The sequence below is a fragment of the Halorubrum yunnanense genome (assembly GCF_026586675.1).
Taxonomy (GTDB): domain Archaea; phylum Halobacteriota; class Halobacteria; order Halobacteriales; family Haloferacaceae; genus Halorubrum; species Halorubrum yunnanense.
On the sequence record NZ_JAODIX010000028.1, the window covers coordinates 66876 to 124032 of the forward strand.

Here is a 57157-nt window from a genome sequence, read left to right on the forward strand (position 1 = left end):
GCGATGCAAGCACCGCAAGGAGTGAGCGAAGCGAACGACTGAGGAGCGCAGCGAGCGTGCGCCGCCCTCGCGACTGGGGCTTTGGCGGTGTTCACCGTCGATCCGTGATCAGCCATTTATAAGTGCATGACTAGGGCTTTGGCGGTGTTCACCGTCGATCTGTCGGCGACCACTTATACGCGAGTCGGTGTGAACACTGCGGTTGTCGCCGCCGATCACAGGTCAACCACTTATAAATGAGCGACACAAAAACCCGCGTCCGATACTTAAATACCGAACGTCGCGCGCAGCATGTCGCGCGTCCCCGGTCCGAGCCCAACCGCCAACACGGTGATAAGCAGCATCAGCGTGTACCGCGGCGACTCCTCGAACATCTCGCCGTTGAACACCCAGACCACGAACGTCGCGGCGGCGAGCTTCACGAGGAGGAACGGCCACGCGTCGCCGGTGACGGCGAGTATCGAGTCCGGGAGGAGCCGGCCGGTCCAGTTCACGATCGCCGCGTTGACGACGTGCTTCGGGACGAGGTTCGCCGTCCCGGTCAACGCCGGCATCCAGTTGAGCCCGATCACGTTGGCGACGCCGTCGATTGCGTGGCCCCAGACGATGACGACCCCCGCGACGCCCGTCCCCTCCCGGACCGTCGGCTCGTACGCGGTCGCGAGCTTCCACGTGATCGCGGCCGCGACGCTCGCGATGGCCACGGTCAACGCGAGCACCTGCGGGTAGAACTCGACGTAGTCGGTCGTGGCCGCGAGATACGAGAGGTAGCCGATCGAGGCCGCGAGCGCGAGCGCGCCCATCGCGAACAGCGGCTTGGCGTAGTCGTCGACCGCGCCGCGGTTCGCCAGGCCGTACGCCGCGAGGACGCACGCGAGCGTGAACCCGAACGCGGTGAAGTAGATGAACGGGCTGATCAGCAGGGCGCTCGCGGGGAAGGGGATCAGCGGCTCCGTGCCGGCGCGGAGCGCGGCGACGCCGGAGTCCTCAACGGTGCGGAGCGCGCCCCCGAGCAGCATGAACGGGAACAGCGCGTGGAAAAAGCGCAGCTCTTCGCCGATCTCCAGCCGCTGGAGGAGGAACACGACGCCGATCAGCATCGCGAGCAGGACGACCACGTAGCTCACGGTCGAGACGGTGGTGTACCCCGGGAACGCGACGACCTCGCCCGCGTCGACGGCGGCCTGACACGCCCCCGATCCGCCGAGCAGCTCCGTGCCGCTCGCGTCCCGGACGGCGCACTGCGCGCCCCGGCCGTCGGCGACGACCGGTCCCCAGAAGTACTGCCAAATGAACCGGTCGTACACGACCCGCGGGAAGACCGCCGATCCGATCGCCAGCAGGAGCGAGAACCCGCCGACGACCGCCGCCCACGTCCGCTCCGGTGATAACCCGACCCGTCCGGCGACCGGTGTGCTCATGAGTTCCGTTCGGAGTGTTCCCGAGTTTAGCGTTCCGGTCCCGACTCGCCGATTCGGCGAGTCGGGAGCGACTCAGATCGGCGGTCCATCGGCGTCAAAGTCCGTGCCGAGGATGATCATCGTCTGCGAGCGCGAGAAGCCGTCCATCTCCGCGACCTCCTCGAACATCAGCTCTCGGAGGCTGTCGGTGTCGGCAGCGACGACCCGCAGCATGACGTCCCACTCGCCGGTCGTCAGGTGGATCTCGCTGACGCCGTCGATGTCGCGGAGCCGCTCGAGTGCGTCCTCCTCGCGCCCCTGCTCGACGCGCAGCCCGACGAACGCGCTGACCCCGTAGCCGACCGCCTTGGGGTCGACCTCGGCGTGATACCCCCCGATGACCCCGGCCTCCTCCATTCGCCCCACCCGATCGTGGACGGTCGCGCTCGACATATCGATCCGCCGCGCGACCTCCGAGAACGGCGTCCGGGCGTTCTCCTGAAGGATCCTGAGAATTTCGCGGTCGGTCTCGTCGAGTTCCATGCCCGAAATACGTCGGGGACTGTTTTTGCAGTTCCGGCGTCGAGCTACGAGTCGTCCGACGTTCGGTTATGAGTTGTCCGGCGTCGCAAACGACCCCCCGCGGATGGCGGCCTCCGCCGCCCCCAGCGCCTCGTCGGCGTCGAACGCGTCGACGACCGCCCGCAGCTCCTCGGGGGACGCGCCCGCGAGGTCGCGAGCGTGCGCCGCGATGTTCGGGACCGCGCGGATCAGGTTGTCGATAATCGGGACGTCCGCCGTCTGCGGCGACCGGCTCCCGGGGTTGAGGTCGATCACGATCTCCGTCTTCCCCATCGCGTCGAGCGCTGCGGCGCGGTCCCCGTCCTCCAGCGGGACGACGACGACGTCCGCCGCCTCGATCCCGTCGGCGTCGACGACGCCGCGGGCGTGCTCCAGCCCGGGGATCTCGCCGTCGCCCGCGAGCCCCTTCACCTCGTCGGCGCCGTGCTCGCGGAGGTGGTCGGCGATCCGGCGAACACGCTCGTCGGTGTGGTTGAAGAGGTTCACCTCCAGGTCGGCGTCGACCGCGTCCGCGAGGTTAACCGTCTCTGCGGGGGCGAGCGCCGCGACGTTCCCGTTCACCGAGACGACCGGGCGGTCGGCCGCGAGCAGCGTCGCCGCGGCGGCGCGCGCGGCGCGGTCCGCGCTCGGGAGCGTGCGCTCGCCGAGGAGGTAGTCGAAGGCCTCGCCACGCCCCTGCGCGATGAGCCCCTGCTTCGAGGTGATCCCCGTCTCGACGCCCGCCTCAATCCGGTGGCGCGTCACGAGCGAGGCGTACCGCGGGTGATCCTCCGGGACCTCCGTCTCCGTCATACCCGAGCGAGGCGGCGCGCCGATTAAAGTGGACCGTTCGCGGTCGGCTCGTCCGGGTCGCCTTCGAGACGCCGCGGTCAGGGTCTCTCGCGCCGGTAGGGAGATGGTAAGTGAACTACCCTGACCTACCGCGCTCGGGGCTACTCGCCCCTCGCTTGTTGAGGACAGGGCTTCCTGTTTCTGCGTCAGAATTTATACCCGACGTGGGCACAGGGATTCCAGACTCCGCAGGCGACTTCCCTTCACGGGTGGTTCGGAGTGTCCCACTCCTACCGGATGGACACTCAGCCACAACCGAGGGTGCGCGCTTCTTCTCGCGCTTGAACACCACCGGAAGCGTGGTGAGCATCGTACTACCGACATTAATCGCAGGGGTAGTAAGGCTATGCCGTGTAGTGAAAGTAAAACGATGACGGCGCTGTATCCCCGCCCTACTCGCTCACTTCGTTCGCTCCTTGAGGACGGGGGCTTAGCGCCTATAGTCAGCTAAGACGCCGGAAGGAGTAGCGTCGTCGTGTGATGAACCGAACCGGGAAGTATACCGTCGTGAGAGCGTGCAACGACCACGGAGCGATCACGCTCCGTGAATACCCGCGCAACGGGACGCTGTACGTCGTCGAGTACGACGACCCCGATGTGGAAGACGAGCTGTCGTCGCTCGACGCCGGGTCGGTCGTGGAGCTCGACCTCCGGCGGGCGGGCCGCCGGGGCAACGCGTGGTGCGCGGAGTCCGCCCGCCCGGTCGATCCGGTCTGATCCCCGGCCCGGTCGGTCCGATCTGATCCCCGGCCCGGTCGGTCCGGCCCGCGCCCGCGGTCCCCGCGAACCCCTTTTCACGCGACGCCGATCCGCTCCTGATACGTCCCGTACTCCGCCTCGAACACCGACATGATCTCGCCCATCGTGGCGTACGCCTTCACCGCTGTGACGACCGCCGGCATCACGTTCTCCCCGGCGTCGACCGCGTCGCGCAGGTCGTCGAGGGTCGCCGCGACCGCGTCGTCGTCGCGCTCCGCCTTCACCGACTCCAACCGGTCGAGCTGGCGCTCCCGTGTCGTCTCGTCGACGCGGAGCAGGTCGGTCTCTGGGTCCGCCTCGACTCGGTAGGCGTTGACGCCGACCACGGTCTCCTCGCCCGAGTCGACCCGCTCCTGGTACTCGTAAGAGGCCTCCTGGATCTCGCGGTGGAAGTACCCCTGCTCGATCCCGCGGAGCACACCGTCACGCACGGAGCCGTCCCCCATCTCTCTGATCTCCTCGATGTACGCGGTCGCCTCCGCCTCGACCTCGTCCGTGAGCGCCTCCACCGCGAACGAGCCGCCGAGGGGGTCGACGATGTCGGCCGCGCCCGACTCCTCGGCGATGATCTGTTGGGTGCGGAGCGCGACCCGCACCGCCTGCTCGGAGGGGAGCGCCAGCGCCTCGTCGAAGGAGTTGGTGTGGAGGCTCTGGGTGCCGCCGAGCACGCCCGCCAGCGCCTGGAGCGTGACGCGGACGACGTTATTTAACGGCTGCTGGGCCGTCAGCGACTGGCCCGCGGTCTGGGTGTGGAACTTCAACTGCTTCGAGGCGTCGGCCTCGGCGCCGTACCACTCGCCCATGATCCGCGCGTAGATCCGGCGGGCGGCGCGGAATTTCGCGACCTCCTCGAAGATCGAGTTGTGCGAGTTGAAGAAGAAGGAGAGCTGGGGGGCGAACTCGTCGATCCCGAGCCCGCGGTCGAGGCAGTCCTCGACGTACGCGAACCCGTCGGCGAGGGTGAACGCGAGCTCTTGGACCGCGGTCGAGCCCGCCTCGCGGATGTGGTACCCCGACACCGAGATGGGGTTGAACGAGGGCGTTTCGCCGACCGCGAACTCGATCGTGTCCGTGACGAGTTCGAGGGAGGGCTCCGGCGGGATCACCCACTCCTTCTGCGCGATGAACTCCTTGAGCATGTCGTTCTGGAGGGTCCCGCGGAGCTCCTCGCGGGGCACCCCCTGCCGGTCGGCGAGCGCGACGTACATCGCGTAGATCACGGGCGCGCTGGGGTTGATCGTGAAGGAGGTGGACACCTCGCCCACGTCGATGCCGTCGAAGAGCACCTCCATGTCCCGGAGCGTGTCGACGGCGACGCCCTCCTTACCGACCTCGCCGAGCGCCATCGGGTCGTCGGAGTCGAGCCCCATCAGCGACGGCATGTCGAAGGCGGTCGAGAGCCCGGTCTGGCCCTCGTCGATCAGGTAGTGAAACCGTTCGTTCGTCTCCTCCGCGGTGCCGAAGCCGGCGAACTGGCGCATCGTCCACGTCCGGCCCCGGTACATCGTCGGGTAGACGCCGCGGGTGTACGGCTCCTCGCCCGGGTGCCCCAGGTCCTCGCCGTAGTCGAGGTCGGCCACGTCCTCGGGAGTATATAAGCGATTGACCTCCCGGTTCGAGGCCGTCGCGAACCGGTCGTTCCGCTCGCCCCGCCGGCCGAGGGTCGGGTCGAGCGTCTCCGCCTCCCATTCGGCGTGGGCCTCGCGGATCTCGGAGAGCTCCTCGTCGTCGTACATGTCGCCAGCTACCCGCCGAACTCGTATAAATATTCATTATATTTTGCCGCGACGCCGCCGGACCGCTCCCGTCGCCCGGTCGCCGCGAGGCGGCCGCGTCAGCGCCCACCGACCAACCGCTCGCGGAGCGACCGCGCCGAGGGGCGCTCCGCGAGCAGCACCGGCGTGTCGAGGCGCTCGATCGCCCCGTACGCCAGCGACCTGCGGACGATCCGCGAGAGGAGCCCGCGCTCCGTCGCGCCGACGATCGCGAGGTCGTACCCCTCGGCGACGCGCTCGATCGTCTCCTCGACGTCGCCCGCCTCGACGCGCAGGTCGACGTCGCCGAGGCCGTGGCCGGCGGCCCACGCCGCGAGGAACTCACGGCCGGCCTCCTCGCCGCCCGGGTCGACGACGTGCAGCAGCGAGACGGTCGCACCGCGGACGTCCCGAAGCGCCGCCGCGGCCTCCGCGGAGAGGTCCGAGGAGGGGCCGCCGGCGGTTGGCACGAGCACGTCTGTCGGGTTCGGCTGCGCCCCGTCGAAGACGAGGAAGTCGCACGGGAGGTCGCGGGCGATCTCGTCGAGCGAGCCCTCGACCCGCCCCCCGGCGAACCGGGTTCCGCCGTAGCCCATCACGACGGCGTCGGCGTCGTTCGTGCGCGCGGCGTCGAACACCTCCTCGATCCCGCGGTGCGAGAGGACGGTCTTCGTCTCGATCGGGACGCCGAAGGCGGCGGCGTCGGCGACGGCGGCGGAGAGCAGCTCGTCGGACGACCCGTCGAGCCTCGCCCTGCTCTCCGCGGCCTTCTCCAGCGACGTCTGGTCGGGGACGGTGACGACGTGGACCGCGAGTACGCGACCGCCCTCGTGCCGCGCGAGCGCGCCGGCGAGCGCGACGAGCGCGCTCTCGGTCCGGGGGTTCGAGAGCGCGACCAGCACCGTCGGGCCGTCGTCGGTCTCGGTCATCGGTCGCGGTCCGTTACCTCCCGGCCGACGGAAGCCGACGGCGACCCGTATCGCTCCCGAGCCGTCGGTCGGTCATTCGTCCGACCCCGTCCGCGGGAGCGCCACGATCGGAATCGGGGCGTCGGTCACGAGCTTCACCGACAGGTCGCCCGAGAGGAACTGCGCGAGGCGGTTCCCGCCCCGGGAGCGGTAGGCGATCGCGCTCGCTCCCACCTCGTCGGCGGCGTCGACGATCGCCTCGACCACGTTCCGGGAGTAGGCGGTGTGCTCGTCCGCGTCCGGGAACACCGTCCGCACCGCGGCGTACGACTCGGCCGCGAGGTCCTCCGACTGCTCGACGGGCGTCTTGTCCGGAACGCCGTCGCCCTTCTCGACGACGTGGAGCGCGGTCACGCGCTCGGGGTCGTAGGGGTCGAGCGCCCGCGCCGTCGCGAGCGCGTCGTCCTCGTTGGCGACGGGGAGGAGCGCGTGCCCGAGCAGGTTCCGTCCGTGCGTCTCGTCGTGACTCGTCATACGGCTACCAACTCCCTCGTTCGTTAAGAAGATACGTTCCTCGGGCCGGTCCGAACAGCGGGCTGATGACTGTCGCGTCCGCGTGTCGCCCTCGCGCACTACCGCGTATCGATCCCGGAAATGAATATCGCGAGTACCGGGACGATCTCCAGTCGGCCGATCCACATCAGGAAGATCATCAGCAACTTCGACGTGTTCGGGAAGAAGAGATAGCTCCCGAACGGCCCGAGCCGGCCGAATCCCGGTCCGATGTTCCCGATCGTCGCGAGCGACGCGCTGATCGACTCCAGTACCGACAGCTGAATTCCCACCCGGGTGGTGTCGAGCGCGATGAACACCGCTGAGAGTGCGAACAGCGCGATGTACAGGAGGGTGAACGACATGATACCGCGGATCGCGTCCTCGTCGACGACGTTCCCGCCGAGCCGGACCGGCTGTACGACGTCGGGGTGCGCCGAGGTGAACAGCTCTCGGCGAATCGCCTTCGCGACGATGATCCATCGGACGATCTTGACTCCGCCACCCGTCGATCCGGCCGACCCGCCGATGAACATCACGAACAGGAGGAATATCTGCGCGTGTGCGTCCCACTGCGCGAAGTCAGCGGTGGCGAACCCGGTCGAGTTCATCAACGATCCGACCTGGAACGCGGCCTGTCGGACCGAGTTCCCGGCGACTCCCTGCGTCGTCCCGCCGAGCTCGATCGGCGGAGCCGCACCGCGGAAGAGCAGGATCGCGAGTACCGCGGTGATGACTGCGAGCGCCCCCGCGTACACGCGGAACTCCGCGTTCTCCAGCATCACCTCGGCTTCGCCCCGCAACACGTGCCAGAACAGCGCGAAGTTGACCCCGGCGACGACCATGAACGGAATGACGACCCACTGTACCGCGGCCGAGAAGTACCCGATACTGTCGGCCTGCGGCGAGAACCCGCCGGTCGGGAGAGTGGAGAAGCCGTGCGCCACCGCGTTGTACAGGTCCATGTTCGGGGCCATCCCGAGGAGGTGGAGCGAGTACAGGAGCGCCGCGAGCAGCACGGTAAACCCGAAGTAGATGAGCCAGAGCGCACGCGCCGTCTCGGCTATCTTCGGCGTGAGCTTCTGGAGTTCCGGTCCCGGCGCCTCCGAATCCATCAGCTGCGCGCCGTTGACCGCGACCTCCGGGAGGATGGCGATCATCAGCACGATGATCCCCATCCCCCCGAGCCACTGCGTGAGCTGTCGCCACATCAGCAGGGCGTGGGAGTGTTGGTCTGTGCTGATATTGCCGAGGACCGTCGCGCCCGTTGTGGTGAACCCGCTCATCGACTCGAACAGCGCGTTCACCGGGTGCGCAACCGTCGACGCCGTCCCGTACCCGGCGAGCATGTAGGGGATCGTGCCGAGGACCGCCGCCGCGAGCCACGCGAGCGAGACGAAAAGCAGGGCCTCGCGCGGGCCGAGGTCCGGGTCGGGATCGACCCGCTCGACCGCGAAGCCGAGCGCCGCGACGAGCGCCATCGACACCAGGAACACCCAGATGTCTTCGCCGTACGCGAGCGCGACGATCAGCGGAACCAGCAGCGTGACGGCGAGGTACTTGATCCCGACCCCGAGAAGCCCCACGCTCGCCTTCCAGTTGACCCCCCACGACATAATTACTCGATCGATATGGGAGTCGCCCGTTCGCTGTATTAAACTGTCGAAGGGGGGATGGCGAGAGCCTCACGACGTCCAGAACGTCTTCGTGAGCAGCACGAGGACGGGGACGATCTCGATCCGGCCGACCCACATCAACACGATCATCACGGCCCGCGTCGTCATCGGGAACGTCGCGAACGTCCCGTAGGGGCCCGCGTCGCCGAACGCGGGCCCGATGTTGAGGAACGTCGTCGCCGCGGCGCCGAGCGCCTCGAACTCGTCCACCCGGGCGTCCGCCCGCTCGGCGTCGACGACGATCACGATGGCCAGCAGGAAGAAGATGACGAGCGACAGGAGGAGGTACGCGTAGATGTCCCGGATCGCGTCCTCGTCGACGGTTTTCCCCGAGATCCGGACCGGCCGCACCGCCTCCGGGTGGACGGCCGTGAAGAGGTTCCGCTTGAACGACTTCATCGCGACGAGCCACCGGAGCGACTTGATCGAGCAGGTGGTCGACCCGACCATCCCGCCGATGAACATCCCCATGAACAGCATGTGCTTCGCCGCGGGCGCCCACTGTACGTAGTCGGTGCTCGCGTACCCCGTCGTCGTCACGATGGACACGACGTTGAACACGGCGTGGCGGACCGTCCCCTCGGCCCCGAAGGTCGTGTTTGGGTCGAGGAACAGCCCGACCGCGACGATCGTCGCGAGCGTCGCCATTGCGCCGAGGTAGAAGTGGAACTCCTCGTTTTTTAAGAGGCGCATCGGCTCGCCGTTGATGGCGAAGTAGATGAGGACGAAGCTCGTCGAGCCGATCACCATGAACGGGACGACCGCCCACTGGATGAGCGGGTGGAACGCGCCGACGGAGAGCGGTTCGGGCGAGAACCCGGCAGTCGCGACCGAGGTGAACGCGTGCGCGACCGCGTTGTAGAGGCCCATCTGCGGGTCAACGGCGAGCCCCAACAGGAAGTAGACGACGACCGCGAGCCCCGTGAGTCCGAAGTAGATCCCCCAGATGAGCTGCGCCGTCTGCGATATCTTCGGTGTGAGCTTGTTGACGTCCTCCGTCTGCGACTCCGTCTCCATGAGCTGTGCCCCCCCGACGCCGAGCTCGGAGAGCACCGCGGTCGCGAGGATGAGGATGCCGAGTCCGCCGAGCCACTGGATCACCTGCCGCCACATCATGATCGAGCGCGAGTGTAGCGAGAAGTCGCGCAGCACCGTCGCGCCCGTCGTCGTCAGCCCGCTCATCGCCTCGAACATCGCGTTCACCGGGTGTGCGACCGTGCCGACGCCGGCGACGGTAAACGGGATCGCGCCGACCGCGGCGACGAGGAACCAGATCATCGCCACCGCGAGGAACGCCTCGCGGGGCCCGAGGTTCTGCTCCGGGTCCTGCACCGACCGGAACGCCGCGCCGAGCGCGAGCGAGACCGCAATCGCGGCGAGGAATGGAAGCGGCGACTCGCCGTAGTAAAGCGCGATCAGCAGCGGGAGCGCCAGCGGGACCGGGAGCGCGGCGAGGACGTCGCCGGTGAGCCCCACGCTCGCCCGCCAGCCGACTCGGATCGTGGTGCTCATGGGTTTCTCACGCCATCGAGGTGATCGCGCTCACTGAGTCCGTCTCCACGAGCAGGATCACGTGATCGCCCGGTCGGAGGACGGTGTCTCCCCGAGGAGTGACGATCTCGTGGTCGCGCGTGATCGCGCCGATGACGAACCGCGCGTCGGTCTCGGCGACGATCTCCGAGATCGGCCGCCCGACGAGCCCGCACCCGTCGGTGAGCTCGAGCTCCAAGACCTCCGCCTGGTCGTTCTCCAGCACAGCGATGTTCTCTGCGACGCTCTCGTAGGTGAACCGCGTGATCTCCTCGGCGGTCACGGTGCGGGGGTTGATCGCGATGTCGATCCCGATCTCCTCGAAGACGGTGACGTAGTCGGGGCTGTCGACGACCGCGATCACGCGGTCGACGCCGAGCCGCTTGGCGAGCACGGAGATGAGCAGGTTCTTTTCGTCGGACCGGAGCGCGGTGACGACGACGTCGGCCTCGTCGACGTGCTCGCGCGCGAGGAACTCGGTGTCCGTCGCGTCGTGTTCCATCACGACGGTGTTCGGGAGGTTCTCCGCGAGCCAGCGCGCGCGGTCGGCGTCCCGCTCGATCAGCCGCGGCTCGAAGTCGATCTCCTCCAGCAGCCGCGCGGTCTGGTAGCCGATCTCGCTGCCGCCGACGACGACGATCTCGTCGGCGCGGCCGGGGGTCGTCTCGGGCGCGACGTCGGTCGCGAACCCCTGGACGCTCTCGGGGCTCCCGACCACGACCGCCCGGTCGCCGGCCTCGATACCGGTGTCCCCGCGCGGGATCGTCATCTCCCCGTCGCGGAACAGGCCCACGAAGGTGAGCGACTCGTAGCGGTCGGCCTCCAGGACCGTCTGTCCCGCGACCGGGCTCTCCTCGTCGACCTCGAACTCGGCCATCTGGACCAGCCCGCCGGCGAATGGGTCGACGTCGATCGCCGCCGGGAGCCCGATGACGCGGACGATGTTCTCCGCCGTCTGGAGGTCCGTACACACCATGAAGTCGACGCCGAAGGCGCCCTCGCTTCGGTTCCACGTCTGAAGGAAGTCGGTGCTTTTCACCCGGGCGATCGTGAACCCGTCGCCGAGCGTCTTCGCGGTGCCGCAGGCGACGAGGTTCGTCTGGTCGTTGTCGGTGCAGGCGATGACCATGTCCGCGCGGCCGACCTCTGCCGCCGTCTGGATGTCGGAGGTCGTGCCGTCGCCGGCGATGGTGAGTACGTCGAGCTCGTACTTTAGCTGTTCCGCGCGCTCGGGGTCGACGTCGACGACGACGACCTCGTGGTCAGACGCGAGGCTCGAAGCGATGCTCGTGCCGACCTCGCCGGCCCCGATGACGACCACATGCATGGGGACACCCAGTTACCGGACCCTCAAGTCGGTTACTATGCTGTCGCCGGGACCGCGGGGGCAAGGGAAGTGACCGGCGCCTCCCTGCCGCTCCCGGCTTCCGAGCCGCAGTCGAGCCCGCCTTACGACTCCCCGCCGCTCCCGGCCCGCGACGTCCCCCCGAACGACGAGGGCTCAGACCACTCGTTCCGGCCCGAGACGGTGCGCTGCGGGAACGGGATCGAGATGTCCTCCTCGTCGAACCGCTTTTTCACGGCCTTCACGTAGTCGGCGCGAGCCTTGACGAAGTCGGCCCGCGACGGGTCGTCGATCCAGATCCGCGACTGCAGGCCGACGTACGAGTCCGCCAGCTCGATCAGTCGGACCGAGGGGGCGGGGTCGTCTACGATCGCGTCGCTCCTCTCGGCCTCCTCGACGATGATGTCGGTGGCCGTCTCGACGTCGTCCTCGTAGTCGATCCCGAAAACGAACTTCAGGCGTAGCGTCCCCTTCGCGACCGGGTTCTTCACCACGTCGCTCGTCAGGGCGTGGTTCGGCACCGTGAGCAGCTCGTTATCGAACGTTCGCACGCGGGTGACCCGGAGCGAGATGTCCTCGACGACTCCCGAGTTCCCCTGCCACTCGATCCAGTCGCCGATGCGGAACGGCTTGTCCGTGTAGATGAACACGCCCGCGACGAAGTTCTTGATCACGTCCTGGAGCGCGAAGCCGACGGCGAGCGTCGCCGCGGCCGCGATCGTCGCCAGCGAGCGCAGGAACCCCTGATACCCCGCCGCGCCGAACGCGACCGTGACGCCTGCGAACAGCACGAGGAACGTGATGATCTTCTGGAGCGGCCGTCGCGCGTGCTCGTCGAGCCCCTGCCTGTCGAACAGCCGCTCGGTCAGCGGCTTGACGGCGGCCTTATAAATGACGTACGTTGCGGCGACGACAGCGAGGAAGGCCGCCGCGTCGATGGCCAGGGCGGTCAGCGGGCCGAGGTACGGCTCCAGCGCCCCCGCGACGGCGACGACCCCGTCCGGGCCGCCCGCGGCGCCCATCAGTGGAGCACCGCGGTGTTCCCGCGCGTCTCCACGAGCTCCGCGTCGACGGCGTCGGCGAGCTCCGCGGCGAGCTCGTCGGTCGTGCTCCCGCCCCGGGCCGCCCGGAGGAACTTCACCTTCACGAGCTTGGCGTCGTCGAGCTGGTCGGCCGTCTCCTCGACGACGGCGTCGACGCCCTTTTTCCCGACCCAAACGGTGACGTCGAGGTCGTGCGCTTCCTTGCGAAGCTGTTGATCGCTCATACGTCGTTCGAGTCGGCCGCGCGCATTGAAGCTTGAGGTTCGCGGTTGCGGGGGCGGTCGCGGCCCGTGAGCGTCTCCCGCCGGCCCGTCTCCCCGATACGCCCCCTTCCGTCACCGCTCGCGTTCGACGTCGCGTTCCCGCTCCCGTGGTCGCTCCCGTTGGGCGTACTCGGCGGCGTCTTCCGGCGTTTCCGTCTCCAGCAGCCGGTCGAGCTTCCGATCGAACTGCTCGTCGGTGAGCTCGCCCTCGGCGTACCGGGCTCGGAGCCGGTCAAGCGCGTCCCGAGCGTGCCCGGACCTCTCGTCGCCCGCGTCGTCTTCGACCGGCTCGTCCGCCTCTTCGTCTTCGAACACCATCGCGACCACGGGTACGACGACGATATAGCCGAACAGCATTAGCGGAAGCCACCACTCAAAGTCGAGGAACATCGCCGCGAGCCACGTTCCCGTCACGACCGCTCCCGCGACCCCACTCGCGTTTCGACTGAACCGCTCGCGTATGGAGGACTCCAGCATCGGCGTGATCCTCCCGGTGGGACCACTAAACCGTACCGGCGGTCCAGTGGGTTGTCCGGCCGCCAGACACGGAAACCGGGGTGACGAGCCGCCGCGACGGGTCAGTCTGCCCGGTCCGCCGACTCGGCGCGGAGCCCGTCGCCCAGCCCGAGGCCGACGCGGTCGCCGTACCGCCCCCAGACGACCACCAGCGACGGGACCAGCAGGATCGAACAGAGGTACGCGTACAGCACGCCGAGCGCGAGCAGCACGCCGAAGTCCCGCAGGAGGGGGATCACCGCGAGCCAGAGGACCCCGAGCCCGCAGACCGTCGTGAGCATGCTCCCCGTGAGCGCGCCGCCCGTGCCCGCGATGGTGACGTCGAGCGCCTCGTCGACCGAGAGCCCGGCCTTGAACTCGTCGACGAACCGGTGGACGAAGTGGACGGTGTAATCCACCCCCAACCCGATCGACACCGAGAGGATCGGGGCGTTGATCGGCGTCAGCGGAATCGAGAACAGGCGCATCGACCCCACCAACAGCCCCACGGTGACGAGGACGGGGACGAGGTTGAGCAGGCCGTAGACGGCCTTCCCCTCCAGGTAGGCGTACGACAGCGCCAGGAAGACCGCGGTGAGGACGAACGCCGCGATCAGGCTCCGGATCGCGGACGCCGTGAGCCGGTCGATCACGGCCTCGTTGACGACGAGGTCGCCGGTGGGAACCGCTTCGAGGGGCGTGCGCTCGGCGAGCTCGCGGACGTCCGCGACCGCCTCGGAGTTGTCGACGCCGGGGCGGATCGCGTAGTCGATCCGCGCGCTCCCGCGGTCGGCCGCGAGGTACCCGCGCGCCTGGCCCCGCGCGGGCGAGTCGAGCAACGCGTCGTACACCTCGTCGACGTTGCGGTCGGGAACGCCCGTGCCGAGCCGGTCGTTGCGGTCCACGAGCGCGGCGAACTCGGGATCCCGCTCCGCCCGGTCCTCGATGACGGTCACGACGCTCGTCGCGTCCGCCCGGCGCTCGTCGGTCGTCTCGAAGGTGTCCGGCGGGTTGCGGGTGGTCCGGTCGATCAGTTCCAGGGCGTCGTCGTCGCGCACGGACTGGTCGACGTACAGCGTCACGCTCCCGACGAAGCTCCGCTCGAACTCCTCCTCGAACAGCGTGAGCACCCGGAGGAAGGTGTAGTCGGTCGGCGCGAGCGGCTCCGGGAGGTTCGAGTACGTCTCCAGCCGGTCCTCGTCGGGGAAGAAGGCCTCCTCGGAGAACTCGGTGTTTACGCCGGTCCCGTAGGCGCCGCCGGCCGCGCCAGCGACGAGCAGCAGAGCGACGACCGCCACGGGGGCGACCCGCGACAGGTCGACGCCGACGTGCAGCACGCGCCCGAGCCGCGACCCCCCGGACCCGAGCGCGGTCGTCCCGAACTCGGGGATCGGGAGCCGCTCGCGCCGGCGGTCGACGAGCACCTTCGCTGCCGGCAGGAACACGCCGAACACCGCGAGCGTGAAGACGATCCCCGCCGCGGCGACGAGCCCGAAGTCGCGGTTCGGCTCGAAGGGGCTGACCACGTTCGAGGCGAGCCCAAACACAGTGGTGATCGTGACGAGCAGGAACGCGATCAGCAGCTGGTCGGTCGTCGTCCGCATCGCGGCCGCGATCCCCAGTCCCTCCCCGCGCTCCTCCCGGTAGCGGTTGACGATGTGGATCCCGAAGTCGATCCCGACGGCGAGCAGCAGCGGGAAGACGGTGATGAGCGAGTCGGAGAACGGGATCCGTGCGTACCCCATGAACCCGAACGTCCACAGCAGCGACATGAGGAGCGCGACGAGCCCGATCGCCATGTCGATCGGGTCGCGGTAGGCGAACACGAGGAAGCCCAGGATGAGCAGCAGCGCGGCCGGGAACACGATGATCGCGGTGTCGGTCAACAGCGCCGTGATCTCCGACTGGAGGATCCCGTCGCCGAAGAGGATCGCGTTCTCGCCGGCCTCGTTGCCCGGCACGGAGTCGACGACGCCGACGCTCTGGGTCTGCAGCTCGGTCACCCGAGCCGTCGTCGCCGCGTCGGGCAAGTCGTAGGTGATCCCGACGATCGTGGCGCCGGCCTGCTGGGCGGTCGGGTTGTAGTCGACCGACACCTGCGGCGCCACGGCGCCCGCCGCGTCGGCGTCGGCGATGGCCGCCCGCAGCTCGCTCGGCGTCGCCGCCGCGACCGCGTCGCGGCGCTCACCCGGCGTCTCCGCGCTCGGGTCGAGCCGCTGGGCGATCGCGTCGGCGTGGCTCGACGTGGATCGCACCCTGAGGGTCGACCGCGACTCCAGCCGATCTTGGGTCTCTAACACCCGGATCAGCGTCGACCGGGAGAGCACGTTGCCGTCGGTGACGATCAGCTGCGCCGACGTGGCCGACCCGCCTATCGACGTTTCGAACTCCTCGTCGATGTCGTCGAGCGCGCGCTGCGCGGGGATGTCCTGCGTGAACTGGTCGGCGCCGGCCGAGGTGGTGATCCCCGCCAGCCCGCCGACGGCGACGACGCTGACGAGCAGGAAGACGGCGATCACCGCCGCCGGCCGCTCCGTGACGAGCGCGTCGACCCGCTCGACGAACCGGTCGGCCGCGGTCACGGGCTCTCCCCTCCGCTCCGGGCCGCGGGGGCGATGTGGTCGCTCATCCGGTCACCGCCGCCGGTAGAGCACGATCGTCCCCGCGCCGGCGACGACGACGAGGAGAGCGACCGCGATCGGGACGAGCGGGAGCCCGCCGTCGTCGGTCGATTCCGTCACCTCGATCGGGTACTGGGTGACGTCCGAGATCCGGTCGTTGCCGCGCTCGTCGTCGTAGCGGAAGTCCAGCTCGACCGGGTGGGTCTCGACGCTCGCGCCGGACGCGGCCGACACCTCGAAGGTGATCTCTCTCGACTCGCCCGGCGCCAGCTCGTCGACGAACGCCTCGTCGTTGGGCGCCGAGAGCGGGCTGTCGGCGTACAGCCCGGCGTTGATCGACGACAGCGTCTCCGGCCGCTGGTTGGTGATCTCGAAGGTGATCTCCTGCGTCTCGCCGGCCGGGACGGTCGTGTTGTCGGCGACGAGGTCGAACTCCGGCCGTCGCGGCGCGACCTCGATCCGTCGGGTCTCGTCGACCGCGATCGTCGCGTCGCCGTTCGTGTACTCGGTGGTGAACCGGAACTGCCGGGGGCCGGGGTCGGCGCTCCCGCTCACGTCGGCGTCGAACGAGAACTCGACCGACTCGCCGGCCGGGACCTCCGGGAGCGCGTACCGCCGCTCGTCGATCGTCACCCGATCGCTCTGCGGGTCGGCGACGAGTACCGCGTCGTCGACGTCGAGCGGCCCCTCGTTCGTGAGCGTCCCGCTGACGGTGCCGGAGTAGCCGACCTCGAGCGTCCCCTCCGCGCCGTCGATCGAGAACGACTGTTCGGGGATCGGCACCACCCCCGCCCGCGAGGAGGGAGACGACCGGTCGATCCCGTCCGGGTCGCGGTAGTCGACCGACGCCACGAGCGCGTACGCCCCCTCGCCGAAGTCGGGCGACACCGTCGAGTCCAACGTCACGGTCCGGTTCTCGTCGGGGGCCCAGTCGCCGACGAACCGCTCCGCGCTCCCGTCGCCGATCACGGCCGCGGTGCCCGTCGAACTCCCGGTGACGACCGCGTCGCGGGCGGTCTCGTCGCCGACGTTCCGCAGCGTCGCCGTCACGTCGCCGCCCCCGCCGACCTGCGCGTCGGTGTCGGTCTCGACGATCGCGAACCGGGCGCCGTCGTCGACAACGATCGTGACGTCGAAGCGGTCGGTGCCCGGCCGGTCCTTGTGGTCGTTGAACTCGGGAATGATCTCGAAGGTGTACCGGTACCGGGCGGTCACCTCGACCTCGTACCGGCCGTCCGGCACGTCGCCGGGCACCGTGACGTCGATCGGGACGGAAACGGGGCTCGCGTCGGTCCGCACGTCGCCGACGACCGTCCGGCCGTCGCCGACCTCGATCGGCACGTCGCCGTCGTCGATCGAGAGCGTGAGCCCCCGCGCCGTCGTCACTCGCGGGTCGAGCTGGTTCCCGAACTCCATCTGCCCGGTGTTGAGAATGTCGAGCGTCACCGTCGACTCGGCGCCGCTCGGAACCGTGCGCTGCGAGGCGAACAGGTCGAGCACGGGCGACCCGCGGATCTGTCGGTCCGTCGTCTGCCCGCGGACGCCGTCGGCCGCGGTCGGGCCGACCGCCGCGGCCCGTGCGTCGTCGCCCGCGAGCGAGCCCTGTCCGACGGACGTCGCGGCCCCGGCGAACGCGGCGCCGCCGACGAGGGCCGCGACGGCGACCGCGGCGAGAGCGAGCGCCCCGGCCCGCGCGAGCCGGCCCATCTCTTTCCCCCGTCGCCGTCGTCATCGGCCGCGGGGGGGCACCGAACCGGGGATCGACCGCCGACCGCGTCGCGTCGAGTCATACGATCGTGTGGGTCGCTCGCGTGTTAAGCGTGTTGAATGAACGTTCAATCAAGAGCCATTTATATGTGACCGGAGTAGGTCGCCCATGCACGACCCGTTCGCGGAGCCGACCGACACCCGGCAGGCCATCCTCGGGGCCGCGTTCCGCGCGCTCTGCGAGCACGGGTACGCCGACCTCACGATCAGCCGGATCGGCGAGGAGTTCGATAAGAGCCCGTCGCTCGTCTACCACCATTACGACGGGAAAGACGAGCTGCTCGTCGACCTGCTCGAGTTCCTCCTCGACGGGTTCGAGGCGTCGACGTCGGCCGGCGGGTTCGACCTGACCGCGCGCGAGCGCCTCGACGCCTACCTCGCGGCGACGACCGAGCCCGGGTCCGTCGACGACGAGCACGCGCCGGACGCCCGGTTCCTGTCCGTCATCGTCGAGCTCCGGGCGCAGGCCGCCAGCGACGACGCCTACCGCGAGCACTTCGACCGCAGCGACCGCGTGTTCGAGTCGTTCCTCGAACGCTCCGTCCGCGAGGCCGCGGCCGACCTCGACGCGGAGGGGTCGGCCGGCGTTTCGAACGGCGACGAAGGAGGCCGCCGTGACGAGCCGTCATCCATCGCGCCCGTCGAGGTCGCCTCCACCCTGCAGACGCTCGCGACCGGGGGGATGCTCCGCTGGGCGACGACCGCCGACCGCGACTGGGCCGACGACACCCGACGCGGCGCCCGCCGATACCTGGAGACGATGCTTCCACGGGTCGATACGGAGGCGTGAGCGCGGCCGGCGAGAGCGATGGCTCTGCGGCCGTCGATGATAAACCGGAAGCGGCTCCGACTCAGCGCTCGGTGACGCCCTCGGCGTCCATCTCGGAGACCTCCTCTTCGAGCCACTCGCGGAGCCACTTCACGCGCTTGATGCGCCGGTGGGCGATGCTCTCGGCGGTGTCGGAGACGACGCGTTCGGTGTGGTCGCGTGCGCGCCGGAGGACCCGGTCGACCATCTTCGCGGCGTCCATGTGGGTCCGGGATTCGTACCCCATCCGCAGCAGCATCAGCACGGCGCCGTTGGCGCCGACCTTGTCCAGCAGGTCGGCCTCCATCAGGCACCGGCTCTCCAGCGGTACGTCCGTCAGCTCCCCCGTGTACGAGTGGTCGACGACCGCCCCGCACACCTCCTCGACGAACGACTCGGGGTAGTCGCCGCGGCTCTCGAGGTACTCGCGGGCGACGCGCGCGCCGGCCTCGGCGTGGACGTCCTGCTCCGCCTCCAGCTTCGCGACGTCGTGGAACACCGCGGCCACCCGGACCACGTCGACGTCGGCGCCCTCGGCCTCGGCGATGTCGGCCGCGAGGTCGACGACGTTGCGGATGTGGTTGAACCGGTAGTCCGAGGAGTGCCAGGGGTACCACCGCATCCGCCCGCCGTCCTCCTCGCTCTCGACGCTGGCCGCGAGGTAATCCCTCACAAACACCTCCATCGCCTCGAACTCCTCGTCGCTCACCTCCGTCTCCTTAATCTCGACGCCCACGGGGACCACCTCGGGCGAAAAACTCGTGATTCATTACCGTACTTGAGGAGCGTTTCGTTCTTAGTCGTTACGACGGGCGGCGTTCGACCGCCCTCCCCTCCGCGAGCGCTCACCGGTCGAAGTCCACTTCGACGACGTTCTCGCTCACGTGGAGGTAGGTGATGGGGTTCTGACCGGCGCCGCCGGTGATCGTGATATCGCGACCCAGCAGCGACGCGTCGTGTTCGATACTGAATGCATTACTCTGAGTGGTCAGGCTGTTGAACGCGAATCCACCGCGGAGATCGACGGCCCCGTTCAGGTTGGTGTCCGAGTTCGGCGCGTACACGACCGCGTCGATGGTAATGTTTCCCTGCGCGTCTTCGAGGAAGTGCTCGCGAACGTAGAACTGGTTTCGGAACGATTCCGGCTCTGGACTAACGGTTCCGACCGAGGTTCCGCCGCTTGCGTACACGCTGCCGTTGACGTAGTATTTCACCGTTCCGTCGCCGGAGTCGATCACTTCGATCTGCTTTCCGTTGAGATCGAGGTCACCGTCAATGGCGATAGTGACGTTTCCGTTCGACGTGTTGATCGAAACGTTCTGATCGAGCGTCGTGTCGCCCGCCGCGTAGTACGTCCCCGCCTCGCACGGCGACGCGTCGACGCACTGCTGGGTGAAGTTCTTCGATTCGGTGGTATTCTCCACGTTGGAGTCGATCAGCGACTCGATACCGGGGTGACTATCTCCAACTGAGTACTCTGCTTCGTCGAGACCGCTGTTCCCGCCACCGTTTCCGTTCCCCGACCCGTGAGTGTACCCGCCGCCGCCGAGCGAGATGGCCCGATCGAACGCCACCTCGTCCGGCACCACCAGCCGGGCCGTCGTCGTCTGGTTCGCGTCGTCCTTCGTCACGTCGCCGTCGGCGCGCTGGCTGAAGAAGTCGTACCACCCCTCGTAGTACTCGCTTTGCACCTCAACGACAACCGTCCCGTTCTGCAGCGGGTTCCCGGGAGCGTCGACGGCACCGGGGTCGCCCGTCGCCCGCCGGACGACGCCGGTCCCGCTCGACGGGGTCGACTCGTCGCCGGTCAGCCGGACCACGGGGAACGTGAGGGTGCTCTCGCGGTAGTGGTACTCCGGCGGCGATATCATCCGCCCGTGGCCGTTCCGGCCGGCCCAGACGCCGCCGCCCTGGAGCGCGACGGTCCGCTCCTCGCCGACGTACTCCAGGGTGCCGATCGACTCGTTGTACGTCACTTCCGTCTCGTTCGGCCGTTCGACGCGCACCTCCACCCGTCCGGCGTCCTCGTCGAGCCGAAGCCGTCCGCCGTCGACGCGGCCGAGGTCGAACCGCCGAGCGTCCGTCTCGCCGAGGGCGACGAGGCTCGACTGGGAGCTGAGCTGAGACATCCCGTTCTCCACGCTCGACGAGCGCGCCTCGTCCGTGACCAGCCCGAGCGCCGCGCTCCCCGTCGCGACGGTGACCGTCACGGCGGCGATCGTGATCCCCAAGAGGAGCACGGCGCCGATGACCTCGCTTTGGGCGCGGTCACCGCTGTTCATACGCGAGATTCACCAGCGAACTATTTAAATACCCACCGCCGGGAATCAGTTCTGATACGTCGGGACGACTCGCCTCCGGGGCAGTTCCGGCGAGATCCCGTCTTCGTCCGGAACGGCGGGGCTATTAAGTCCGGGCGACGACGACCGAGACGTATGTGGCGCCCCTGGGGTGACGGCGAGAAGGCTCGCTTCCAGCGGGCCGCAGGGGTGAACGTCCTCGGCAACGCGGTGAAGATCGCCGTCGAGGGCGCGGCCGGACTCCAGTTCGGGAGCGTCGCGCTCGTCGCCGACGCCGCCCACTCCGTCGCGGACCTCGTCGCCAGCGGGGTCGTGTTCGTCTGGGGAGGCTCCCGGTACGACGACGCCGACGAGACCCATCCGCACGGCCACCAGCGGATCGAGCCGCTGACGGCGCTGTTCGTGGGCGCGACCATCGTTCTCCTCGGGGTCCTTCTCCTCCGGGAGTCGGTCGTCGGGCTGGTCGGCCCTCACGACGTCGCCGCGAGCCCGGTCCTCGTCGCCGCGCTGCTGTTCGCGCTGGCCGACATGTACCTCCTCTATCGGTACACGGAGTTCGCGAACGAGACGCTGGGATCGACGGCGCTCACCGCGCTCGCGGCCGACTGCCTCAACGACATCTACACCACCGTCGCGGCGCTCGCGGGCGTGTTCGGCGTCTTCCTCGGCTACCCGATACTCGACTCGGTCGCCGGCGCGCTGGTCAGCCTCCTCGTCGTCTACCAGGGCGTCGAGATCGCCCGCGAGAACGTCACCTACCTCGTCGGCGGGGCGCCACCGGCCGGGGACCGCGAGCGCGTCACCGAAGCGCTCCGCGAGCACCCGGCCGTCGAGGGCGTCCACGACCTGACGGTGTTCTACGACGGGACCGACCTGGAGGTCGAGGTCCACGTCGAGGTCGACGGCGAGATGACGCTCCGGGAGGCCCACAACCTCGAGACGCGGCTCGTCACCCGGCTCCGCGAGTTGGAGAACGTCGGCGACGTCCACGTCCACCTCGACCCGTCCGGCCTCGGCGAGTGGAAGGACGCCGAGGACGCGGCCGGCGGTCCCGGTCCGGCCCCCAAACCGGGGAGCCGAGGCGACTGAATCGGTCGAGACGGGCGGAGCCAAGCCCGTCGGTCCCTCGCCCGCCGTGCGGGTTTTGCCCCTCGCGGCCCTACCGCTCGTATGTTCGGACGCCGCTGGCTGGAGATGACGTGGCGCGACGGGCTGTTCTGCCACTGGCCGGTCGACCCCGCGGTCGTCGACGAGACCCTCCCCGAGGGACTCTCCGTCGCCACGCACGACGGCGACGCGTACCTCGGCGTCGTCGCGTTCGTGATGGACCGGATCCGACCGCGGGGGGTCCCGCTCGGGCTCTCGTTCCCGGAGCTCAACCTCCGGACCTACGTCGAGGGCCCGAACGGGCCCGGCGTCTACTTCTACAACCTCGACGCCGACGACCGGCTGGGCGTCGCGGTCGCCCGGCGGCTGTTCGCCCTGCCGTACTACCGCGCCGAGATGAGCGCGACCTCTGCCGGGGAGGACGACACCGTCCGGTTCCGGAGCCGCCGGACGCACCACGGCGTCCCGAGCGCGGGATTTGACGCCACCTACGGGCCGGTCGGCGAGGCGTTCGCGGCCGAGCCGGGGTCGCTCGCGGCGTTCCTCGTCGAGAACTACCGATTTTACGCCGACGGGAACCGCCTCTACCGCGGCGAGATCGCTCACGACCCGTGGACGCTCCGCGAGGGGACCGCTGAGATCCGGGAGAACACGCTGTTCGAGGCGAACGGCTTCGAGCGCCCCGACGACGACCCGATCGTCCACTACGCGGAGCCGATCGACGTGACCGCGGACCGGCTCCGGCGGGCCTGAGGAAGACGGCCGAGGCGCCGACGGCGGCGGAACCGCCGGGCGACGCTTGTTTCGCCCGGACTTATACGTCGCCGTCGACAACGGCGGCGTATGACACGCGGACACGCGACGGGGGAGCCCCGATGACGACACAGTCGCTGCACCCCCGCGTTCAGGTCGTGTGGGTCCTCCGCGCGGTGATCGTCGCCGCGGTGCTCTCCCTCCCGTTCGCCGGCGCGTTCTACCTCGGTCGCCTCCCGAGGTGGGCGCCGGCCGCCGCCGGCGGCGCCTTCCTCACCCTCGGCGTGGTCCACGCCGTGCTCAAGTACCGGCGGTGGAGCTACGAGATCCGCGAGGACGCGCTGTACCTCGACCGCGGCGTGATTACGCAGGTCCGGACGACGGTACCGCTGGTGCGGATCCAGCACGTCGACTCCCGGCGCGGGCCGGTCGAGCGGGGGGTCGGGCTCGCCTCCTGCGTCGTCTACACGGCCGGCTCGCGGGGGGCCGACGTCCGGATTCCGGGGCTCACCCCCGGCGGGGCGAGCGACCTCCGCGAGGAGCTGAAGCGACTAGCGATCCGCGCGGACGGGGAGGACGCGGTGTGAAGCTCGCGCCGCAGTCGGTCCCGTACCGCGCGCTCCAGAAGGTGTCGGGGTTCGTCGTGATCGCCTTCTTCATCGTCAACAGCAACGACTGGGGGCTCCCCGCGGCGGCCGCCGCCGGGGGCGCGATCCTCCTGGTCGCGCTCGCGTACGAGGTCGCCTACTACCGGCGGTTCGCGTACGAGCTCACGGCGGACACGCTCGACATCTCCTCCGGGGTGATCTCGCGCCGCGAGCGGGAGATCCCCTACCGGCGGATCCAGAACGTCGACGTCAGCCAGAGCGTGATCCAGCGGGCGATCACGATCGCCGCGGTCGACCTCGAGACCGCCGGCGGCTCCTCCACCGAGGGGTCGATCCGGTTCGTCAAGCCGGACGAGGCGACCCGGATCCGACGCGAAGTCCAGCGCCGCAAGTCCGGCTCCTCGGCCGGCGAGGGCGGCGCGGTCGACGGGACCGCCGATGTGCGCGAGACCGCAGCCGCCGACCGCGACGCGGTCGGTCCGGAGGAGGAGGAGCTGTTCGCCATCTCGCCGGGCGAGCTCGCTCTCGTCGGCGCGCTGTCGTTCGACGGGCGGCTTATCGGGCTCCTGGCGTTCCTCAGTTCGGGGTCGGTCCCGGTGCTCTCGGGCTTTATCCCCGAGGCGTCGGCCGTCGCACTCACTGCGACCGCCATCGTCGCCGTCGGGGGACTGTTCCTCGTGTCCTGGGTCCTCGGGGCGGGGGTCGCGTTCTCGAACTACTACGGGTTCCGTCTCTCCCGGGCCGGTGACGAGCTCCGGTACGAGCGCGGGCTGTTCCGGCGCTACAGCGGCTCGATCCCGACCGAGAAGGTGCAGACGCTGACGGTCTCGGACAACCCGGCGAAGCGGGCCCTCGGCTACGCCAGCCTCTCGATCGAGACGGCCGGCTACGCGCCCGGCCAGTCCGGTGACGGCGGGAGTCAGGCGGCCGTTCCCATCGCGACGACCGACCGCGTCTACCGGCTCGCCCACGAGGTGGAGTCGTTCGGGACGCCGACGTTCTCCCGACCGCCGAAGCGGATCCGGTGGCGCTACGTCGTCCGGTACGCGATGGTCGTCGCGGTCCTCGTCGGGGTCGCCTTCGCGGTCGACTGGTACGTGACCCCCGACCTCCCGTGGTACGGGCCGGCCGTCCTCCTGCTGGCGGTGCCGCCGGCCGCGCACCTGAAGTGGAAGCACCGCGGCTACTGGCTCGGCGACGACCACCTCCTCACGCGGAACGGGTTCTGGAGCCGGACCGTGACCGTCGTCCCGTACTACCGGATCCAGACCGTCATCGACAGCCGGACGATCTTTCAGCGGCGCTGGGACGTGGCGACGGTCGTCGCCGACACCGCCGGGAGCAGCTCGCTCGCCGGGACGTCCGCCGCCGCCGTCGACTTCGAGCTCGACGAGGCGATCGAGCTCCGGGAGACGCTCCAGGAGCGGCTCCAGTCGTCGCTCGCGAGCCACCGCGACCGCCGGGACCGCTTCGAGTGGTTCGAGGGGGGCGTCGACGAGACGGTCGAGCCGAATCGCGACGCCGACGCCGCCGATGCCGCCGACGCCGCCGACGCCGACGCCGACGCCGACGTCGATAACGTCGACATCGCGGACGCCGAAGACCCCACCGAGCCCGCGGACACCGGATCCGCCGTCGGGGCCACCGACCCCGCGGAGAGCGCGGACGCCGCCGGAATTCCCGACGCCGACCGCGGTCGCGAGCGTACCGAGGCCCCTGTTGACGACGGCGCCGCCAGCGAGGACGTCGACGACGCCGATACCGACCACCCCGACGACGCCCACACCGACGACGCTGAGGACGCCCACACCGACGACGAGACAGGCACAGAGATCCCCGACGACGGCGTCATCCGCCCCGACTTCTCCACGAGCGATCGAGACTACTCCGAGCCCGCGGAGCGGATCGACACCGGCGACTACGCGGTGGACCGCTTCCCGTCGGACGCGGACGTGGCGCGTCGGGATGACGGACCGGAAGCGGAGACCGACGACTCGGCCGAGAGCGATGACTCGGCCGAGAGCGATGACTCGGCCGAGAGCGATGACTCGGCCGAGAGCGACGACTCGGCCGAGAGCGACGACTCGGCCGAGAGCGATGACGAGACCGACGAGACCGAAAAGTAGCCCGCTGTCCGCGTCCGTCTACTCGTCGAGGAGCTGCTGCGCGATGGTGTTCCGCAGAACCTCGCTGGTGCCCTCGTAGATCTCCGAGAGCTTCGCGTCGCGGTAGAAGCGCTCGGCGGGGAAGTCCTTCGTGTAGCCGTAGCCGCCGTGGATCTGGATCCCCTCGTTGGCGACCTCGCGGGAGATCTCGGAGGCGTACAGCTTCGCCTGCGCGGCCTCCTTGATGTAGTCGCCGCCGCGCATCTTCAGGTCCGCAGCCTCGTGCATCAGCAGCTCCGCGGCGCGGGCCTTCGTGTCCATGTCGGCGAGCTTGTGCTGGATCGCCTGGAAGTCGCTGATCGGGCGGTCGAACTGCTCGCGCTCCTGCGCGTACGACGCCGCCTCGTCGAGCGCGGCCCGCGCGATGCCGACGGAGCGCGCCGCGATCGTGATCCGGCCGCCGTTCAGCGTTTTTAAGGCCTGCACGAACCCCTCGCCCTCCTCCCCGAGCCGTCGCTCCTCGGGGATCCACATGTCGTCGAAGCGGAGTTCGGCCGTGGGACACCCCTTGTCGCCGAGCTTGTCCTCTGTCCCCTCCACGATGAACCCGTCGTCCTCCTCGGGGCGGACGACGAACGAGGAGATCCCTTTCCGGCCCGCGTCGGGGTCGGTCTTCGCGAACAGGGTGACCGTGTCCGCGACGGAGCCGTTCGAGATCCAGAGCTTCCCGCCGTTGACGACGTAGCCGTCGCCGTCGGGTCCCGCGGTCGTCGACATGGCGGGCACGTCCGAGCCGGCCTCGGCCTCCGAGAGCGCGAACGCCCCGACGTCCTCGGCGGTGTTGAGCGCGGTGAGGTACGTCTCCTTCTGGCGCTCGTCGCCGAACTCGTACAGCATGTTGCCCGCGAGCGACGTGTGGGCGGCGACGACGGTCCCGAGCCCGCCGGAGCCGCGCGCGATCTCGGCGAGCCCGATCGCGTAGCTGTGATAGTCGAGCCCGGCGCCCTCGTACTCGACCGGGAACGGCATCCCCATGAGTCCCAACTCGGCCATCTCGTCGATCAGGTCGGCCGGGAACTCGTCCGTTTCGTCGATCTCGGCCGCCCGCGGGACGACCTCCTCGTCGACGAACGCCGCGACGGTGTCGCGTATCTGACGCTGCTCCTCAGAGAGCGTGAAGTCCATGGCTACCCCTTCCCGCAGGAGAACTTAGCCGTTTCCACACGGTTGTTCACGCCCCCCGCTTCGCGCGTTCCACGAGGCTTTTTATGCGTTGTGCCGTAAGTGTCGGTAACCGAATGAGCGGACGAGCACACGGTCCCGTCGAGCCCGACCTCTCGTGGTGTCACGAGGCGGTCCAGGGCGTTTCCCGGACCTTCGCGCTGACGGTCGACGTGTTGGAGGAGCCGATGGCCTCACAGATCTGCGTCGGATACCTCCTCTGTCGAGTCGCCGACACCGTCGAGGACGCCGGCCACATCCCCCCCGAGGCGCAGAGCGACGTGTTACGCACGTACCGCAACGCGGTCGACCCCGACTCGGACGTCGACATCGCGGAGTTCCGCGAGGCCGTCGACGAGTGGCTCCCGGCCGACCGCGACGACGACTGGGACGTCGTCGCCGAGGCCCCGACGATCGTGGCGACGTTCGAGGACTTGGACTCCGAGGCCCGCGAGGCCATCGTCCCGCCCGTGCTGGAGATGGTCGACGGGATGGCGATGTTCGTCGACCGCCACGCCACCCAGGGGGGGCTCCGCATCGACGACCGCGACGAGCTGGAGCAGTACTGCTACTACGCCGCCGGCACCGTCGGTAACCTCATCACGAACCTCCTCACCCGCGGCGACGTCGGGGAAGACCGCGCGCAGCGCCTCCGCGACACCGCCGAGGAGTTCGGGCTCCTCCTGCAGCTCGTCAACGTCTCGAAGGACGTGTACGACGACTACACGGAGGAGAACAACGTCTACCTCCCCGCCGAGTGGCTGGCCGACGAGGGGGTCGACCAGGAGCGCGTCGTCCACCCCGACAACCGGGAGCCCTCCGCCCGGGTCGTCGGCCGCACCGCGGAGTACGCCCGGTCGTTCCTCGACGACGCGCAGGCGTACCTCGAGACGATGCCGCTCTCGCACGGGAACACGATGGAGGCGTGGACCGTCCCGTTCCTGCTCGCGGTCGGCACCCTCCGCGAGCTCAACTCCCGCCCTGAGGACGCGCTCACCGAGACCGGCGTGAAGGTCTCCAGACAGGAGGTGTTCGCGGTGATGTCGGTCGCCGGCGACGCCGGCCGCGACTCGCTGGCCGACCTCCGGCGCACGATCGCCCGGACGCCGTTCCACCGGGCCGTCGAGCCGGCGGACTGACGGATCCGGTCGGGTCCTTCGGTTTCTCTTCTCACAGTCGCGCTCGCGCCCCCGAGACCGCCGGCACGCCGACGCCGATCGTCTCCGCGAGCGCCTCGGCCGCGCTCAGCAGCCACTCGGCGCGCTCGATCCGCGAGTCGAGGTCGCCCGGCCCGATCCGGTACGCCTCCACGAGCTCCTCGACGGTCGACCCGCCGATCCACTCGTCGAGGATCCGGGCGGTCTTCACCGACTCCAACCACTCTTCGAAGTCGTCGGTCTCGTGCATCGCCGTGGTCAGTTCGCCGGCGTTCGCCCGGGCGAAGCGGTAGATATCGGCGCGCTCCTCGTTGCCGAGGTAGGTGTCCTGCATGTCGGGCGTGTCGCAGATCACCTCGAGGGCGGTGAGCGTCGTGGCGTCGGCCATCCCCGCGGCAGTCCGAAGTCCGGCGACGATCCGCTCGCCGGTCTCCGGCCGGACGTACTGCTTCGAGGTCGTCTCGCCGACCGGCGTGGCCACCAGCCGGTACCCCTCGACGTCACCGGTCTCCCGGCGGACCATCCCGGCGGCGACGAGGTCGTCGACCGCGACCGCGACGGCGTCTGCGAGGCCGCCGGCGCCCGCCTCCCGGGCGTAGAAGGTGCCCTCGAACACGCCGAGGATCTCCTCTTCCGTCTCGGCGAATCCCGTGGCGATCGCCGAGAGGACGTGGGTCCGGAGCGACGCGGGGTCCGCGAGGGTCGACTCGACGGCCTCGGGCTCGCCCGCCACGTAGCGCTCGACGAGCTCGTCCTCGGCCTCGGCGTCGCCGACGAGCACCGCCTCGCCGTGCGGGTCGAGCCCGGGCCGGCCCGCGCGGCCGCACATCTGGTGGACCTCCAGCGTCGGGAGCCACTCCATCGCGGACCCCGCGTAGCGCTTCTGGTCGCGGACCACCACGCGGCGCGCGGGGACGTTGACGCCGGCGGCGAGCGTCGGCGTCGCGCAGATGCAGGCCACGTCGCGCTCGCGGAAGGCCGCCTCGACGACCGAGCGGTGGCCGGACCGGAGCCCGGCGTGGTGGAACGCCACCCCCGACCGGAGGCAGTCGGCGAGCTGCCGCCCGGTGACGGTGCCGTCGACGTCCTCGACCTCCTCGGCCGCGGTCTCGGCGGCCGATTCGATCCCCATCTCCTCGGCGAGCCCATCCTCGCCGAGGCGCTCCGCCAGGGCGACCGCCTCGGTCCGCGACCGGACGAACGCCAAGCACTGGCCGCCGTCAGCGACCGTGTCAGCGACGAGCGCGGCGGCGACGTCGCTGTCGTCGGGACCGTCGTCGTCACCGTCCTCCCCAGGGCTCCCCTCGCCCTCGACCGCGGCGTCGATCGCGGTTCCGTCGTCGAACTCCACGTGGCCGCCGACGGCGACGCCGGTCCGGAGGTCTACCGGGCGCCAGTCCGACTCGACGAGCGCCGCGTCCAGCCACCCGGCGATCGCCTCCGGGTTGTCGACGGTGGCCGAGAGCGCGACGACCTGCACGTCGGGGTTCCGGCGGCGCAGCGTCGCGAGCGTCACCTCGAGGGTCGGGCCGCGGCGCTCGGCGCCGAGGAGGTGAACCTCGTCGACGACCACGCAGGCGAGCTCGTCGACCCAGTCGGCGCCGTTGCGGATCGCCGAGTCCACCTTCTCCGAGGTGGCAACGACGACGTCGTTGCCGGCGAGCGCCTCGCCGGTGGCGTCGAAATCGCCCGTGGAGATCCCCACGTCGACGCCGGGCAGCGCGGCGAACGCCTCGTACTTCTCCCGGGCGAGCGCCCGGAGCGGGCAGACGTACAGCCCCGGCCCGTCCGCGGTCAACAGCCCCAGCTCGGCGACGAACGTCTTCCCCGAGGCGGTGGGGATCGCGGCGACGACGTTCGCGCCCTCGCAGACGCCGGCCTCGACGGCGGCGGCCTGCGGCGGGTACAGCTCGCGGATGCCCCGCTCGGCGAAGTGATCGACGTACGGTTCGGCGAGCGGGAGGTCGCTGACGCGCATTCGGCCGTCGGTTCGGTCGGACCGTATTTAAATAGTCGGCGAGACCCGGACCCGGGATTGCGGCCGGTTCGTCACTCCCCGCCGTCGAACTCCTGGAACAGCTTCTCGAAGTCGTCGTCGTCCTCGGTCACCGCCTCCAGCGACTCGTCCGCGCGCGACCGCAGCTCGCTGATCCGGTCGGTGAGCCGCTGATACTCGTCGTTGTCGGCGAGTTCGGTCGCGCTCTTCTCGGTCTCCAACATCGCCTTCTTGGAGGTCAGCGAGAACAGCTCCTGCATCTCCGTGTCGTACTCGCCGCGCCGCAACAGCCCTGAGGCCGTCTCCTTGAGGGTGTCGCTGGTGACCGGCTTCACGAGGTAGTCGTCGAACCCCATCTTCAGAATGTCGAAGTCGGGCTCGACGGCGGTGACCATCGCGACCCGACAGTCGATCCCCCGCTCCCGCACCGCCGACAGCACCTCGTCGCCCGAGAGCCCGGGCATCCGTCTGTCGAGCAGAATCGCGTCGACCTCGTCGTCGGCCCGGTCGAGTTCCTCCAGCGCCTCCTGGCCGCCGTACGCGGTCCGAACCCGATACTCGTCGCCGAGCCACGCGGCGTACAGGTCAGCCAGATCTGGTTCGTCCTCGACCACGAGGACGAGCGGCGGTTGCTCACTCATGGATTCTCGGAGCGACGACGTGTTCGCTCACACGTTCCCTCTCTTCGCTGACTATATTAAAATACCTCTTCGCATCCGCACCGCCGCCACCGAACCCGGTCGATCGGCCCGCCGATCGCCCGGGAGACGGGTCGGTTACTCGTCCGGGCTGTAGTTGGGCGCCTCGTCGGTGATCATCACGTCGTGCGGGTGCCCCTCGGTCTGTCCGGCGCTCGAGACGCGGACGAACTCGGCGCGCTCGTGGAGCTGGGGGACGGTCTCGGCGCCGACGTATCCCATCCCGGAGCATATGCCGCCGATGAGCTGGTGGAGCTCCGAGGCGAGGCTTCCCTTATAAGGCGTCGCGGCCTCGACGCCTTCGGGGACGAACTCCTCGTCTTCCTCCTCCTCCTTGAGGTAGCGGTCACCGCCGCCGGACTTCATCGCGCCGACCGAGCCCATCCCGCGGTACTGCTTGTACTTTTTCCCCTGCATCGTGATGACGCGGCCCGGCGCCTCGTCGGTGCCGGCGAAGTACGACCCGAGCATGACCGCGTTCGCGCCGGCGGCGAGCGCCTTGATCGCGTCGCCGGAGTAGCGGATCCCGCCGTCGGCGATCACCGGGACGCCGTGTTCGGTCGCGACGTCGGCGACCTCCGAGACCGCGGTCATCTGGGGCATCCCCGCGCCGCTCACGACGCGCGTGGTGCAGATCGACCCCGGCCCGATGCCGACTTTCAGCCCGTCGGCGAAGTCGACGGCGGCCTCGGCGGCCTCTCGGGTCCCGACGTTGCCGACGACGACGTCGGCGTCGACGGTCTCTTTGATCGCCCGCGCCGAGTCCAGCACGTTGAGGTTGTGAGCGTGCGCGCAGTCGATGAAGATCACGTCGACGTCGGCCTCGTCGGCCGCGATCGCGCGCTCCTCCTCAAAGGGGCCGACGGCGACCCCCGCGAGCAGTCGGCCCCGCTCGTCGCGGGCGGCCTCCTCGTGCTCGCGGCGCTGGAGGATCCCCTGCATCGTGACGAGCCCGACCAGCCGGCTGTCGTCGTCCACGATCGGGACGCGCTCGATCTTGTGCTCGTACATCAGTTCGAGCGCCTCCCGCGCGTCGACGTCCTCGGGCGCGGTGATGACCTCGTCGGTCATCGCCTCCCTGACGGCGTCGTCCTCGCCGACCTCGAGATACGGGCGGATGTCCGTGCCGGAGATGATCCCGAGGACGGCGTCCTCCCCGTCGACGACCGGGGCGCCGGAGACGCCCTGCCGTTCCATCACGGCGTCGGCCTCGCGGACGGTGTCCTCGGGCGCGATCGTCACGACGTTCTCGCGGCGGATGACGAGCTCGTGGGCGCGCTTGACGCGCTCGACCTCGGCCGCCGTCTCCTCGACGGTCATGTTGCGGTGGAGGACGCCGAGCCCGCCCTCGCGGGCCATCGCGATCGCGAGGTCGCTCTCGGTGACGGTGTCCATCGCCGCCGAGAGGATCGGCACGGTGAGTTCGACGTTCTTCGAGACGCGCGCGGAGAGGTCGGCGTCGTCGGGCTCCACCCGGCTCTCCATGGGACGGAGGAGGACGTCGTCGAACGTCAGCGCTTCCGGCACGTCGAGCTTCGCAGAGAATCGACCGGAGTTTGTCTCCATATAAATCGTCGTGAGTGCCGGCTGAAAAACGTTGCGAGTCAGCACGGACGTGTACGTCGTTCTCATCCAGATCCGGTATGTATGCAATATCTCGGATCAAACTATCACAGTGAGGTCGGCACCGGCTTCGATCGATACCGACGCCCGCCCCGCCGGCTCGACCGGGTGACGTTCGCGGCTCGTTTCCCACGAATCGGCGCTCGAACGACGGAGGCATCGACGGATCGTCGGCGGAATCGGATATCCCTCGTCGGGTCTCACCCGCATATATAAATGATGGACGGCGATCGCTCGTGTCGTGCGGACAGGTCTCACACAACCTTTAACGCGACCGAAACACGTATATGCAGTATGGACTCCGACAGTCCCGTGAACGCGCGCACCGCCGGCCAGCCGATCCGCGTCCTCGGCGCCCCCTTTACAGCCGGCAATCCGCGCAAACTCTTCACACGGGCTCGTCGGGCCGCTTTCGGCTTCGACTCCGCACGCCGGGCCCTCGGCTATCGCGGGTCGTCCGCTTCCCACCGTGTACCCGTTGGTCAGGGACACCGCCCCTGAATGAGCGTCTCACGCCACCCGATAGCGCTCCGCTTAGAGCGACAGGTGGGCAGCGCGACGAAGCTGCTCGCCACCGTGATGGTGCTGCCGCTGATCGACGGCATCTTCCCCGCCCTCATCATCGCCGGCGTCATGTCGACGGCGACCGGCGTCGTCGAGACCGGGATCCTCATCTTCGGCGGGTCGGCCACCGCGGCCGTGATCCTCGCGGAAATGGACGGGAACCGCCGGCAGATGGCCACCTCCGTGCTGCTGATCGGCGCGGTGGTCGTCCCGCTGGCGGCGCTCGAAGCCGCGTTCGCTCCCACGTTCAAGGGGTTCCTCAATCTCTCCATCTTCGAGCGGTTCGCCGGGCTGGTGATCCTCACGATCGCCGCCAAGACCGCGAGTTCCGAGATCGGCGAGTTCCTCCCCAGTCCCGGCGTCATCATCTCGCTCGGCCTCGTCGCGAGCTTCGACCCCAGCGGCTTCGCGTTGCGCCCGAGCGAGATGACGTCGCCGGAGTACGTGCTCAACGGCGCCGCCGCGGCGGGCGTCGGCGTCGCGTTCGCGCTGTCGATCGCGCTGCTGTCGCCGCACCTCCGCGGTCGGGTCGACATCGACCGCTTCCGGTTCGGTTCCGCGGTCGCGCTCGGCGTGCTCGCGCTCCCGATCCTGCTCGGACCGTTCAACTTGATGCAGACCGAGGCGCCCATCGCGCTGGCGGTCCTCGCCGTCACCACGCTGTTCGCGTACGATCCGAACGCCGACCCCGTCGCGGGCGCCGGCGGCGACTCGTCGGGCGACGGCCCCGTTGATGGCGACGACGCGGCCGATGGCGACGAAGCGGTCGACGGCGGCGTGGACGACGCGTCGGACGGGGACGAGGGGCTCGCTCCGACCGACCCGCCGCTCGACGCTCCGCCGGACGCCCCCCGTCCGATCGTCGACGACGACGTCGCGGTGTTGGCCAACGACGGCGACCGCGACGCGAGCGACGACGACACGGACCCGTTCACCGACGACGACTCCCGGGCGCCCTGGCTGTAGGGGTCTCGTCGGGAGCGCCCGCTCGGCGTGTCGCCGGGGTTTAGGTGCTCCGACGTCTACGCAAAGTATGTCCAATCGCGTCGTGCAGGGGCGAATGGTGACGCCCGAGAAGCTCGCTGAGCTGGTCGAGGGCGAGTCGGTGCTCGAGGCCGAGTCGATCGCCGACGCCGACCGTGACTGTCCGGACTGCGGCGGCGACGTCATCACCGTCGGCTACATGCCGAGCGTCACCGAGTTCGTCACCGGATTCAAATGCCAGGAGTGCGACTGGAGCGACGACGACCGCTGAAGCGAGGCGTCGGGCGTGAGGCCGGCGCGTCGCCCGGTTAGAGGTGCCGCCCGCGACGTCGCTCCGTCCCTCGATCGCTCGCGATCGAAACCCCTTTACCCGCGTTTCGGCAACCACCTAACGCGATACCGCACGGGGCTGTGGCCAAGCCAGGCATGGCGACTGACTCCAGAGGTTCGCGCCCGGGACGACACTCCAGACTGATATACCGAGCGGGCGACTGATCATCGCTCGCGTTGACGACCCTCTGGAGTTCCGAGGCGCACCGGAGATATCAGTCGATCGGGGGTTCAAATCCCTCCGGCCCCATTCTCTACCGCCGCGGGCAACGTCGCGAGCGGCGGTACCGTACCGAGGGAGGATTTGGATCGGGGAGCGGTAGCGACCGTAGTTCAAATCCTCCCGTCCCGTTCCGAATTTCTCCCTTCGGCAACCGCCTCCGGGCCGAGACGACCGACGGCGGGACGTATTTCAAACCGAAGTGCACCCCCGACGACGTCGCCCTCTCGCCGAAGGAGGTGGGCGCGCCAATTGTCCAGCTTCAGGACTCGATGGGGGATCTCCGAACCAAGACGTGGTCGTAACCGGGCGGTTCCGTGGCGCATCGCTCCGGCGCAGCGGGTCGTTCCTCACCGCTATCCGCCCCTCCGTCGGCTCCCAAGGGTGTGTGAGTTCACCGCACTGTTTTATCCGAGCAGCCCCTGAGCGATCACGTGAAACGAAACGTCGGACGAGTCGACGCGCTCGCACGAGTCGCCGGCGGCATTGCGATCGCGGTGTTCGCGCTGCTCGTTGCGACCGGTACCCTGACCGTCCCGGTCGTTTCCGCGGTCGGGCTCGGGATCGCCGGAGCGGTACTGATAGTCGAGGGCGCCACGCGACGGTGTCTGTTGTACCGCGCGCTCGGAATCGATCGCTGTCCGGTCGAGTGAGCCCCTGCCCGCAGACCGACTCGACCGACGTCGGACGCAGCTCCTCCGCCTCGCCTCCGTCTTCAGATCGACGCTGTCCGTTCTGCTCTACGGATTCGATAAGGGGCCGCTGAGCCCGGAGTCGGTCGGACGACGCCGGCGAGGTAGTGACCGTCGGAGTCACCCGTGAAACCGGTACAGCGACGTGACGTACGGCAGCCGGTTGAGCATCCAGATCGCGACCGGCAACCCGATGACCGTGATCGCGAGGGCCGACGCCACGTTCGCCCACAGCAGGCTCAGCCACCAGCCGACGAGGGCGAAGTAGATCCCTCGCACGGCGAGCGAGCGTTGCCCCCGTGCCGACTCGGGCTCCGAGAGCGACCGCGGCTCCGCGAGCGTGAGCACCGTCGGAACGAGGTTGATCAGCTTGATGCCGATCGGGAGCAGGACGACCGTGACGTTGAGCAGCCACGCGACGTTGACGACGATCGGCGTCACCCACCAGCCGACGACCACGAACCACAGCGCGCGAACGAGAGGAGATCGTCGCGTCATCGGCTCCGCTAACCCCTCAAGCGTTGACATCCTCCCCGCGCTGAAGCGCGAGGATTCCCACGGCACTGCACCGCTGGGTTGGGATGTTTACGGTTTGTAGCGACCTTAGAAGGCGGCTACTGGCTGTGCCAACCAGCCGTTACTCCTATCCCGGCATGGGATTCAGAGATACTTTTGCTGACTACACTCCGAGTTCCACAACAAAAAGGGGTGCTTTCTGTGTGGAATCGGGGAATCCCGATATTGTCCGATTAAACGGGCGGGCAGGCCGCCTCGGCTAACTGGTGGTACAACAATAGATTAGTTAAAACATCCGACCGGGGCGGTGGTCGTGGTTGATGTAGAATACTGTCGGATCCATCCCCGCGCTAAAGCACGGGGCTTTCTCCTTGATTCTCCGTAAACCCGTATCGTCGGTTCCGGCGATCCGCGGAGCATGGCGGGACAGATCGACGCCTCAGCCGCCACGGCGTTGACCTCGATCGAAGATGGGCTCGGAGATGTATCTGGACGCGGCTCCGATCAGCAGGAACGAATCCCGAGTTCGGTGGTGTTTCCAGTCTCTTTCGTGCTGCGGAACCGAGTCCACCGTCCACCGGCACGACGGTGGCGTTCCCTCAGACGGCCGATGCTGTCAGTCGACTCGCAGCGGTTCGCCGCAGTTCGAACAGTACCTGCCCTCCGGAAGCTCCTGCAGGTCGGCTCCGCAGTGCGGACAGAAGTTGACGCCGTCAGCAGCGGCGTGGGAGGACCACCCTGTCGGGTTCGTTTCCCGGTTCGATGTCGGGCCCGATTGCCCGCGTTCGTCCGGTCGGTCGAATACGTTGGTGTCCGGGGAGTCGGGCGAGGCTCGCTCGCGACCCTCGGACACGCGTTCGTCGACCTCCCTGCCGTCTGTCGTTCGCCCGTCGTGATGTCCGAGGGTGCCAAGGAGCACTCTCGACCCCCGGCTGTCGGCGTCGGACAAATCCGCGGTGACGGCGTACACCGTGCCGTCTTCTCCCCCCACATAGGCGGTCCCGTCTTTCACCGTCGGAGCGGATCGAATTTGATCACCCGTCCCGAACGACCAGTTCTCCGTTCCCGTCGCCGCGTCGACCGCGTACAAGCGGTCGTCCCGGCTTCCCACGTACGCGGTCGATCCTGCCACCGTCGGCGACGAAGTCACGGGACCTCCCGTTTCGAACTGCCAGTCTCGCTCACCGGTCTCCGCGTCGATCGCCTCGAGGCACGCTCCGACGCCGACGTAGACCGTTCCGTCGGCGACCGTCGGGGAGCTCCGTATCGGGCCCCCTTCTTGATCGACACGCCACTGCCGATCCCCGGTTCGAGCGTCGATCGCGTACAGCCGCCCCGAGTCGCTGCCGACGTACACCGTTCCGTCGACGACCGTCGGTGAGGACCGGACTTGGTCGTCCGTACCGAACGCCCACCGTCGCTCCCCCGTCTCCGTCTCGAAAGCGTACACGTGTCCGTCGTCACAGCCGACGTAAACGGTGTCGTCGACGACCGTGGGAGACGAGTTGAATCCGTCTTCGAACACCCGTTCCCACCGCTTCGTGCCGGTCGCCCGATCCACCGCGTAGAACCGACTGTCCCCGTCGTACAGCTCGACGTCGCCGAAAAACACCGTCTCCTCAGAGAGCGTAGCGGACGTCCAGTTCGTGCTCCCGTTCTCGAACGTCCACTTCAGGTTCCCCGTACGCGCATCGACGGCGACCAGACGCCCTCGCGTTCCGAGTTGCAGTTCGAAGTAGACCACGCCGTCGGCCACAGCCGGTGAGGAGTAAACGAATCTGCCGCTATACTCTCCGTCCAGGTCCGTGACGTCGAACAGCCACTCGCGCTGCCCTGTACTTGCCTGCAGCGCGTGGAGGTGTCCGGCGTCGTCGCCGACGTACACCGTCTCATTGATGATTGTCGGTGAAGAACTGACGGCATCATCGGCGGTGAAGCGCCACCGTTCACTACCGGGTGAGCCGGAATCCATACCATAGCGTCTCTATCTGGAGCTTAAAAACTCCCGCTCGGCCGAAGGTGGCTTCTTTATACCTGGCCCAACACCGCCTGCTAACTGTCACCCATCACGCGGAATGATGGGCGCTGCAGGGTAGCGCTCACGGCTTAAGAAAATTGGTGATTCGCTGAACGGGTGTCGAAGGCCCCGCCTTGGTGTGGTTCGAGATCGATCGACCCATGGAACTCGAACCAATCGACCCCGACACGGCGCTCGAGTTGTACATCGCGGAGAAAGAGACCTCGGTTGCGGACTCGACGGTGGCTTCACACAAGTCACGTCTGAGTTTTCTGCTCAGGTGGTGTGAGGAACGCGACATCGAGAACCTGAACGAGCTGACCGGCCGGCGGCTCCAAGAGTTCCGGCTTTGGCGGCGCAACGTCGGCGACCTCACGAAGGTGAGCGAGAAGACGCAGATGGACACGCTACGCGTGTTCGTTAGATGGCTGGAGTCCATCGACGCCGTCGAGTAGGACCTCCACAAGAAGGTCCGCTCACCCGATATCACGCCCAGAGAGAACAGTCGTGACGTGATGCTCGAGACCGACGACGCCGAAGCGATGCTGGCATACCTGGAGCGCTACGAGTACGCTTCGCTCCGCCACGTGACCGCGACACTCCTGTGGCACACGATGCTCCGGATGGGCTCGCTACGAGCCCTTGACCTCAAGGACTACGACCCGGAAGAGCAGTCACTCCGGGTTCAGCATCGACCTGACACCGACAGGCCACTCAAGAACAAGCGGGAAGGCGAACGGATCATCGCCGTCTCGAACGAAGTCTGTCTCGTCCTCGACGACTGGATCCGCGAGCAGCGGCTCGACGTCACGGACGACTACGGCCGAAACCCGCTCCTCTCGACGACTCGCGGACGGGCTGGTAAGTCGACGATCCGAAGCTACTGCTATCAGATAACGCGTCCCTGTGAGTACGGGCAAGAGTGTCCGCACGGCCGCGACGAGAGCGAGTCTGAGGCGAGAGAGCGGGACCACGCTTCGAAATGTCCCTCGAGTGTGAGCCCACGTCCCTTCCGCCGTGGAGCGATCACACACTACCTACAGAGTGACGTGCCGGAGACGGTGGTCGGCGACCGAGCGAACGTGACACCCGACGTCATCGACCAACACTACGACCAGCGGTCACAGAAGGAGAAGATGGAACAACGGAGGGGGTATCTCGACGATATCTGAACTCTCCTCAAAACAGGGACTGAGGGAGCCCATTTTCCGACTCAAATAGCAGTAGTTGAGATTGGTGGCCTCAATGCATACGCTTCTCGAACTCCTTCGCGATGGACAGTGATTCACCTTCAGCAATTTCGGAGCTTTCGTTTCTAACACTCTTCACAGCGGATGACGTTCCTCCTTTCAACGATGTCCATCGACCGAGACACATTCGAGAACACGGACGAGGACGAGCTCGCGGATCTTTCGGTCCCTGATCAGGTCCTCGGGTTTCTCGCCGCCAACGAGCATCGGGCGTTCAAGGCTCGCGAAATCGCTTCTCAGATCGGCGCTGACGAGGGGGCAGTGAGCACTGCGCTCTCACGGTTAAAGGACCGTAACTTGGTCGAACACAAGGCAACGTACTGGGCCGTGACTGACGACGCCGAGCGACTCGACGGGTATAGCGGCTACGAACGGGCGACCGATCTGTTCAACGAGCAACTCGGTGACGAAGACACGGAGTCGTGGCGCGAACATGCACCCAGTGAGCCACACCCGAGCGTGGAGAACGAGCAGTGACTGACGAGAAAGCGACCCCGATTTTTGAGCGGGGCGACGTCGTCTACGGTGATGACCCGTTCAAAGGCGAGGAAGATGCCCGACCGTGGCTCACTCTCTCGAATCACGACGACCGATCATTCCACGGCGAGCAGTATATCGCGCTGACGTTGACGACGAAATCCTAGATGGACGGCCTCATCGATATTCCAGAAGAGAAATGGCTGCGTGGTGGGACGCCCGACGAGAGTCGAATCGTCCCATGGGGCGTCCAATCGATCGACCACGAGGATATCGACTTCTGGCAGGGACAGGTAAAAAGCGAGATTGTCGACGAAGCGGTCGCTGCCCTCGCCGAAGAGTTGCAGTAGCTGATCTGTACGAGAACAACCGGAATCTACAGGCGAAACAGGCCGAGTGCCTCGGGGCTTGACCCCGAGATATTCTACGCTCTGAACGGCCTCCAGTTCGACTACGACCGGACAATAAAAGAGACTCTGAAGGCACTCGCAACCGACGAGGCGAATGTCGATGACGAGGACGTGATTACGCATCTAAGAGCGAATGCGGAGCCGCTTGCGCCAGAATACGAAGTGACGATCCATCTCTGGCTGTCGCGTATCGACGGCACAGCCCAGTTCTCTGGGCCACGAGAGTACGAAGAGACACATGAAAACCCATCTAACGAACCGAACGGTTCTGACCATGACCCCCATGGGGAGAGCTAAGAATGACTGCCGAAGGTGACCATCCCGAGATCCCCGATGAGATGTCTCCCGAGGAGGCGCGGCAGTATCTCATTCGGTTCCTCGGACGGCAGGACCTCGACGAACACGAGGAGATCCACGACGAACTCGCGACCGAATAGGACGCAATCCGACGCTGACTGCTTGTAGCGTTCACCGAACCATCACAGATCAGATACGGTACGGGGGCGTCTATGCCTGTGAGATTAAAATCAGAACACGACGATTAGTGCCCCCTTCGGTTGACTCAGATCGATATCGGGTGCGACACTCCCAACAGTGGAATGATATCCAAAAACCGCGCTTAACAGCGTCCATGCCGGATCGAAGGTTATTATGAAAGTTGCGCTGTTTCACTGCCTGAACGAAGAGCATTATCTGCAGGTGCAAATTTGAGCGGAACATATAATATCAATCTGATTTTAATTATGAATATATGGATTCGAATGGCACCCGCTGTGCGGTCGCCAATCTAGTCCCCCGTCGACCCCCTCTGGAACTCATCAAGCGAGACGGTGTCTGGGCTGTTCGCGAGTATTATGACTTGGGCGAGCAACCGGAACAAGGTGTCACTCGGTTCAGCACACACGCAAAACGGACCGACGCCATGCGAGTTGGGCAAGAACGAATGGAGGAACGACAGCACCCCTTTCTACTCCGGTGGGAAAGTCAGAACAACGTTGGTGGGATGTACTGGAATCAAGAGTTTGAGACGTTGTCCGTGCGGTTCAGTGAGCTGCTCAGTAGCTGGACGGTGAAAGCGGAGCCGGACGGCATTGTGCTCTCGGTGAACAGTTCTGATTCAGAGGCGCTCTCAACGAGCAAACAGATGCTGGAGGAGTACAATTTCAAGCGAGTGGTGTGCTACTCAACATCCGGTGATAAGCGAGTCGCGCACAAACACCGATTCGTGCGGAACGAGATTGCCGACTACGGCGTACGGTTCAACAGAGAACAGATACCGAAGTCCGCCGAGACGCCGGCTGAGTCCTCCGACACCGACACCAACCAGCCAGCAACGTCCGGAGACGTGGCGATCACCGAGGATGACGGAGGAGACGATGACGAACAGACACGGGATGTAACAGGAGTCCACAGCTCGTTCGTGGCAACCGTTCCGGACCTGACGGAGCTTCGAGAGATTGATACTGACGGCGTCGCTCACGTGTATGCGGTGCCGTGGGACGACACGACGGCCCGTGCCTTGATTTTGAGCCCGGAGTACGCGGACGAACAGCAAGCAGTGAACACGTTCGCCACAGTAGTGTCTGATTGGCTCGCGCTGGCCACACACGACAACGTCGTGAAGGTGTTTGAGAGCGACGCGGATCCGGGAACGTGGATAATCTACGACGCTGACTACCCGCGCTTGTCGACAGTCGTGGATGATCTCTCCGTTGTAGAGCAGATGAGCGTTCTCTTGCAGTTGGGTGATATCGCTACTGTCGCACAGCGAGAAGGAATCCATAGTACGGGACTAACCCCGCGTCGTGTCTGCGTCACTAAAGACAGTTCATCCGGAGCAAAGATGAGTTCGAACGACACGGCTCTTGAGGTGAAACTGACCGGATTAGGGCTGCGTGACCGTGTTTCCAGAGCGGTTGGGGATAGCGATCCGACGCGGTTTACTCCGCCAGAACTGCTCAACGGCGGAACGGTGCAGCCGACGACTCCCGTCTACCGGCTCGGCGCAATCGCGTACTATTTTCTCACGGGCAGCCCCCCCTACTACGCCTGCTCCCCAACTGCGGGCTCACTCTCAGAAGCTTCTATTACTCCTCCCAATGCGATCACGGATATCCCGATTCGTGTGAGTCAGTGTATAATGCAGGCATTACACGAGAACCCACGCCAACGATACCAGACCGGCAAGACGTTCGTCAGAGAACTCATAAATCTTGTAGAACAATAGCCTATCCTACCCAGAGAGAACCCGTTACAATTGAATCAGTGGTATTGTTCCTGAGACAACAGCACGTCATCGAACACGTCTCACGCCTTCTATACCGTGGTTTTGATCATGTCGTTTAGACATTATAGTAGATTGGCCTTCTCGAAATGGAGGAATGATACTGCTGCTCTGAGAGTACATCTTTAAATCCGCGGAGGGTGCGGGCGCCGACGGTGTTTCCAGTAGCATATTGTTTCGCTTGTACGCCGAGCCGTGCGTGAAACAATTCTCTATCGATGACGGCGTGAATATCGATTCCACCGTCGCCACGGAACGGCGTTAATTCGAGTTCACGAGTCGGCTTTGCACGCTCTATCACCATTTTACAGAGTTGCTTGAACTGCTCGTGGTCGATCTGTAGCCCCTTACCGAGCAGTTCCTCTTTCGCCGTCGATGCTTTCATTCAAGATCGACGTTTGCACCGCTGGACAAAAACCCTCCTGCCAGAGCAACCGGTACGTTACCCCGACTCGGTCACGTGTATTTCATGAACCGCACGAAGGCGGCGACCCCCGTCACGCTACATGACGAACTCAAACTCGTCACTGGGGGGTTGGATTATATACACCCGGCTGCCGTCATGCCAATTTGCCCCGTCAGAAATCCTGATGGGCGCTGCAGGATTTGAACCCGCGACAGCTTGGTCCGAAGCCAAGCACTCTATCCAGACTGAGCTAAGCGCCCGTACCGCATGATACCCCGCTATACGTTTTAAGTCCCGCGGTTCGGAAGCGCTCGCCGGACACCGTCGACGGTCGTCGAATCGGTGCCAGCCAGCGATCAAAAAGAATATTATCGGGAGCGAGCATGTGTTTCGTAGTAGATGTGTCTTGGTCGTACGGCCTGGCGGCCGAACGAGCGGCCCGAGTTCTCCCTGTCGTCTCTGAGGTACGCCTATGTATGACCTGAGGCCACACTTCGACGAGGAGATCGACCCTGGAACGAACATCCTCCTCACCGGTCCGCCGCTGACGGGCAAGCGATCCATGATGATGGACGTGTTGGCCGAAGGGACCGACCGCGGCAACGGCGCGATCGTCGTCACCACGAAGGACGGCGCCGACCGCGTGCTAAAGGACTACGAGAAGCGGACCCCGTACGACGGGAAACCGGTCGCCGTCGTCGACTGCGTCACGCGCCAGCAGGGCGTCAGCGACGCCCGCGAGTCTGACCGGATCAAGTACGCCTCCTCGCCGGTGGACATGACGGGGATCGGGATCAAGCTCTCGGAGTTCCTGCAGGCGTTCGGGGACCGCGGCATCGAGGAGAACCGCGTGATGGTCCACTCGCTGTCGACGCTGCTGATGTACTCGGACCTCCAGACGGTGTTCCGGTTCCTCCACGTGTTCACCGGGCGCATCCAGAGCGTGAACGGGCTGGGGCTGTTCAGCATCGACTCGACCTCCCACGACGACCAGGCGATGAACACGATCAAACAGCTCTTCGACGGCGTCATCACGCTCTCCGAGGACGACGAGCCCGAGATCCGGCTGGCGTGAGGCCGGCGGGCGTTTTAATCCACGCGACGGCGTACACACGAGCATGCCCGTTACCGACGACCAGGGACTCGACCGACTGCTCGGCGCCGAGACGATCGCCGTCGTCGGCTGCTCGACGACGGCCGGAAAGGCTGCCCACGACGTGCCGGCGTATCTCCAGCGACACGGCTACCGGATCGTCCCGGTGAACCCGTTCGCCGACGAGGTCCTCGGCGAACCCGCGTTCGACGCCCTCGCGGACGTCGACGCTGAAATCGACCTGGTGAACGTGTTCCGTCCGAGCGAGGAGGTCCCGGAGATCCTTGAGGAGGTTCGCGAGCGGCACGCGGAGCGCAGCGACGCCGGCGCGGCGTGGCTCCAGCTCGGGATCAGCCACGACGAGGCGGCCGCGGCCGCGGAGGCCGACGGGATCGAGGTGGTCCAGAACAAATGCATGAAGGTCGAACACGGTCGCCTCCGCGATTAGGTGGGCGTCGTCACCGCGGGCGTTCCGCTTAGCCCTCCCACTCCTCGAACGAGCGGTACACGCCCTTCGAGAGATAGCGTTCGGCGGAGTCGCAGAAGATGGTGGCGACGGTGTCGTGGGGGGCGTCCGCGTCGCCGTCGCGGATCTCGCGGGCGACCCGCTTGGCGGCGATCGCGTTCGCGGCCGCGGAAGAGGCGACGAGATGGCCCTCCTCGCTCGCGAGCCGACCCATCTCCTCGTGGACCTCGCGGTCGGGGACGGCGAGAATGTCGTCGACGAGGTCGGGGTCGAACAGCTCGTTGCGCTCGATGTCGTGGGTCCCGATTCCCTCCGTCTTGTACGCCTCGTGCTCGACCTCCTCGCCGAGGAACTCGCGGTACGCGGAGCCGGCGGGCTCGACCGCGACGACGCGGGTGTCGGGGTCGCGCTCGCGGAAGTAGCGGGCCACGCCCATCAGCGTCCCGCCGGTGCCGCAGCCGGCGACCACGGCGCCGACCTCCCCGTCCAGCGCCCCGTCGATCTCGGGGGCGGTGGTTTCGTAGTGCGCCTCGGCGTTGAGCGGGTTCGAGAACTGCTGGGGGACGACCGCGTCGTCGAGCTCGTCGGCGATCTCGCGCGCGCGGTCGATGGCGAACCCCATCCCGTCCTCGCTGGGGGTGTTGACCACCTCCGCGCCGAGCGCGCGCATGAGCTGTTGTTTCTCCACCGAGAACCGCTCAGGGACGACGAAGACGGCGTCCAGCCCGAGCTGCTTGGCCGCGACCGCCAGCCCGATCCCGGTGTTGCCGGCGGTCGGCTCCACGACGGTGCCGCCCTCGCCGACGTCGCCGCGCTCGAGCATGCGTTCGAGCATGTGCTTCCCGATGCGGTCCTTGACGCTCGCGCCGGGGTTGAACGACTCCAGTTTCGCGTACACCGGCACCGCGTCCGGCGAGTCGTGGACTCGGACGAGCGGCGTTTCCCCGATCGTCTCCAACACTGACGACAGGGGCTCCCGATGACTCGTCATGTTCCCGCAATCGTTGCCGCCCCTTTTGCGTGTTTCCATGGCCGCATCCGCGTCCTCCTGTCGTCGGCGACGGCGGACGTTGCCGCGACCCGGGAGGGAACCGCCCGGATCGGGACCGACCGCGTCGGCGGGCAGGCGCGGTCCGGACCGGGGATCGAACAAACTTATGCCCCTCGTCCGGTTCCGAAGAGGTATGAGCGAGACCGATGCGCAGGCCGACGTGACGGTCGTCCTTCCGGACGGATCAGAGCTGGACGTTCCGCCGGGGGCGACAGTCGAGGACGTCGCCTTCGAGATCGGCCCCGGGCTCGGTCGCGACACCGTGGCAGGGAAGATCGACGGCGAACTCGTCGAGAAGCACGCTGCGGTCCACGACGGCGCGCGGATCGAGATCGTCACCGACCAGTCCGACGAGTACCTGACGGTGTTGCGCCACTCCGCGGCCCACGTGTTCGCGCAGGCCCTCCAGCGGCTTCATCCGGCGGCCACCCTCACCATCGGCCCCCCGACCGACGACGGCTTCTACTACGACGTGACCGACGTCGACCTCGACGAGGACGACCTCGACGCCATCGAAGACGAGATGGAGGCGATCATCGAGGCGGACTACGACATCGAGCGCGAGGTCCGTTCCAGCGAGGAGGCCAAAGAGATCTACGCCGACAACGAGTACAAGCGGCAGATCCTCGACGAGGAGGCCGACGACGAGGAGGTCACCTTCTACGCCCAAGACGACTGGCGGGACCTCTGTCGAGGCCCCCACGTCGAGTCGACCGGCGAGGTCGGCGCGGCGGCCCTCCTCGAGGTCTCCGCGGCCTACTGGCGCGGCGACGAGGACAACGACACGCTCACCCGCGTCTACGGCACGGCGTTCGCCTCCGAGTCCGACCTCGAGGAACACCTCGAACTGCGCGAGGAGGCGCTGGAGCGCGACCACCGGAAGATCGGCCAGGAGATGAACCTCTTTTCGATCCCGACGGTGACTGGGCCGGGCCTCCCGCTGTACCATCCGCCGGGCAAGACCGTGCTCCGCGAGCTCTCGGACTTCGCGAACGAGCTCAACCGCGAGAACGGCTACGAGGAGGTCGAGACGCCGCACGTGTTCCGGACCGAGCTGTGGAAGAAGTCCGGCCACTACGAGAACTACAAGGACGACATGTTCCTCCTCGACGTCAACGACGAGGAGTACGGGCTCAAGCCGATGAACTGCCCGGGCCACGCGACCATCTTCGACCAGCAGTCGTGGTCGTACCGCGACCTCCCGCAGCGCTACTTCGAGAACGGGAAGGTGTATCGGAAGGAGCAGCGCGGCGAGCTCTCCGGGCTCTCGCGCGTCTGGTCGTTCACCATCGACGACGGGCACCTGTTCGTCCGGCCCGACCAGATCCGACAGGAGATCGAGTCGGTCATCGAGATGATCTTCGAGGTCGTCGAGACGCTCGATTTGGACGTCGAAGTCGCCCTAGCGACTCGTCCCGACAAGTCCGTGGGCGGCGACGAGATCTGGGAATCCGCCGAGGAGCAGCTCCGCGACGTGCTCGAGTCGGGCGGCTACGACTACGACGTCGAGCCCGGCGACGGCGCCTTCTACGGCCCGAAGATCGACTTCGGCTTCGAAGACGCCCTCGGCCGGGTCTGGGACGGCCCCACCGTCCAGCTCGACTTCAACATGCCCGAGCGGTTCGATCTCACTTACACGGGCGAAGACAACGAGGACCACGAGCCGGTGATGATCCACCGCGCGCTGTACGGGAGCTACGAGCGCTTCTTCATGGTGCTCATCGAGCACTTCGACGGGGACTTCCCGCTGTGGCTCGCGCCCGAGCAGGTCCGCATCCTCCCGGTCTCCGACGAGACGCTCGGCTACGCCCACCGCGTGAAAAACGCGCTTGAGGACGTCGGCCTCCGCGTCGAGGTTGAGGACCGCGACTGGACGGTCGGCCGCAAGATCCGGGCCGGCCACGACGACCGGCTCCCGTACATGGTGATCGTCGGCGACGACGAGCAGGAGGCGGGCACCGTCTCTGTGCGCGACCGCTTCGAGAACCAGCGCGGCGACGTCGACCTCGACGCCTTCGTCGACCACCTCGTCGCCGAGCGCGACGAGAAGCGGACGGAGCCGGACTTCGTCGACGCCGATTAACCTGAGCCGCGGAACGCCTGACGACGGGGCGACCAGACCCGTCCCGTCGGGTCATCGCCTCCTTCGTCGCCCCGTTAGATCGGCCTTTCAGGCCGGTTCGACGCCCGCGAACTCGAAGCGTGCGCCGCCGTCGGCGGACTCGACGAGCGAGACCTCCCACCCGTGCGCGCCGGCGATCTCCTCGACGATGCTCAGGCCGAACCCGGTCCCTCCGCTCGTAGTGGTGTATCCCATTTCGAACACTTGCTCCCGGTCCGCGGTCGGGACGCCCGGGCCGTCGTCGGCCACGTAGAATCCGCTCCGATCGGTCAACGCCCCGACGGTAACGGCGACGCCGTCGCCGTCGATCCCCTCACCGTCCGGGCTCCCGCTGCTGGCGGAGCCGTGTTCCGCGCTGTTCCTGAAGAGGTTCTCCAGTAGCTGCCGTAGTCGCGTCCGATCGGCCATGATCCGGAGTCCGCCGCTCGTCGCCCGCAGCCCGCTCTCGCCGGTCTCGGCGGTCGACCACGCGTCAGAGGCGACGTCGTCGAGATCGACGACCTCCAACTCGTCGACGGGGAGGCCCTCCCGGGCCATCACGAGGAGGTCTTCGATGAGCGCCTCGATACGGTCGAGCGACCGCTCGATCGGCGGGACGTGTTCGCTGTCGCAGTCGGCGGCGAGGAGGTCGACTCGACCCATCGCGGTGTTGAGGGGGTTCCGGAGGTCGTGGCTCACCACGCTCGCGAACCGGTCGAGCCGGTCGCGCTCACGTTGGAGCTGCGACTGCGCCCGCTGCCGCTCCAGCTCGTAGCTCACCCAACGGGTCAGCAGCTCCACGAACGTCCGTTGAGTGTCGGTGAACCCGTCGGCTCTGGGGTCGACGTCGGCAAAACAGAGCGTTCCGTACCGCTCGCCGGCCACTTCGATCCGCCCGCCGACGTACGACTCGATACCTGACTGCTCGTGGGCGGGGTCGTCGTCCCATCCCTCGTCGGCCGCGTTCACAATGGTTAGCAGGCTGTCGAGATCGACAGTTCGTTTGCAGTACGCTTGCTCCAGCGGACAGCTCTGTCCCGCTTGGAGCTCCGGGTGGTCAGCGTGCGATATCTCGACGTACTGCGTTCCCGCCTCGATTCGGGTGAGCAACCCGTTCGGCATCGAGAGATACTCGCAGCTCAGTTCCAGTATCGCCTCGACCTTCTCCTCGAACGATCGCCCCTGGTCTGACGACACCGCGTACAGCTGTTGGATAGCGTGGAGGCTCTCCTGTCGGCGCTGTTCCAGCTCTCGCTGTCCCGTGATGTCGCGCAGGTACACGGAAAGCCCGCTCGCTGACGGGAACGCCCGTACGTCGAACCACGTCTCTAGCGGTTCGTATTGACATCCTCCCCGCGCTAAAGCGCGAGGATTCCTCCGTTGGGGGTTCGGCTACCGACCCACGGAGGCAACTTGCGGGTTTGTGCGCACTTCTTTGAGACTTTCGTGAGGGTGTGGTTTCCCCGACCAGTCGTGGTCGTCCCACTCGAATCGCACGGGCCGTGCCATCGGCCTGATTTCGCTATCGCTGTTTTCCCGAAGGAACGTCTCTGACGCCGTGAGGTCGGCGTGCCCCTCGAAGCCACATGGACACGTCAGCGTAGTCTCGTGGCGAACCGTCTCCTCGTGGTCGCCACACTCGGGACATGTCTGACTCGTCCACGCTTCCGACTCGGCTTCGAGAGAGATACCGTACTCCTCACAGACACACGCGAGACGGTGGATGAACTTCTTGAACGCCCAGAAGTTGTGCGTCTTCTCGTTCACCCTGACCGACCAGTGCGTTTCCAGCACGTCGGTCAAGTCGCCCACGTACACCGTCGCCACGGCCTCGTCGTACAGCCGTTCAACGAGGTCACGTACCAGCGCGTTCTGTGCGTGGTCACGGCGCTTCGTCCGCTGTCGGTACAGCCGTCGAATCCGATTCGAGGAGTAGCGCCCCTCACGGAGTTTTGACTGTAGGCGGGCGATCTCGTCAGTCGTCTCGCGGAACCGTCCGAACAACTCGCGTCCATCGTAGAGGTACTGGTTCCCAGTAGTCGTGGAACAGGCGACGAGATTGTTTGCACCAACGTCGAGGGCGGCTTCGTGAGAAGCCAGTGGTGAATCCAGCCGAGAATCAGGTACGGTGACTGGTTGAAAAGCCCTGAACGTGTTGCTAACCTCGTCGTACTCAAGTTCCAGACGACCCTGTTTGCCATTCCACTTCGGGTTGCCTCGGACTTCGAGGCGGAGTCGTTCGTGGTAGCCGAGTCCGTATTCGTCTTTCAGTTCTTGTCCGACAGAGATTTCGAGACGGCTACGTTTGCCCCACTCAATCGTGTACTGGTTGCATCGGATGTAGGTGCGGAGTTCGCGTCCGTCTTCCTCGTTGCCCCAGTACGACGGTGGGTTGGCGTACTCGCCTTTCTCCTTGAGGGCAAAGAACGACCGCCACGCTTCGCTGTTCTTGCGCGTGACCTGTTGGACAGTCGCGCTTCCGACGACATCGTTGTACTGTCCACGGTACTCAGAGGTGTCCCATACGTCGCCGTCACCGAAGTAGTTCTGACGACGTTCGTAGGTCAGTTCGTTCCACAGGGAGGCAGAGGCGTCGAGTAGCCGTAGAAGACACTCTTTGTCGTTCTCCGTCTGTGGAACCACCTCGAAGGTGTTGACGCGCTTCATTCGTCGCCACCTTCCTGTTCAGCGATGTACTGTTCGACAGCGCCCTTTGAGGCACTACCCGCCGTACCGACGTAGTACGAACGAGTCCACTTCACGCGGTCGTCGTAGCGTTGGTTGTACTTGCGGGCGGAGATACCCTTGACCCAGTTGACGATAAGTGACGGGGCGTTCTTCGGTGGACTCCCGATGAACAGGTGTACGTGGTCGGGCATGACCTCGGATTCGGCCAGTTCGAGGCCCTTGTCCTCACAGATTTCCGCGAAGATGGTTTCGAGACGTTCCTTCGTCTTCCCCGTCAGGTGCGAACGCCGATATTTCGGCACGAACACTATGTGGTAGTAGAGTTCGTATTTCGCGTGACGAGTACTCTTTACCATCTATGCATACTATCACGGTCGGACGGATTAAAGATTGCGTTGGAACCCCGTCTATACCATCGACGGCGGTTGAATACTATTGGTCGGCTTCATCCCCGCCCTGAAGGGCGAGGCTTTCGCCTCGAATTTTCCGTAAGAGTCGAACGAGACCGGCTCCTGGCTCTCCATCGCCTCGTGGTACCTGTCGTAGAACTCCGTGCCGACGGCATCCGGGACCGCCTCCCACAGGTGGACTCCCTTGACCGGCTCACCGTCGTCGAGCGCGTCGTCGGCCACCGCGGACCGGACGACCTCGGTGGCCCGCTCGTTCGCGTACGTGATCCGCCAGTCGGTGTCGAACGCGAGGAACCCGTCGGCCATCCGGTCGAGGATGGTCCGGAAGTCCTCGCCCGACCCCGGGCCGGGGGACAGGTCAGACATGGTTGTCCGTACGGTGACTGCGCTTATAGGTAACGTGGATCCTGATTTGGCCGACCCGAGCGCGAAGCGACTCGGAGGCGTCAGTTGCGCGTTCCGTCGCGTTTTTATTATACCCGAGTTATTTGTCGCGTATGTCGAACCATCCACCGACACTCGACGAACGTCCGCCCGATGTCGGGGAGTTGACACCGCCCGACCGCACGCTGATGGGGCCCGGGCCGAGCGACGTCCACCCGCGAGTGCTCAGGGCGATGAGCACGCCGCTCGTCGGCCACCTCGACGCGTCGTTCGTCCAGATCATGGACGAGGTCCAGGAGCTGCTCCGGTACACGTTTCGGACGGACAACAAGTGGACCATCCCGGTGTCCGGCACCGGCTCGGCGTCGATGGAGGCCGCGATCGGCAACCTCGTGGAGCCGGGCGACACGATGCTCGTCCCGACGAACGGCTACTTCGGCGGGCGGATGCGGTCGATGGCCGAGCGCGCCGGCGGCGACGTCGTCGAGGTCGACGCGCCGTGGGGCGAGCCCCTCGACCCGGTCGAGGTCGAGCGCGCGTTCGACGAACACCAGCCGGACGTGTTCGGTTTCGTCCACGCCGAGACGTCGACGGGCGTCCGCCAGCCCGACGTGCCCGCCCTGACCGACATCGCCCACGAGCACGACGCGTACGTGATCGCCGACTGCGTCACCTCGCTGGGCGGTGTCGAGATGCGCGTCGACGAGTGGGACGTCGACGCCGCCTACTCCGCCCCGCAGAAGTGCCTCTCGTGCCCGCCCGGCGCGAGCCCCCTGACGCTCAACGACCGCGCGATGGACAAGGTGCTCTCCCGCGAGGAGCCCGCCCGCTCGTGGTACCTCGACCTCTCGCTCCTCGAGGGGTACTGGGGAGACGACCGCGCGTACCACCACACCGCCCCGATCACGAACGTGTACGCGCTCCGCGAGGCCCTCCGGCTCGTCGCCGAGGAGGGGATCGAGGAGCGGTGGGACCGCCACCGCGCGGTCGCCGGCGAGCTGAAGGCCGGCCTCCGGGACTTGGACCTCGAAATGAACGCCGCCGAGGAGTGCTGGCTCCCGAGCCTGAACGCCGTGCGCGTCCCTGACGGCGTCGACGACGGCGCCGTCATCGACCGCCTCCTCGAGGCGTACGACCTGGAGGTCGCCTCCGGCCTGGGCGACCTCGAAGGCGACATCTGGCGGATCGGCTGCATGGGTCGCTCCGCCAGCCGGAAGAACGTCGAGTACCTGCTGGCCGCGCTGGAGAACGCACTGGCTGAGCAAGGATACGAGGCCTGAGTCGCTTCTGAGCGGTCGGTCACCGGGCTTCTGAGCGGTCGGTCACCGGGCTTCTGAGCGGTCGGTCACCGACCGGACGGTCCCGCGCCCGATCCCCCGGGTCCGGAACGCGGTACCGCCCCTCACGCGGATTTTTCACGGTCGGCGACGGGCCTTTCGGTATGTCCGACGCTTTCGGCCGTGCGATCCGCGATCACTTCCGCGGCGAGCGGGACGAGCCCCTCCTGCACCGGGACGGCGGCGAGACGGTCGAACACCCGATCGAGGCGTTCTACTTCGCCGACTTCGACCCGAGCGAGGACGCGGCCCACGAGTGGCTGGCGTCGTGGCTGCGGGGGCCGCTCGTCGACCTCGGCGCCGGCACCGGGCGACACGCCCTGTACTTCCAGGAGCGGTTCGAGACGGTGGCGATCGAGCCGAGCCCCGCCCTGGTCGAGACGATGCGGGACCGCGGCGTCGACGACGCCCGCGAGGGCGACATGTTCGGGTTGCGGGAGACGTTCCCGCGCGACCGGTTCGGCTCGGCACTCGCGAACGGCACCCAGGTCGGGCTCGCGGGGTCGATGCGAGGGCTCACCGAGTTCCTCGGCGACCTCGCGCACGTGACGACGCCGGACGCGACCGCCGTCGTCGACTGTTACGACCCGACGCACCCGGCGACGGCCGAGCTCGTCGGCTACCGGGACGACCCGACGCCGGGGCTCGCGCACCGCGTCATGTTCTTCGAGTACGAGGGGGAGACGAACCCGGTCCTCCAGCTCCGACTGTTCAGCCCCGGCCGACTCCGCGAGGCCGCCGTCGGGACCGACTGGGAGGTCGCGGACGTCGTCCGCGGCGACGAGGGGAACGAGTACCACTACCGCGCCGCGCTGCGGAAGCGGTAGGCCGCGGAGGGGGCTGCGAGTCGGCGACGTCGCGGAACCGTCGCCGCATTTATAAACTCGCCCGAGCGTCCACCCGGTATGGGCGACCCCGCCTGCGACCGCCGGTTCTGCCCCGAGTGCGACCTCGCCGTCACGCGGACGGACGACGTCTGTCCCGACTGCGGCGCCCCGGTCGACGGGGGCGAGGAGTGAGTTCCGAGGCGTCGCCGCCGGCCCTCGCTGGCTCCCTCACGACAGCGTGTCGCCGAACTTGTCCCGGCGGAAGAGGTCGATCTCCTGCGCCGACGACCCCCGGCGCGTGGCCGCGAACGCGATCGCCTCGGCGACCTCCTCGGGCTCGGTCGCCGTCCCGGGCTCGAACCGCTCCTCGAACGGCTCGCCGTCCTCGCTGCCGAACTCCGTGCGCACCTCGGAGGGGTTCACCACCGAGACGGCGACGCCCTCGTCGCCAACCTGGGCCGCGACGCTGTGCGCGAAGCCGCGCACCCACCACTTCGTCGCGGCGTACACCGGATTGAACGAGCGCGGGTACTCCCCCGCGAAGCTCCCGACCACGACGAGCGTCCCCTCGCTCTCTTTTAAATATGGGAGCGCCTCCCGCGTGAGGAAGAAGGTCCCGTCGACGTTCGTCTCCTGCATCGCGAAGTACTCCTCGTCAGTCATCGTCGCCACGTCGCTGCCGCGGCCGATCCCCGCGTTGGAGACGACGACGTCGAGCCCGCCGAACCGGTTGACGACCGCCTCGACCGCCGCCTCGCTCGTCGCCCGGTCGCGGACGTCGCCGTCGACGACCAGCGCGCTCGCGTCGTACTCGGCCTCCAGGTCGTCCGCCAGCGACTCCAGCGCTTCGCGTCGCCGGGCCAGCAGCGCGACGTTCGCGCCGCGGGACGCCAGCGCGTGCGCGGTCGCCTCGCCGATTCCGGAGCTCGCGCCCGTCACCAGTGCCGTCGCGTCGTCGAGAGGTGGCATACGTGGCTCGTCGGCGAGGCCACTCATAAAAGGTGGCGTCGGGGAAGCCGCGAGCGCGGTCGCCGGCCTCCGATCCGACCCGGTAGGTCGGCGTCGGGTACTGACCCATTATTTGTACGAGGTGATCGACTGGTGGCTCGGATCCGCCCGCATGTCGACGTGACCGCAGTTGACGCACCGCCACACGTACGCCCCAAGCTGTGCCACCGGATCCCGGCCGTCTATCGGCTCGTTCCAGTCCAGGCCGCACCGCGAGCACTCGTCGGGTCGGTACTTGGCTTCGATCGACGCGTCGCTCTCGCCGTCGGGGACGTCTTCGACCGTGAACCCGCGGAGAACGGCGTGGACGTCCTCGTCGGTCATCCGCTCTCGGAGCCGGTTCAACGGGTCCTGTAACCGCTCCGCTCGGTCCCGGAGCCGACCGTATCGCTCGTCGTTCTCGGGGTCGCCGTCGGTGCGCCACTCGCGCGTCGCGATCGCGACCGTGGTCCGGTAGTACAGGTCGAGCAGCAGGTGGTAGTTCGCGCGGTGGAACAGCGTCTCGACGCACTCGGCGAGGTCCGGCTCGAACACCGGCCGTTCGAGTTCGCGGTCGCACGACGGGTCAGGCTCCGCGCGTGACCGTCCTCGGATCCCGAGCACCCGACAGTGAGGGGCCGTCGATTCGACCCGTTCGGAGACCGGTTCGGCACCGCCCTCACCGAACGAGAGGTCGAGCACGAGGACCGCGACGCCGGCGTCGAACGCGTCGGCGAACTGCGACCTCGTCAGCGTCTGCCGGACCTCGCGGTCGTCCAGCCAGAGCTCGTAGAGATCCGCCCTCGTCCTGTTCGATTCGCAGACCACGACCGCCGACGCGGGGAACTCCACGGGACTCACCCACCGGTCCGGAGTCGAGCGCTGACGCCGACTCCCCGTCCGGTCATCTCACTCATTCTGTTCGGTGGGCAGCGACGTCGATTTGCGCATCGACTCCGAGAGGCGTCTCGGCTCGACCGAAAACGAGTGGACGGTCGCGAGGTCGTCGACGAGCGAGACGACGGTCTCGATCGACCGCTCCGCCCGCCGGAGTTCCGCCTCCGACCCCGTCTCGGCCGCGGCGTCCAAGCGCTCGCTCGCCTCCTGTAGCGGGACCTTGAGGTCCTCGGCGAACACCTCGCCGAACTCGGCCAGGTGGCGCTCGATCTCCTGCTCGTGTTCTTTCGACTCCGTGACATCTTGAACGAAACCGACGGCGTGTGTCGCGTCGCCGTTCGCATCGACCACTGGCCCGACGTCGATTCGGCCCCAGTAGGGCGTGCCGTCCGCCCGGTGAAGCACCGCGGTCCGCGAGCGATCCTCGCCCGCCCCGAGCGCCGACTCCAGCTCTCGCATGCGATCCCCGTCCGTGTCGGGCCCGCCGAGCACCGAGACCCCCTCGCCGGCGACCGAATCGCGGTCGTAGCCCGTGATCGCTTCGAACCTGTCGTTCACATACGTTATGGGGGCGTCCTCGCCCGTCGTCTCGTGTATCGCGATCCCGACCGGCGCGGCCTCGATGGCTCTGTTCCTCAGCCGGAGCTCCCGCTCGCGCCGCTTCCGAACCGTGATATCGGTCGCGATGCCGACGATACGCGTCAGCTCGCCGTCCTCGTAGACGCCGGACGACTGGTCGTGGACCCACCGGACCTCGCCGTCCGGGTGGACCACGCGGTACGTCTCCTCGTACGCGTCCGGATCCTCGCGCTGCTCGGCCAGCGCCGCCTCGACCCTGTCGCGGTCGTCGGGGTGAATCGCCTCGACGAACGACATGGCGTCCTCGTCCAAGCTCTCCGGCGGGACCCCCCACACGTCCTCGTAGGAGTCGCTGATGAAGTCCATCGACTCCTTGCCGGGGGTCGACATCCAGATGACCTCGCCGGCGTTCGCCTGGATCTGATCGAGCATGCTCGCCCGCTCTTCCCGCTCCGTCACGTCGAGGGCCAGGCCGATCACGCGACCGACCGTACCCGTTTCGTCTAACAGCGGCTGGAGCCACGTTTCGAGCGTCGAGTCGGGGAGTTCGACGATCCCGTGGCTCGACTCGCCCTCGAGGGCGGCCTCGACGTTCCGTCGCATCCGCGGCCGGTCGGCGAAGGCCTCCGCGACGGAGTCCCCCCGTGAGATCCCTCTTCGGAGCCGCTGTGACAGGGTCCCGCCGCGAACCGTCGACACCGTCCCGTCGGGCTCGACCTCGAACAGCGTCAGCGGCGCGCTGTCGACGATCGTCTCGACGGCCTGACGGAGCCGCAACAGCCGGTCCTCGCGTTCGCGCCGCTCGGTCACGTCCCGCCCGATACCGACGATTCCCCGGGGCGTCCCGTCCGAGCCGGTCACGACGGCCCCCGTGAACTCTATCGGCGTCCTCGCGCCGCCCTTCGAGACCAGCTCCGCCTCGACGGCCGCGCTCCCGGTCTCGATCACGGTCTCGATCGCGTCCGCGATCCGGTCCCTGTCGGGGCCGGCGAAGAGGTCCAGCGCGTGCATCCCCTCCAGCTCGTCGTCGTCGTAGCCGCTGAGCTCGCAGAACTGGTCGTTCCACCGCCTGAGCGTGCCGTCGGTGCCGAGCGTGTAAAACGAGTCGTCGATGGCGTCGAGCAGCCTCTCCGTCGACTCGGACGCGAGCGACGAGTCGACCGGCGTGGTCGCGACCGTGTCCATCCGGCGGGCGAGCAGCGCCGTCTCGTCGACGCCCTCTCGAGGGACCAGTACGTCGGTCGCCCCGGCCGCGAGCAGGTCGTCGACCGCGTCGTCGTCGGGGACGATCACGAGCGACGGGACGTCGGGGAACGCCTCGCGGACCTCGACGAAGGGGCCGACCCCGGGCCCCGCTCCCGCCTCACAGACGACCAGCCGAACGTCGGGCAGGTCCCGCGAGGAGAGGTCGGTCGCCCCGTCACCGACGGACAGGACGCCGTCGGGGCCGGAGACGACCGTCGACTCCGCGGCCGCTTCGCGGACCCGCTCCGCGTCGGAGCCAACGTGAACTACCGCGTGACCTGACTCCCTCCGAGGCTCCATACGGACTCGTCCGAGAAGAATTATAAAACAGTATAGCGCAAATTATCAGCGTTGAATACTGACACGGGGGACGGTCCCGCGCCGACCCCGGGTCCCCGGAACTGCCGACGGTCGGACGGAGCGGTCGATATCCGCGGCGCCGGCGGCACCGTCCCGTCAAGTGTGGGATCGGGGATGTCGCTCTCGGACGCGGTCACGGCGGAGAAGGGGGTCGGACGCGACCGTGACCTACGAGAAGTCGACCACTCGCGTCGCTCGCGCTGCGACTTCTCTACTTCAGATCGCTTGCGTTCGGTTCCCTCACCGCATCGCTGTCGCTCCGCGGTTCAGTGTACGGGCCGGGCGCGATTTGAACACACGGTCGGACGTGCTCACTGCGTTGCGCGCGACCTCCCTGCGTTCAAATCGTGCCTGCCGGTTCGCTCGACGGTTCGCGCCGCTCACCGTCTCGCAGTACGGGCCGGGCGCGATTTGAACACGCGACCGACGGATTAAGAGTCCGTCGCTCTCCCTAACTGAGCTACCGGCCCTCATTCATTTCTACCCGTGTCGAGGTAAAAGACCTTTTCATTCGACGACGGCGTCTCGTTTGCCCCTCGGCCCGCTCCCTCGCCGGCCTTCTGCGGAGAGCGCACTCGTTAAGTGTCGTCCGGGAAAAATTGCGGCCAATGAGTAGTGGCGCATCCGGTTCGGCGCGGACGCGATACGCGATCCTCGGCTGCGGCAGCGTCGGCCACGCG

52 protein-coding genes, 3 tRNA genes and 2 pseudogenes (1 of these 57 running past the window's edge) are annotated in these 57157 nt (G+C 67.4%); 24 read left to right on the forward strand and 33 right to left on the reverse strand.

Annotation, left to right across the window (positions count from 1 at the left end; all coding sequences use genetic code 11):
* Positions 1-266: 266 nt before the first annotated feature.
* The 3 genes from N5096_RS06550 to N5096_RS06560 all read right to left on the reverse strand — a co-directional run bounded on the left by N5096_RS06550 (position 267) and on the right by N5096_RS06560 (position 2774).
* Positions 267-1421: a DUF63 family protein gene (locus N5096_RS06550; RefSeq protein WP_267663509.1), complete on the reverse strand. Its 1155-nt coding sequence runs from the start codon at positions 1419-1421 to the stop codon at positions 267-269.
* Positions 1422-1493: 72 nt separating this feature from the next.
* The gene (locus N5096_RS06555) at positions 1494-1943 is read right to left on the reverse strand and encodes an Lrp/AsnC family transcriptional regulator (RefSeq protein WP_267663510.1); all 450 of its coding nucleotides are present in this window, start codon (positions 1941-1943) and stop codon (positions 1494-1496) included.
* Positions 1944-2009: 66 nt separating this feature from the next.
* A complete protein-coding gene (locus tag N5096_RS06560; RefSeq protein WP_267663511.1) occupies positions 2010-2774 on the reverse strand; it encodes a phosphopantothenate/pantothenate synthetase in 765 nt (254 codons plus the stop codon).
* 519 nt (positions 2775-3293) lie between these two features.
* On the opposite strand from N5096_RS06560, the gene N5096_RS06565 reads away from it, so the two are divergent.
* On the forward strand, positions 3294-3530 hold the full coding sequence (locus tag N5096_RS06565) for a DUF7999 family protein (RefSeq protein ID WP_267663512.1): 237 nt from the start codon (positions 3294-3296) through the stop codon (positions 3528-3530).
* A 77-nt stretch (positions 3531-3607) separates the two neighbouring features.
* Here the strand turns inward: N5096_RS06565 and N5096_RS06570 are convergent, their stop codons facing one another.
* The 11 genes from N5096_RS06570 to N5096_RS06620 form a co-directional block, all read right to left on the reverse strand.
* Complete coding sequence (locus tag N5096_RS06570) at positions 3608-5308, reverse strand: acyl-CoA mutase large subunit family protein (RefSeq protein WP_267663513.1); 1701 nt, start codon at positions 5306-5308, stop codon at positions 3608-3610.
* A 98-nt stretch (positions 5309-5406) separates the two neighbouring features.
* A complete protein-coding gene (locus tag N5096_RS06575; RefSeq protein ID WP_267663514.1) occupies positions 5407-6255 on the reverse strand; it encodes a universal stress protein in 849 nt (282 codons plus the stop codon).
* Between the two features lie 72 nt (positions 6256-6327).
* Positions 6328-6768, reverse strand: a complete 441-nt coding sequence (locus N5096_RS06580; protein ID WP_267663515.1) for a universal stress protein — start codon at positions 6766-6768, stop codon at positions 6328-6330.
* 98 nt (positions 6769-6866) lie between these two features.
* The gene (locus tag N5096_RS06585; protein WP_267663516.1) at positions 6867-8402 is read right to left on the reverse strand and encodes a TrkH family potassium uptake protein; all 1536 of its coding nucleotides are present in this window, start codon (positions 8400-8402) and stop codon (positions 6867-6869) included.
* 69 nt (positions 8403-8471) lie between these two features.
* Positions 8472-9974: a TrkH family potassium uptake protein gene (locus N5096_RS06590; RefSeq protein ID WP_267663517.1), complete on the reverse strand. Its 1503-nt coding sequence runs from the start codon at positions 9972-9974 to the stop codon at positions 8472-8474.
* Positions 9975-9981: 7 nt separating this feature from the next.
* Positions 9982-11319, reverse strand: a complete 1338-nt coding sequence (gene trkA, locus N5096_RS06595) for a Trk system potassium transporter TrkA (protein ID WP_267663519.1) — start codon at positions 11317-11319, stop codon at positions 9982-9984.
* Positions 11320-11441: 122 nt separating this feature from the next.
* Positions 11442-12359: a mechanosensitive ion channel family protein gene (locus N5096_RS06600; protein WP_267663520.1), complete on the reverse strand. Its 918-nt coding sequence runs from the start codon at positions 12357-12359 to the stop codon at positions 11442-11444.
* Positions 12359-12604 carry a YhbY family RNA-binding protein gene (locus tag N5096_RS06605; RefSeq protein WP_267663521.1) on the reverse strand — a complete coding sequence of 82 codons (246 nt, stop codon included), beginning with the start codon at positions 12602-12604 and terminating at the stop codon, positions 12359-12361. The genes N5096_RS06600 and N5096_RS06605 overlap by 1 nt, the downstream gene beginning before the upstream one ends.
* A gap of 111 nt (positions 12605-12715) precedes the next feature.
* Positions 12716-13120, reverse strand: coding sequence for an SHOCT domain-containing protein (locus N5096_RS06610; protein WP_267663522.1), 405 nt, complete (start codon positions 13118-13120; stop codon positions 12716-12718).
* A 101-nt stretch (positions 13121-13221) separates the two neighbouring features.
* Positions 13222-15720 carry an efflux RND transporter permease subunit gene (locus tag N5096_RS06615; RefSeq protein WP_267663523.1) on the reverse strand — a complete coding sequence of 833 codons (2499 nt, stop codon included), beginning with the start codon at positions 15718-15720 and terminating at the stop codon, positions 13222-13224.
* Between the two features lie 51 nt (positions 15721-15771).
* The gene (locus N5096_RS06620; protein ID WP_267663524.1) at positions 15772-17466 is read right to left on the reverse strand and encodes a COG1361 S-layer family protein; all 1695 of its coding nucleotides are present in this window, start codon (positions 17464-17466) and stop codon (positions 15772-15774) included.
* 169 nt (positions 17467-17635) lie between these two features.
* Here N5096_RS06620 and N5096_RS06625 point away from each other — a divergent pair, with 169 nt between their 5' ends.
* Entirely contained in the window at positions 17636-18316 is a 681-nt protein-coding gene (locus N5096_RS06625) for a TetR/AcrR family transcriptional regulator (RefSeq protein ID WP_267663525.1), read from the forward strand.
* A 61-nt stretch (positions 18317-18377) separates the two neighbouring features.
* Here the strand turns inward: N5096_RS06625 and N5096_RS06630 are convergent, their stop codons facing one another.
* A complete protein-coding gene (locus tag N5096_RS06630; RefSeq protein ID WP_267663527.1) occupies positions 18378-19079 on the reverse strand; it encodes an HD domain-containing protein in 702 nt (233 codons plus the stop codon).
* A 100-nt stretch (positions 19080-19179) separates the two neighbouring features.
* The gene (locus tag N5096_RS06635; RefSeq protein ID WP_267663528.1) at positions 19180-20616 is read right to left on the reverse strand and encodes a DUF7289 family protein; all 1437 of its coding nucleotides are present in this window, start codon (positions 20614-20616) and stop codon (positions 19180-19182) included.
* Positions 20617-20769: 153 nt separating this feature from the next.
* Here N5096_RS06635 and N5096_RS06640 point away from each other — a divergent pair, with 153 nt between their 5' ends.
* From N5096_RS06640 to N5096_RS06655, 4 genes are all read left to right on the forward strand, one after another.
* Complete coding sequence (locus N5096_RS06640; protein WP_267663529.1) at positions 20770-21723, forward strand: cation diffusion facilitator family transporter; 954 nt, start codon at positions 20770-20772, stop codon at positions 21721-21723.
* Between the two features lie 81 nt (positions 21724-21804).
* Entirely contained in the window at positions 21805-22494 is a 690-nt protein-coding gene (locus N5096_RS06645) for a YqjF family protein (protein WP_267663530.1), read from the forward strand.
* A 122-nt stretch (positions 22495-22616) separates the two neighbouring features.
* Positions 22617-23081, forward strand: coding sequence for a PH domain-containing protein (locus N5096_RS06650; RefSeq protein ID WP_267663532.1), 465 nt, complete (start codon positions 22617-22619; stop codon positions 23079-23081).
* On the forward strand, positions 23078-25228 hold the full coding sequence (locus N5096_RS06655; protein WP_267663533.1) for a PH domain-containing protein: 2151 nt from the start codon (positions 23078-23080) through the stop codon (positions 25226-25228). Before N5096_RS06650 ends, N5096_RS06655 begins: the two co-directional genes overlap by 4 nt.
* A gap of 18 nt (positions 25229-25246) precedes the next feature.
* Here the strand turns inward: N5096_RS06655 and N5096_RS06660 are convergent, their stop codons facing one another.
* Positions 25247-26392 (reverse strand): acyl-CoA dehydrogenase family protein, encoded by a 1146-nt coding sequence (locus N5096_RS06660; RefSeq protein ID WP_267663534.1) that lies wholly within the window; start codon positions 26390-26392, stop codon positions 25247-25249.
* A 113-nt stretch (positions 26393-26505) separates the two neighbouring features.
* On the opposite strand from N5096_RS06660, the gene N5096_RS06665 reads away from it, so the two are divergent.
* Complete coding sequence (locus N5096_RS06665; protein ID WP_267663535.1) at positions 26506-27567, forward strand: phytoene/squalene synthase family protein; 1062 nt, start codon at positions 26506-26508, stop codon at positions 27565-27567.
* 31 nt (positions 27568-27598) lie between these two features.
* On the opposite strand, the gene N5096_RS06670 is transcribed toward N5096_RS06665, so the two are convergent.
* The 3 genes from N5096_RS06670 to guaB form a co-directional block, all read right to left on the reverse strand.
* Positions 27599-29563: a DEAD/DEAH box helicase gene (locus N5096_RS06670; RefSeq protein WP_267663536.1), complete on the reverse strand. Its 1965-nt coding sequence runs from the start codon at positions 29561-29563 to the stop codon at positions 27599-27601.
* A gap of 71 nt (positions 29564-29634) precedes the next feature.
* Entirely contained in the window at positions 29635-30222 is a 588-nt protein-coding gene (locus tag N5096_RS06675) for a HalX domain-containing protein (protein WP_267663537.1), read from the reverse strand.
* A 135-nt stretch (positions 30223-30357) separates the two neighbouring features.
* On the reverse strand, positions 30358-31845 hold the full coding sequence (gene guaB, locus N5096_RS06680; RefSeq protein ID WP_267663538.1) for an IMP dehydrogenase: 1488 nt from the start codon (positions 31843-31845) through the stop codon (positions 30358-30360).
* Between the two features lie 351 nt (positions 31846-32196).
* Between guaB and N5096_RS16640 the strand changes: the two genes are divergently transcribed.
* The 6 genes from N5096_RS16640 to N5096_RS06700 all read left to right on the forward strand — a co-directional run bounded on the left by N5096_RS16640 (position 32197) and on the right by N5096_RS06700 (position 34653).
* On the forward strand, positions 32197-32403 hold the full coding sequence (locus N5096_RS16640; protein ID WP_464387850.1) for a DUF8099 family protein: 207 nt from the start codon (positions 32197-32199) through the stop codon (positions 32401-32403).
* Positions 32404-33432: a DUF5794 domain-containing protein gene (locus tag N5096_RS06685; protein ID WP_267663539.1), complete on the forward strand. Its 1029-nt coding sequence runs from the start codon at positions 32404-32406 to the stop codon at positions 33430-33432. It abuts the gene before it with no gap.
* A gap of 67 nt (positions 33433-33499) precedes the next feature.
* Positions 33500-33721 (forward strand): DUF5795 family protein, encoded by a 222-nt coding sequence (locus tag N5096_RS06690; protein WP_267663540.1) that lies wholly within the window; start codon positions 33500-33502, stop codon positions 33719-33721.
* Positions 33722-33855: 134 nt separating this feature from the next.
* Positions 33856-34030, forward strand: a tRNA-Trp gene (locus tag N5096_RS06695).
* Between the two features lie 107 nt (positions 34031-34137).
* Complete coding sequence (locus N5096_RS16645; protein WP_464387891.1) at positions 34138-34305, forward strand: DUF7123 family protein; 168 nt, start codon at positions 34138-34140, stop codon at positions 34303-34305.
* Positions 34306-34434: 129 nt separating this feature from the next.
* The gene (locus tag N5096_RS06700; protein ID WP_267663541.1) at positions 34435-34653 is read left to right on the forward strand and encodes a YgaP family membrane protein; all 219 of its coding nucleotides are present in this window, start codon (positions 34435-34437) and stop codon (positions 34651-34653) included.
* A gap of 159 nt (positions 34654-34812) precedes the next feature.
* Here N5096_RS06700 and N5096_RS06705 read toward each other — a convergent pair whose 3' ends face one another.
* Together N5096_RS06705 and N5096_RS06710 are read right to left on the reverse strand one after the other, a co-directional pair.
* Positions 34813-35190 carry a YccF domain-containing protein gene (locus N5096_RS06705; RefSeq protein WP_267663542.1) on the reverse strand — a complete coding sequence of 126 codons (378 nt, stop codon included), beginning with the start codon at positions 35188-35190 and terminating at the stop codon, positions 34813-34815.
* 634 nt (positions 35191-35824) lie between these two features.
* Complete coding sequence (locus N5096_RS06710; protein WP_267663544.1) at positions 35825-37180, reverse strand: outer membrane protein assembly factor BamB family protein; 1356 nt, start codon at positions 37178-37180, stop codon at positions 35825-35827.
* A gap of 206 nt (positions 37181-37386) precedes the next feature.
* Between N5096_RS06710 and N5096_RS16505 the strand changes: the two are divergent.
* The 5 genes and pseudogenes from N5096_RS16505 to N5096_RS06740 all read left to right on the forward strand — a co-directional run bounded on the left by N5096_RS16505 (position 37387) and on the right by N5096_RS06740 (position 41589).
* Positions 37387-38397: pseudogene (locus N5096_RS16505) on the forward strand (tyrosine-type recombinase/integrase).
* 183 nt (positions 38398-38580) lie between these two features.
* Positions 38581-38952, forward strand: a complete 372-nt coding sequence (locus N5096_RS06720; RefSeq protein ID WP_267663545.1) for a MarR family transcriptional regulator — start codon at positions 38581-38583, stop codon at positions 38950-38952.
* Positions 38949-39302: pseudogene (locus N5096_RS16245) on the forward strand (type II toxin-antitoxin system PemK/MazF family toxin). The gene N5096_RS06720 and the pseudogene N5096_RS16245 overlap by 4 nt, the downstream one beginning before the upstream one ends.
* 359 nt (positions 39303-39661) lie before the next feature.
* A complete protein-coding gene (locus N5096_RS06735; protein WP_267663548.1) occupies positions 39662-39799 on the forward strand; it encodes a hypothetical protein in 138 nt (45 codons plus the stop codon).
* A gap of 506 nt (positions 39800-40305) precedes the next feature.
* Complete coding sequence (locus N5096_RS06740; protein WP_267663550.1) at positions 40306-41589, forward strand: protein kinase family protein; 1284 nt, start codon at positions 40306-40308, stop codon at positions 41587-41589.
* A gap of 115 nt (positions 41590-41704) precedes the next feature.
* Here N5096_RS06740 and N5096_RS06745 read toward each other — a convergent pair whose 3' ends face one another.
* Positions 41705-42031, reverse strand: coding sequence for a restriction endonuclease (locus N5096_RS06745; protein ID WP_267663551.1), 327 nt, complete (start codon positions 42029-42031; stop codon positions 41705-41707).
* Positions 42032-42237: 206 nt separating this feature from the next.
* Positions 42238-42312 (reverse strand) — tRNA-Arg (locus N5096_RS06750).
* A 212-nt stretch (positions 42313-42524) separates the two neighbouring features.
* Between N5096_RS06750 and N5096_RS06755 the strand changes: the two genes are divergently transcribed.
* Both N5096_RS06755 and N5096_RS06760 read left to right on the forward strand, forming a co-directional pair.
* Positions 42525-43127: an RAD55 family ATPase gene (locus N5096_RS06755; protein ID WP_267663553.1), complete on the forward strand. Its 603-nt coding sequence runs from the start codon at positions 42525-42527 to the stop codon at positions 43125-43127.
* A 43-nt stretch (positions 43128-43170) separates the two neighbouring features.
* The gene (locus N5096_RS06760) at positions 43171-43593 is read left to right on the forward strand and encodes a CoA-binding protein (RefSeq protein ID WP_267663554.1); all 423 of its coding nucleotides are present in this window, start codon (positions 43171-43173) and stop codon (positions 43591-43593) included.
* Positions 43594-43621: 28 nt separating this feature from the next.
* Here N5096_RS06760 and N5096_RS06765 read toward each other — a convergent pair whose 3' ends face one another.
* Positions 43622-44602: a PLP-dependent cysteine synthase family protein gene (locus N5096_RS06765; protein WP_267663555.1), complete on the reverse strand. Its 981-nt coding sequence runs from the start codon at positions 44600-44602 to the stop codon at positions 43622-43624.
* A gap of 166 nt (positions 44603-44768) precedes the next feature.
* On the opposite strand from N5096_RS06765, the gene thrS reads away from it, so the two are divergent.
* Positions 44769-46745, forward strand: a complete 1977-nt coding sequence (gene thrS, locus N5096_RS06770) for a threonine--tRNA ligase (RefSeq protein WP_267663557.1) — start codon at positions 44769-44771, stop codon at positions 46743-46745.
* An 87-nt stretch (positions 46746-46832) separates the two neighbouring features.
* Here thrS and N5096_RS06775 read toward each other — a convergent pair whose 3' ends face one another.
* The 4 genes from N5096_RS06775 to N5096_RS06790 all read right to left on the reverse strand — a co-directional run bounded on the left by N5096_RS06775 (position 46833) and on the right by N5096_RS06790 (position 50227).
* Entirely contained in the window at positions 46833-48044 is a 1212-nt protein-coding gene (locus N5096_RS06775) for a sensor histidine kinase (protein WP_267663558.1), read from the reverse strand.
* A gap of 111 nt (positions 48045-48155) precedes the next feature.
* Positions 48156-49430 (reverse strand): RNA-guided endonuclease InsQ/TnpB family protein, encoded by a 1275-nt coding sequence (locus N5096_RS06780; protein ID WP_267663559.1) that lies wholly within the window; start codon positions 49428-49430, stop codon positions 48156-48158.
* Entirely contained in the window at positions 49427-49807 is a 381-nt protein-coding gene (gene tnpA / locus N5096_RS06785; RefSeq protein ID WP_058826911.1) for an IS200/IS605-like element ISHla16 family transposase, read from the reverse strand. The genes N5096_RS06780 and tnpA overlap by 4 nt, the downstream gene beginning before the upstream one ends.
* Before the next feature lie 51 nt (positions 49808-49858).
* Entirely contained in the window at positions 49859-50227 is a 369-nt protein-coding gene (locus tag N5096_RS06790) for a PAS domain-containing protein (protein WP_267663560.1), read from the reverse strand.
* Between the two features lie 131 nt (positions 50228-50358).
* On the opposite strand from N5096_RS06790, the gene N5096_RS06795 reads away from it, so the two are divergent.
* Both N5096_RS06795 and N5096_RS06800 read left to right on the forward strand, forming a co-directional pair.
* Positions 50359-51525, forward strand: a complete 1167-nt coding sequence (locus N5096_RS06795) for a pyridoxal-phosphate-dependent aminotransferase family protein (RefSeq protein WP_267663561.1) — start codon at positions 50359-50361, stop codon at positions 51523-51525.
* 161 nt (positions 51526-51686) lie between these two features.
* Positions 51687-52409 carry a class I SAM-dependent methyltransferase gene (locus N5096_RS06800; RefSeq protein ID WP_267663562.1) on the forward strand — a complete coding sequence of 241 codons (723 nt, stop codon included), beginning with the start codon at positions 51687-51689 and terminating at the stop codon, positions 52407-52409.
* Positions 52410-52637: 228 nt separating this feature from the next.
* Here the strand turns inward: N5096_RS06800 and N5096_RS06805 are convergent, their stop codons facing one another.
* The 4 genes from N5096_RS06805 to N5096_RS06820 form a co-directional block, all read right to left on the reverse strand.
* Entirely contained in the window at positions 52638-53378 is a 741-nt protein-coding gene (locus N5096_RS06805; protein ID WP_267663563.1) for an SDR family oxidoreductase, read from the reverse strand.
* Between the two features lie 108 nt (positions 53379-53486).
* Positions 53487-54248, reverse strand: coding sequence for a response regulator receiver protein (locus N5096_RS16335; RefSeq protein WP_267663564.1), 762 nt, complete (start codon positions 54246-54248; stop codon positions 53487-53489).
* Between the two features lie 57 nt (positions 54249-54305).
* Positions 54306-56417, reverse strand: coding sequence for a PAS domain S-box protein (locus N5096_RS06815; RefSeq protein WP_267663565.1), 2112 nt, complete (start codon positions 56415-56417; stop codon positions 54306-54308).
* A gap of 456 nt (positions 56418-56873) precedes the next feature.
* Positions 56874-56947: transfer RNA gene (locus N5096_RS06820), tRNA-Lys, on the reverse strand.
* Positions 56948-57085: 138 nt separating this feature from the next.
* Here N5096_RS06820 and N5096_RS06825 point away from each other — a divergent pair.
* On the forward strand, positions 57086-57157 hold the 5' portion of the coding sequence (locus tag N5096_RS06825) for a DHH family phosphoesterase (protein ID WP_267663566.1). Its footprint extends 1392 nt past the window's final position; 72 of the gene's 1464 nt are visible here — the first part of the coding sequence; its start codon is at positions 57086-57088; its stop codon lies beyond the right edge, outside the window.

Bases quoted from the DNA above. Each gene is read 5' to 3' on its own strand.
- N5096_RS06605 (WP_267663521.1), bottom strand. From the start codon at position 12,604: ATGAGCGATCAACAGCTTCGCAAGGAAGCGCACGACCTCGACGTCACC.
- N5096_RS06600 (WP_267663520.1), bottom strand. From the start codon at position 12,359: ATGGGCGCCGCGGGCGGCCCGGACGGGGTCGTCGCCGTCGCGGGGGCG.
- N5096_RS06660 (WP_267663534.1), bottom strand. From the start codon at position 26,392: ATGGACTTCACGCTCTCTGAGGAGCAGCGTCAGATACGCGACACCGTC.
- N5096_RS06800 (WP_267663562.1), top strand. From the start codon at position 51,687: ATGTCCGACGCTTTCGGCCGTGCGATCCGCGATCACTTCCGCGGCGAG.
- N5096_RS06720 (WP_267663545.1), top strand. From the start codon at position 38,581: ATGTCCATCGACCGAGACACATTCGAGAACACGGACGAGGACGAGCTC.
- N5096_RS06560 (WP_267663511.1), bottom strand. From the start codon at position 2,774: ATGACGGAGACGGAGGTCCCGGAGGATCACCCGCGGTACGCCTCGCTC.
- N5096_RS06645 (WP_267663530.1), top strand. From the start codon at position 21,805: ATGTTCGGACGCCGCTGGCTGGAGATGACGTGGCGCGACGGGCTGTTC.
- N5096_RS06555 (WP_267663510.1), bottom strand. From the start codon at position 1,943: ATGGAACTCGACGAGACCGACCGCGAAATTCTCAGGATCCTTCAGGAG.
- N5096_RS06765 (WP_267663555.1), bottom strand. From the start codon at position 44,602: ATGACGAGTCATCGGGAGCCCCTGTCGTCAGTGTTGGAGACGATCGGG.
- N5096_RS06710 (WP_267663544.1), bottom strand. From the start codon at position 37,180: ATGGATTCCGGCTCACCCGGTAGTGAACGGTGGCGCTTCACCGCCGAT.
- N5096_RS06585 (WP_267663516.1), bottom strand. From the start codon at position 8,402: ATGTCGTGGGGGGTCAACTGGAAGGCGAGCGTGGGGCTTCTCGGGGTC.
- N5096_RS06590 (WP_267663517.1), bottom strand. From the start codon at position 9,974: ATGAGCACCACGATCCGAGTCGGCTGGCGGGCGAGCGTGGGGCTCACC.
- N5096_RS06625 (WP_267663525.1), top strand. From the start codon at position 17,636: ATGCACGACCCGTTCGCGGAGCCGACCGACACCCGGCAGGCCATCCTC.
- tnpA (WP_058826911.1), bottom strand. From the start codon at position 49,807: ATGGTAAAGAGTACTCGTCACGCGAAATACGAACTCTACTACCACATA.
- N5096_RS06580 (WP_267663515.1), bottom strand. From the start codon at position 6,768: ATGACGAGTCACGACGAGACGCACGGACGGAACCTGCTCGGGCACGCG.
- N5096_RS06805 (WP_267663563.1), bottom strand. From the start codon at position 53,378: ATGCCACCTCTCGACGACGCGACGGCACTGGTGACGGGCGCGAGCTCC.
- N5096_RS06570 (WP_267663513.1), bottom strand. From the start codon at position 5,308: ATGTACGACGACGAGGAGCTCTCCGAGATCCGCGAGGCCCACGCCGAA.
- guaB (WP_267663538.1), bottom strand. From the start codon at position 31,845: ATGGAGACAAACTCCGGTCGATTCTCTGCGAAGCTCGACGTGCCGGAA.
- N5096_RS06640 (WP_267663529.1), top strand. From the start codon at position 20,770: ATGTGGCGCCCCTGGGGTGACGGCGAGAAGGCTCGCTTCCAGCGGGCC.
- N5096_RS06635 (WP_267663528.1), bottom strand. From the start codon at position 20,616: ATGAACAGCGGTGACCGCGCCCAAAGCGAGGTCATCGGCGCCGTGCTC.
- N5096_RS06550 (WP_267663509.1), bottom strand. From the start codon at position 1,421: ATGAGCACACCGGTCGCCGGACGGGTCGGGTTATCACCGGAGCGGACG.
- N5096_RS06705 (WP_267663542.1), bottom strand. From the start codon at position 35,190: ATGACGCGACGATCTCCTCTCGTTCGCGCGCTGTGGTTCGTGGTCGTC.
- N5096_RS06790 (WP_267663560.1), bottom strand. From the start codon at position 50,227: ATGTCTGACCTGTCCCCCGGCCCGGGGTCGGGCGAGGACTTCCGGACC.
- N5096_RS06755 (WP_267663553.1), top strand. From the start codon at position 42,525: ATGTATGACCTGAGGCCACACTTCGACGAGGAGATCGACCCTGGAACG.
- N5096_RS06610 (WP_267663522.1), bottom strand. From the start codon at position 13,120: ATGCTGGAGTCCTCCATACGCGAGCGGTTCAGTCGAAACGCGAGTGGG.
- N5096_RS06795 (WP_267663561.1), top strand. From the start codon at position 50,359: ATGTCGAACCATCCACCGACACTCGACGAACGTCCGCCCGATGTCGGG.
- N5096_RS16640 (WP_464387850.1), top strand. From the start codon at position 32,197: ATGGACTCCGACAGTCCCGTGAACGCGCGCACCGCCGGCCAGCCGATC.
- thrS (WP_267663557.1), top strand. From the start codon at position 44,769: ATGCCCCTCGTCCGGTTCCGAAGAGGTATGAGCGAGACCGATGCGCAG.
- N5096_RS06685 (WP_267663539.1), top strand. From the start codon at position 32,404: ATGAGCGTCTCACGCCACCCGATAGCGCTCCGCTTAGAGCGACAGGTG.
- N5096_RS06760 (WP_267663554.1), top strand. From the start codon at position 43,171: ATGCCCGTTACCGACGACCAGGGACTCGACCGACTGCTCGGCGCCGAG.
- N5096_RS06565 (WP_267663512.1), top strand. From the start codon at position 3,294: ATGAACCGAACCGGGAAGTATACCGTCGTGAGAGCGTGCAACGACCAC.
- N5096_RS06575 (WP_267663514.1), bottom strand. From the start codon at position 6,255: ATGACCGAGACCGACGACGGCCCGACGGTGCTGGTCGCGCTCTCGAAC.
- N5096_RS06670 (WP_267663536.1), bottom strand. From the start codon at position 29,563: ATGCGCGTCAGCGACCTCCCGCTCGCCGAACCGTACGTCGATCACTTC.
- N5096_RS06675 (WP_267663537.1), bottom strand. From the start codon at position 30,222: ATGAGTGAGCAACCGCCGCTCGTCCTCGTGGTCGAGGACGAACCAGAT.
- N5096_RS06780 (WP_267663559.1), bottom strand. From the start codon at position 49,430: ATGAAGCGCGTCAACACCTTCGAGGTGGTTCCACAGACGGAGAACGAC.
- N5096_RS06745 (WP_267663551.1), bottom strand. From the start codon at position 42,031: ATGAAAGCATCGACGGCGAAAGAGGAACTGCTCGGTAAGGGGCTACAG.
- N5096_RS06690 (WP_267663540.1), top strand. From the start codon at position 33,500: ATGTCCAATCGCGTCGTGCAGGGGCGAATGGTGACGCCCGAGAAGCTC.
- N5096_RS06620 (WP_267663524.1), bottom strand. From the start codon at position 17,466: ATGGGCCGGCTCGCGCGGGCCGGGGCGCTCGCTCTCGCCGCGGTCGCC.
- trkA (WP_267663519.1), bottom strand. From the start codon at position 11,319: ATGCATGTGGTCGTCATCGGGGCCGGCGAGGTCGGCACGAGCATCGCT.
- N5096_RS06665 (WP_267663535.1), top strand. From the start codon at position 26,506: ATGAGCGGACGAGCACACGGTCCCGTCGAGCCCGACCTCTCGTGGTGT.
- N5096_RS06740 (WP_267663550.1), top strand. From the start codon at position 40,306: ATGGAGGAACGACAGCACCCCTTTCTACTCCGGTGGGAAAGTCAGAAC.
- N5096_RS06815 (WP_267663565.1), bottom strand. From the start codon at position 56,417: ATGGAGCCTCGGAGGGAGTCAGGTCACGCGGTAGTTCACGTTGGCTCC.
- N5096_RS06735 (WP_267663548.1), top strand. From the start codon at position 39,662: ATGACTGCCGAAGGTGACCATCCCGAGATCCCCGATGAGATGTCTCCC.
- N5096_RS06650 (WP_267663532.1), top strand. From the start codon at position 22,617: ATGACGACACAGTCGCTGCACCCCCGCGTTCAGGTCGTGTGGGTCCTC.